Below are 57,671 nucleotides of genomic sequence, written 5' to 3' on the forward strand. Positions count from 1 at the left end.
TAGAACACCACCAAAATTATTACTGATGAATTTGAAACTGCTTATAAAAACCTTAAAACTACCTACAAGGAAGTAGAGGCAGAAATTAACAGTGTAAGGTTTATTGTTGGGAGCTTGAAGCAGAAAGAGTTGAACACCTTATTAGATGAAATACTTTTACCTTTGAAGTATTTGATAAAACATTCAGCATTTCGTGAAGAGCAAGAGTGTAGGATGATTTATATCACTTCAATCGATAGACCTGAAGTGACAATGGAATATGGTAGTTTTCTATATGTCGAGTATGAACCTAGCGTCAAAGACCATCTCGATAAAATTTATATGGCTCCTGCTGCGCTTCACCATAAGAGATACTTTTATTCTCTCTTAAAAGGTAATGTACCAGTTGAAGTATCAGGAAATGTATTCCGATAGTTAAATTAGATATCGAAGCCCAAAAATGCAGTGGTAGCTCGGTGGTAATCCATTTCCTGTTTTATGGATTATCATCTGTACGATACGCTAGCTTTCTGTTATTCGATCTCTTCATGCGCCTTAACCTCACCCTTCTTACTATCCGGCTGAATCACGATAGGTAATACCAATCCTTTCGCAAAGTCATCGGACAGCACATAATCATAGCTGCTGGCAGCGATATCAGGCGTAGTATGAATAACAAGTTTCATATCTTTATCATCGGTTAGCTCGTGCGAAGTATAGGTTTCGCTAAGCTGATCGAGTACTTTTGAGAGCGCTTCATTGCTTGCCATACTCACGGTCAGATTGTGCTGCGCCGTGGCATTATCGACTTTGAAATACTCCGCATAATCACGGACATTTTGGCTATCGAGCGCAAACGGATATTCATAATTGGCAGGATCAACAGCTTTTTCGCCGCTTGCGACCAGTGACCAGTCGATAGTATGCACGTCTGCTGCGTCAGCTGTTTGCGCAGCAGAAGATGTAGCAGTGCCATTAGAATCGTTGGCGCTATTATCGCAGCTCGTTAGTGCCGCCAAGCCTATGCTAGCCATTATCATCATACTTATGAGGCGCTTAACCATCGAAGTATCCTTTTATTATTGATTAACATACAGTTATTATCAGCGCTATTTTGCCAGTTTTCGCGTTGCTTCTCTAGCATAATAAAATAAAGCATTAGCGAGTACGCTTTTAAATTTGCGACCATAAAAAAACAGCCATCATTCGATGACTGTTTATATAGTGCTAGGTTTAATAGTTATGGGTTTAACAATGATGGGTTTATCATTATCAATGAGCAATTAAACCAAAATCATTATCTGCCTATCTGGCAGTTTACTTGATATTCTTTACCGTTTGCCCATTTCATAGCCAAGATACCTTTGTCTTCTTTCATGTGCCAAGCATAGACCACTTCTGGGTTTGACTCATTGACATAGCTTGCCGTATCACCTTGGACGCCGCCATTTAAAATGATAGGTTGGTCTGCCCAGTTTACTTTAGGTAAAGTCGCATTTAGCATGACTTGTTTTTTATTGATTGACTGTTTTGCCAAGATTTTGCTGTCATCGGTACAGGTATAAGGGGCGGGCGCCATACGGTCATAGGCGACATCGGTCACGCTTTCTGACGCAGGGGTCTTGTTTGGCGTAGTAGGTGCGGTGGTCGCACAGGCACTAAGTAGCGCTAGAGCAGGTAGGGCAACAGCAACTTTGGTTAGGGTATTCATGGCATTCTCCAAAAATGTAAAAATTAGCAGGTATTTTTTGACTATGCTTTTTCTAATCGTGCGTTTTTTAACGGCGCCTTATGCATATAGCGCCTATGTTAACGAAAAGCCTTTCTAGAGAATGTTAGAAATTGTTTGTTACATGTTCGTTAAGTTACTTAAACACTGGTTAATGTAACGCTGACCTTAATAGCTTCTGTAAAATAACTATAGTGGATGAAAAATAATATCGATGCATCACGCACTGCTGATATCAATTTTTCTTGCTTGCGGTGCCTGCGCAGACAGAAGCTACAAAAAATTGATATCAGTAATACCATCGCGTTTTTAGGATATTTTGACTATAAGCTTAAACAGTTATTCAAAAAAGCCAATGTATTTAATGGGCAAAACATAAAAAAGCGCCTATCGACTGCTGAGCCGATAGGCGCTTTAATTTGGGCATGGTTAAGAAAAAAAACGTTAACAGCTGCTTAATTATTTCGTATGGAACTATTTAGTTTTGCGCGGTGGCAGACCTGTATGCTGTGTTTGGAAGTTGCCTTTACTGACTTTTTTGTGATTTTTGCTCAATGTGCTTTTACCCGAGGTGTTTTTTGCAGCGTTAGAACTATTGTTGCTGCGTTTTACCGAGTCATTACCCAAGCGGCTGTTCTTTTTACGCGCCGATTGATAGCTGTCTTGCGCTGCATCGCGACCTTCTAAACTGGCGTTAAATGGCGGGATTAAGCAGCCACGACCTTTGCCAATCAAATCCCCACGTCCCATATCTCGCAGCGCTTTACGCAGCATGACCCAGTTTTTTGGGTCGTGATAACGTAAGAACGCTTTATGCAGTTTACGCTGCTTGCCAGACTTGACGATATCCATATCGCCCTCACTGCGGCTCACTTTATGCAGCGGGTCTTTATGCGTATGGTACATGGTGGTTGCGGTTGCCATCGGACTCGGATAAAACGCCTGTACTTGGTCAGCGCGGTAGCCATGACTTTTTAGCCACAGCGCGAGGTTCATCATATCCTCGTCTCTAGTACCGGGGTGAGCGGCGATAAAATACGGAATCAGATACTGCTCTTTGCCGGCCTCTTGGCTGTATTGCTCAAACATGGCTTTGAATTTATCGTAGTTGCCCATGCCAGGTTTCATCATTTTTGACAGCACCGCTTCTTCAGAGTGCTCAGGAGCAATCTTTAGATAACCGCCAACATGATGGCTGACCAATTCTTTGACGTATTCAGGGTCTTTAATAGCCAAATCGTAACGTAAACCTGAAGCAATCAAGATTTTTTTCACGCCTTTGATATCACGCGCTTTACGATAGAGCTGGGTCAAATTACTGTGATCGGTAATCAAGTTATCGCAGACGTCAGGATAGACACAAGACGGCTTACGGCAGTTCTTCTCTATCGTCTCGTCTTTACAGTTGAGGCGATACATATTGGCGGTCGGCCCACCAAGGTCAGAGATAACGCCAGTAAAGTTTGGCGCCGTATCACGAATCGCTTCGACTTCACGCAAGATAGACTCTTCTGAACGATTTTGGATAATACGGCCTTCATGCTCGGTGATTGAACAAAACGTACAACCGCCAAAACAGCCGCGCATAATATTGACCGAGAATTTAATCATGTCATAAGCAGGGATGCGTGCATCACCATAGCTTGGATGCGGCAAACGCGCGTACGGCAAATCAAAGACGTAATCCATCTCTTCGGTTGAGAGCGGAATCGGTGGCGGATTGAGCCAAACGTCAATCGAGGTATGCGAGTTACCAGCGCCGCTACTATGACGCTGCACCAAGGCACGCGCGTTACCCGGATTGGTTTCAAGGTGCAAGATACGGTTGGCATGCGCGTACAACACTGGGTCAGCTTTGACGTGCTCATAATCAGGCAGGCGAATGACCGTTTGCTCACGCGGCGGCATTTTAAGTTTATGTTTACGTGCGGTTTGTGGTTTATCAAAGCCGCGCAATTGTACTACTTGCGTGTCTTCATCGACTTGGTCAGCATTTAAGACTTTATTGGTCACGGGTTCGGCGACAAAGCCTTGATACTGTTTCGCATATTGGGCTGACATACCTGTCATTGCTGACGTAGCTTGTCCAACGGGTGAGGCGCTAGTCTTATCTTGCTCGATCGAACACTGATCGACGTCTTCCGTCATCACATACGGGTTGATAATCGGATCGACACGGCCAACGGTATCGACATCATTACTGGCAACCTCGGTCATACCTGCTTGCCAATGGCGACGGGTCGGGGTCAATAAGTACGCCGTACCGCGCAAACTGCTCATTTGCTCAAAGGTGTAACCTTTTGATAAGCCATGTACTACATCGACGATGGCGCGCTCAGCATTTCCATATAACAAGACATCAGCGCGCGCATCCATCAAGATACTGCGGCGGACTTTATCCGACCAATAATCATAATGAGCGATACGGCGTAAGCTGCCTTCGATGCCGCCCAAAATAATCGGCACATCAGGATAGGCTTCGCGGCAGCGCTGGCTATAGACGATAGCGGCGCGGTCAGGACGTTTGTCAGCCACGTTACCGGGAGAATAGGCATCATCGCTACGGATTTTACGGTCAGCGGTATAGCGGTTAATCATGCTATCCATGTTGCCAGCGGTCACGCCATACGCGTAAACCGGTTTACCAAGCTCCATAAAGGCATCTTTGCTTTTCCAATCTGGCTGGGCAATGATACCGACGCGAAAGCCTTGCGCTTCTAATAAACGACCGATAATCGCCATGCCAAAGCTTGGGTGGTCGACATAAGCATCGCCTGAGATGATGATGACATCACAGGCATCCCAGCCAAGCTCATCCATTTCTTTACGGCTCATCGGCAAATAAGGCGCAGGCTCGTAGCAGCTCGCCCAATGTTTGTCGTAGTCATAAAGAGGTTTGGTGCCTTGTTTAAAGGCGGTGCGGGCGATGGTATCGGCAGACATGAGCGGACCTGTTCATTAGAAAAGTGGCACTAAAAAAGCCGTTATCGTTATTCATTAACAACGGCTTATTTAAAAGCGCTCATTTTAACATGAATTGCTTTCATTATGTAAAAAAGAGATTTTATAATAGCGAGGTAAGTTATTGATAGTTTGGGATAATCTCTTGCTAAGAAGGATTATTAAACGTTAACAACCCTTCTTTGTTTATGAATTTGCTAAGTGAAAAAATTTATTGCTCTATCTATTGTTCTAAAAGCTGGAAGGGAAAGGTAACGACATCAAAGGCTAGGGCGAAAGGTAATAGCACCAGCTTTTGCGCGGTATTGGCACCGCTACGAGACACTTGTTGTTGCTGATTTTGAGTATAAAAACTGACGGTATAAGGTTTGCTTAAAGCGCGGTAATTAGATTGAATTAAGCTTAAATTACTCACTTGCGGATAGATAGCGCCTTTAACAGGCACGCTAAAGCAAAAGCGCTGGGCATTGATACGTAGGTCGCTGGCTGAAGTACAGTCGCGGCCATTATTTTGCAAAAAGAATTGATAGTCTGAGCGCTGGAATTCATCTTTTAACTTGGCATACGACAATTTCATTTCGCCCTGAAAATAGCCATCATTGTTGGGCACATAAAAACTCATGTCATTATCGACGTGGATATTTTTTGGCGTCAGATTGCTTAATAAGCCAATCATTTCCGTCCCGCCTTGGGTCAGCACATAGCTATTTTTTTCACCGACGATGACCATGGTGGCGTTGGGCGTTTTTGGTAATGCCTTTGCAGGACGACCAAAAGCGACAATTTGGTCTTCAGACAAGATTTGCTTGCTAGTTTTGCTGCTGACGTGATTGTCACTTTCTAATAAAGAGCTGGTGGCGCAGCCTGAGCTAGCAAGCAATGCCGCAAGTGATGCGCCTGTTAATAAGGTTTTTGGGTTTAATAACTTCGATAGGGTCTGAGCATTATTATTGGGATCGATAGGCGGTATCTTTTTACTCATCATCAGGCTTCCTTGTCTGCTATACGGTTGATAATTTATCTAGCATTTAATGCCAAACATTCGTTGCTATCGTACCTTTTTTAGCGATGGCTTATCCACTCTTATTCATGATAAAAATTGCACGGGATTTTTAGCTGTTATTAATCAAGCAAAATCTTGGTGCCGCTCTTGGTAAAGTTCATCACAAACTGGCTTTTAAAGCTGCGCACATTGTTCTCGTAAGTCAGCAAATTACGGGTAAATTCATGATAATCGTTCATGTTCTTGGCATTGACCATCAACATAAAATCCGCATCTCCTGACACTTCGTAGCAGCTCATTACTTGCGGTTGGTCATGCATCAAGCGCTCAAATCGATGCTGCATCGAGGTATTGGAGCGCGACATCTCTATCATAACCACCGCCGTAAGTCCGTAACCGACCTTATTTGGGTCAACGATAGCGACTTGTTTGGTAATCACACCGCTATCTATTAATGCTTGAATACGGCGCTGAGCGGTAGCGATAGAAACGTGTACACGTTCTGCGACCGTTTTTAACGGCAAAGTCGCATCGTCCTGTAGCAAATTTAAAATAGCTTTATCGGTATCGTCTAAAATATGGCTCACAGTCTCTTTTCCCTAGAAAATCACAAATATTAAGATTTTTATTATAAATATTATTGTTAATGATATAAATATAAGAAAATAACTAAGTTTTAGTAATTTCCGAAGTAAATTTATTCTAATAAGAGATTATATAGAAATAATTTCTCATAGCACCTTAGTAGAATAGACGCTATTGATTAAAGCTTAGCAATCAAAGCTTGTGAATAATTGAATAAGTAAAATAAAGAAATCGCTAAGCCTTCTAACGTCTATTTATATTTACGGTGCTTATCATGTCGAACCCAACGCCCTCTAATGTCTCTACTAATGTGCTCACAGCTACCGTTTCACGCTTGCCGTTGCCTGCTGTATGGACGGCGGGTAGCAAACAGCAACGTACATTGATAATGGGCGTAGCGCTGGCGATATTATCAAATCTGTTATTTGGTGTGCTTTATGCCTATAGCAGTTTTTTAGCGCCGTTATCTGGCTCCCAAGTTTTTATCTGGCGTATGCTAGCGATGTGGGCGGCGCTAATAGGGTATTTGCTGATTAGTGGGCGCTTGGGTTTGCATCTTGATAAATTAAAGGCGCTCCGAACCGTTAAGCAATGGGTATGGTTATTATTGCCAACGCCGATATTTCTCAGCCAGTTTTGGCTGTTTATGTGGGCACCAGTTAATGGTCAAGGCGTGCAAACCGCGATGGGTTATTTTCTCTTTCCACTGATGATGGTGGTGTTTGGTTGCGTCCTATTTGGCGAAAAATTAAGCCGTCTGCAATGGTTGGCCGTTGGCTTTGCCGCAGTCGGCGTCGGTAGTGAGATTGTACGTACCCAAAGTGTTTCTTGGGCGACGCTTTGGGTCTGCGGCACTTATCCTGTTTATTATATCTTACGCCGCCTACAAGGTATCGGCGCGATTACAGGTTTGCTGGTGGATTTAACCATCTTCGCCCCGTTTGCCGTCGCCTATTTATTATTTGTTGCGCCGAGCAGTTTAGGATTGGTTGGCGGCTCTAGCTTTTTTATCATGATGTTGGCAGGGCTTGGCGTGCTTAGCGTGCTCGCGATGAAAACCAATGTTGACGCCAGTCAAATGCTCCCTGTCAATGTTTACGGTATGATGAGCTATATCGAGCCGGCGTTATTATTTATCTTAGCAATCACTGTCTTGGGCAATCCGTTTGAATCAGCGATGATTTATAGTTATGGCTTAATTTGGCTCGGAATTGCTTGCCTAATCGCGCACGGTATCCGTCAATTACGCCGCGCTCATAAAGAGTCAAAAGTGAGCAAAATTGCCCAAACGGTCTAAAATTTGCTCCGTTAAATTAACAAGTTTACCTTAGCAATGTCATAAAAAAGGACGACTCAACAATATGCTGAATCGTCCTTTTTGCGTTAGATTAAAATTCATCTTACGAAAATTCTAATCCAAATGCTGCTTAAAGCCGCGCTGCTTATCACGCTCCCAGTCACGGTCTTTTAGCGTTTTACGTTTATCGTGTTGCTTTTTACCAACGGCAAGCGCAATCTGGCATTTCACTAAGGAATTTTTCCAGTAGCAAGATAAGGGTACGCACGCATAGCCTTTTTGATTGACCGCGCCCATGAGTTTTTCAATTTCGCGGCGATTGAGCAGCAGCTTACGGGTGCGGATGCTATCAGGGCTGACATGCGTTGAGCTTGAAAGCAGCGGCTGAATATGGGCGCCAAATAAAAATGCCTCATTATTACGAAAGATAATATATGCTTCGGTAATGGTCATTTTGCCGGCACGAATGGCCTTCACTTCCCAGCCTTGTAACGATAGACCTGCCTCAAAGGTTTCTTCAATAAAATACTCGTGACGAGCTTTTTTATTGGCACAGATTTGATTGTCAGGTTTTTTTGATTTTTTTGACATAATTTCTCCATAAGGACTTTTACATACATGGTTTGTATAAATTGTCCTTGTCTAACTGTTCCTCATTCTAACCCTTAAATGTAGATATTTTTTTTACCTATTAAGAGCGATGAGTCGAACCGCCTATTGTAGCAAAGCGCACAGCGAAAAGGTAAATCGGCTGTTAGGACAAATGTAGCAGATAAGTAGGAAGTTTGAGCAAAATTTGCTAGCATATGAGTCATTATCATTAACCATATTAGCCCTGTTATGAGCCTTTCTGCTACTTCTTCAAAATTGCATACCAAAATTTTATACCCTGGTACCTTTGACCCGATTACCAACGGTCATGTCGACTTGGTTAAACGCGCGGCTAAATTGTTCGATGAGGTCGTCATCGCCGTGGCCTCTGGTCATCATAAAAAACCATTGTTCGATTTTGAGGAGCGCGTACATTTGGTCGAGACGGTATTTACGGATTTACCGCAAGTGTCGGTGATTGGCTTTGAAGGCTTGCTGGTCGATTTTATGCGCGAAAAAAATGCCACTGCCGTATTGCGTGGCCTACGCGCGATGTCCGACTTTGAATATGAGTTTCAGCTGGCCAATATGAATCGCGAGCTTGATGAGAATTTTGAAGCGGTATTTTTAACGCCGTCGCAAAATTACTCGTTTATCTCATCGACTATGATTCGTGAAATTGCCAAACTTGGCGGCGATGTGACGAAATTTGTGCCACCTTGCGTCTCAGAAGCTTTTATAGAAAAACTCAGCAGCTAACATTTAGTGAAACGATTACTAAGTTAAGCTTTAATGATGAGTTGGTGGTTTAATATTAAGCATAATCGTAAGCCACGGACGTACTCATTTATTATCAACTGCTAGCAAATAAGGAGCAGTTTATGGCGTTATTAATTACCGATGAATGCATCAATTGTGATGTCTGCGAGCCTGCTTGCCCAAATGAAGCCATCTCAGAGGGCGATGATATTTATGTCATCGACCCTGATTTATGTACAGAGTGTGTCGGTCATTTTGATGAGCCGCAATGCGTGGTCATCTGTCCTGTCGACTGTATCCCGCATGACCCAAACCACGTCGAAACCCAAAGCGATTTATTGGCAAAATACAAACGCATTACTGGCAAATAGAAAATGAAGAGATCTGACCGCTCAACGAGTAGCCTTTCAACCAACGATTTCGACCAACAGCACCTTTGGCATCCTTATGCCAGCTTGCCACCCACCTATCCTAATATCGTCATCGACCATGCTGAAGGTATTTATATCGTTACTAACGATGGCATGCGCCTGATTGACGGCATGTCGTCATGGTGGGCGAGTATCCATGGCTATAATCATCCAACGCTCAATACGGCGATGATTGCACAATTGGGCAAAATGGCGCATGTGATGTTTGGCGGCTTGACCCATCAGCCAGCGATAGATTTAGGCAAAAAATTATTATCCATTGTCCCGGATGGTCTTGATGCGATATTTTATGCCGATAGCGGCAGCATTGCCGTCGAAGTGGCGCTAAAAATGGCGCTGCAGTATCAAATTGCAGCCGGATGTCCCAATAAAAACCAATTTGCCTCGACCCATTCTGGCTATTATGGCGATACCTGGCACGCGATGAGTGTCTGTGACCCAGTCGGCGGCATGCATAGCCTGTATGGTACACAATTGCCTTTGCAGCATTTTGCCCCTGCGCCGCCTATGGGATTTGAACATAAATTAACGCAAGGCGTGCGCGATGAATTAATCCAGTTTTTTGCTAAACATAGCGCTCAGCTTGCCGGATTTATTATTGAGCCAATTATTCAAGGCGCAGGCGGGATGCGCTTCTATAGCCCTGAGTATTTACAACTACTGCGTCAGCTATGTGATGAGCATGACGTGCTGCTGATTGCGGATGAAATCGCCACTGGGTTTGGGCGTAGTGGCAAGCTGTTTGCGTGTGAGTATGCCAATATTAGTCCTGATATTATGACTATTGGCAAAGCGCTAACAGGTGGCTATATGACTTTTGCGGCGACCCTCTGTACCCGTGAGGTTGCCGAAACCATTAGCCAAAGCGACTATCCAGCCCTGATGCATGGTCCGACCTTTATGGGCAATCCGCTGGCCTGTGCTGTTGCTTGTGCGTCGATTGATTTAATCTTATCTTATGATATCGAATCGCGTACGGCAAATATGCAAACTATCATGGATGAGCAGCTAGCCACAGCGGCAAATTTAAATGGCGTTGCGGATGTTCGTTGTTTAGGCGCGGTCGCTGTGATTGAGCTAGATGAGGCGGTTGATATGCCAGTTTTTCAATCTTTGCTGATTGACAATGGCATTTGGGTCAGACCCTTTGGCAAATTGGTCTATATTATGCCGCCTTATGTCATTAGCGATGACGAACTGGTGACGTTGTGCCAAGCTCTCCTAACTGTCGTCACTATTTATTTGGGTCAAATGTCTACGACCAACAGAGTTTCGCTATGAGTGTGCTATTTATATCCGGCATTGATACCGATATTGGCAAGACTTATGCCACAGGTATGATGGCGAAAGCGCTGATGCAGCAAGGCATTAGCGTCATCACTCAAAAGCTGGTACAAACAGGCGTTAGTATCGATTCAGCTAGTGGTAAAATGAATATTGCAGATGATATTGTCACTCATCGTCAATTAATGAACATTCCGCTACAACCTTGTGATTTAGACTTTACCACTTGTCTGTATCGTTATGAAAAACCCGCGTCGCCGCATTTATCTGTCAAGCTTGCCAATGCTGTTTTAGATTTTAAAATCATCACTAAATCTACGCAGCAATTGCAACAAAGCTACGACGCGGTACTATTAGAAGGCGCTGGCGGGTTACTGGTACCAATCACTGAACAACTATTAACCTTAGATTATATTGCTGAGCAAGGCTATCCAGTTATTTTGGTTACCTCAGGGCGGCTTGGTAGTATCAATCATACCTTGCTGAGTTTAGAGGCGATTAAAGCGCGCGGTTTAACGCTGCATAGCGTCATTTATAACCATATTCATGATAGTGCCGCTCAGACGGATGATGAGATTACCAATAGTACGATTGATTATTTAAAAAACTACTTAGCGCGCCATTATCCAAACAGCTATTGGTTACAAATGGCGCAACAAACAAATAGCACTATAGGTAATGATAGTTTAGCTTTACCGCCAGATTTTATTTAAACGCTATTATTTAAATAGTTTTATAGCAACAAATAAATAAGCGCAAAACACTTTCCACACCTGATACTAATTTTGCTATACTAGCGCGCTTGGTAGACTAGGCGATCGCCGCTGCACACTGGCAACAGATGCGCAGGGGAGGAAAGTCCGGGCTACATAGGGCAGCGTGCCAGCTAACGGCTGGGCAGGGTAACTTGACGACAAGTGCAGCAGAGAGCAGACCGCCTTTGGTGTCGCAAGACATTATCGGTAAGGGTGAAAGGGTGCGGTAAGAGCGCACCGCGTGAATGGTAACATCTCACGGCAGGGTAAACTCCACGCGTAGCAAGACCAAATAGGCATCGATATGACGCGGCCCGCGTTCGATGCGGGTAGGTTGCTTGAGCGTATCAGCGATGATACGCCTAGAGGAATGATCGTCCACGACAGAACCCGGCTTATCGGTCTACCAACTTTTTTGTTTTGCGGTTCGTTTTTATTGTTAGTATTATGCATATTTGCGTTAATTTGGATGAAATGCGTCTTTTTCGCAAAAAATGCTAATTAGGGGTTGACGCAAGTCCTCTCTATCGGTATTATACCGAGCCTTAAATGGCGATGTAGCTCAGCTGGTTAGAGCGCACGACTCATAATCGTGAGGTCAAGAGTTCAAGTCTCTTCATCGCCACCATATTTAGTAAGACCAGCAGTAATAAAATGCCAATCATCTTATGATTGGTTTTTTTTTGCCTGATTTTTGCTTGCTGACAAAATCAACTTACTTTATAGCGGAAAACTGCTAGAATACCTTCGTATGCCTGCGCGTCATAAAAGTTAGTCATTTGCGCTGTGGGCATTTCAATTGCGGCAATACAGTAGGTACTTAATCTGTCTCTTTTGGCGTATTGGCCAGTATGAGCTATAAGTATGTATTCGACGGTTGCCATCTGACACTATGTATATCCGTTATTCAATCCTCCATTATTTAGTAGGCGCTTTGTGACTGCATTAGCCAATATTCGTAACTTTTCTATTATTGCCCACATTGATCACGGCAAGTCGACCCTTGCTGACCGTTTTATTCAAATGTGTGGTGCCTTGCAAGATCGTGAGATGCAGGCGCAAGTTCTTGATTCTATGGACATTGAGCGTGAGCGCGGCATCACTATTAAAGCTCAGTCTGTGACCTTGTTTTATGATCATCCTAACGGTGAGCGTTATCAGCTAAACTTCATTGATACGCCCGGTCACGTCGATTTCTCTTATGAGGTCTCACGCTCATTAGCGGCTTGCGAAGGCGCGCTATTGGTGGTTGATGCAGCGCAAGGCGTCGAAGCACAGTCGGTCGCCAACTGTTATACCGCTGTTGATCAGGGCTTAGAGGTGATGGCGGTTTTAAATAAAATTGACTTGCCGCAAGTTGAGCCTGAGCGCGTGATTCAAGAGATTGAAGACATTATCGGTATTGATGCAGTTGATGCGCCGCGCGTCTCGGCAAAATCCGGTCTTGGTGTCGATAAATTACTAGAAGCCTTGGTTGAATTTATTCCTGCGCCAACGGGCGACCGTGATGCACCGCTACAGGCATTGATTATCGACTCATGGTTTGATAACTATCTGGGCGTGGTGTCTTTAGTACGTGTGCGTGAAGGAACGATTAAAAAAGGCGATAAGCTGTATATTAAGTCGACCAAAGAGGCGCACTTAGTGGGCTCAATTGGTGTCTTTACCCCGAAACCTGTAGACACAGGTATTTTACAAGCGGGCGAAGTAGGCTTTGTTATCGCAGGAATCAAAGATATTGCTGGTGCGCCTGTTGGCGATACGATTACCCATGCCAGTACGCCTGATGTTGAGCGTATTCCTGGATTTAAGCAAATCACGCCGCAAGTTTATTCTGGTATGTTCCCAGTAGATTCTAGTGATTTTGAAAAATTCCGTGAAGCGCTGCAAAAACTTCAGATTAACGATGCGTCGCTATACTTTGAGCCTGATACCTCCGACGCGCTCGGCTTTGGTTTTCGCTGTGGCTTCTTAGGTATGCTGCACATGGAGATTATCCAAGAGCGTTTAGAGCGTGAATATGACTTGGATTTAATCACCACCGCGCCGTCGGTTATTTATGAGATTGAAAAGAAAAACGGCGACGTCATTTACGTAGATAACCCGTCAAGATTGCCTGAACCAAATAATATCGAAGAGTTCCGTGAGCCAATTGCCCGTTGTCAGATTTTAGTGCCGCAAGATTACTTGGGTAACGTCATGACACTATGTATTGAGCGCCGCGGCGTCCAAGTCGATATGCGTTTTATGGGTCGTCAAGTGCAGCTGATTTTTGATATTCCGATGGGCGAGGTGGTCATGGACTTCTTTGACCGCCTAAAATCAGTGTCGCGCGGATTTGCGTCGCTCGATTATAATTTCGAGCGCTATCAAGCTGATAAATTGGTCAAAGTTGACGTCCTCATCAATGGCGATAAAGTCGATGCCTTAGCGATGATTGTGCACCAAGATCAAGCACGTTTCCGTGGCAATCAGCTGGTTACTAAGATGAAAGAGCTGATTCCACGTCAGATGTTTGATGTGGCGATTCAAGCGGCAATTGGCAGTCAAATTATCGGTCGTAGTACCGTCAAAGCCATGCGTAAAGACGTCTTGGCTAAGTGTTATGGCGGTGACGTCTCGCGTAAGAAAAAACTACTGTCTAAGCAAAAAGCGGGTAAAAAACGTATGAAGCAAGTGGGTAACGTCGAGATTCCACAAGAAGCCTTCTTGGCCGTCTTGCAGGTCGATAATTAAACGTTCATTATCTTTTAAAAGATAAAAACACAGCAATATTCGGCATAGACAGCTTTACTGCAACCGTGGTTTGATTTTCAGCTCGTTAATAGGCAAATTCGTATGGATTTTGATTTTAATTTAATTTTAGTGCCATTAACCCTCGGCTTAGGTATTATTTGGCTATTAGAGAAGCTGACGCTCAAACAGCGTAAAACCCGCGGTCGCGGTAAAGAAAGCTTACTGGTACGTTGGGCATATGATTTTTTCCCAGTGTTAGCGGTGGTCTTGATAGTGCGCTCATTCTTGATTGAGCCGTTTAATATTCCTTCATCGTCGATGGTGCCAACCTTGTATACGGGTGATTTTATCGCGGTCAATAAATACGCGTATGGCGTACGTCTGCCGCTGACTTATAATAAAGTGCTTGATACAGGCGCGCCTGAGCATGGCGATGTGGCCGTTTTCCGCTACCCAGAAAACCCAAGTATTTACTATATTAAGCGCGTGATCGGCTTGCCGGGCGATACCGTCAGTTATAATCAAGGGACGCTGGCAATTAATGATACGCCAGTTCCTACCAAAGCGGTCAATTTTGACGCCGATGCTGAGCTGACCTCACAGCTATATCCAGCCGGACAAGTGGCACCCGGACAAGTCTTGACTGAAGACAATGCCATACGAATGGGGCAGCAAGAAGAAAGTGAGGCAAAGTACTTTGAAGAGATTCAAGGCGACAACAAACACTTGGTTCGCTATTTAGCGGATATGAATAGCTCGCAGTACGCACCATTTTTACAGCAAGAGTCACCAGAAGTGGTCAACTCTGAAGGCACAGAGTGGCGTATCAAAGTGCCAGAAGGTCATTACTTTGTAATGGGTGACAACCGCGATCGTAGTGCTGATGGGCGTTTTTGGGGTTTTGTTCCCGATGATAATTTAGCGGGTAAAGCGGTCTATATTTGGATGCATAAACCGCCCGGTCTTAACTTACCAACCTTTAAGCGCAATGGTAGTATTGATTGATATTATTGCTGCATTAAAGAGTAACGCTCGCTAAAGAATAATGCTGCGCTAAAGAATAATGTTCCGATAATAGTTTGTGCTAATATGATGGTTGTTTGATAAAAACCATCATATTAAAGGTGGTTAACAAGACAGTTTTCTAAATATGGCAGTTTACCTATAGCAACTTACCCCTTGAGAGGTCTTATGGTGCAGCAGTTATCTGGGTTGTCTTCGCAGCGCGGTGCTAGTGTAACGAGTGTCGTTTTTATTATTATCGTTTTGGGCGTGGCTGCTAAATTGCTCGTCGCTATTGCTCCAGCGCAAATTGGCGATTACCAATTGACAAAAACCTTAAGTGCGCAGCTTAAAGAGTCCAATGCCAATAAAGAAACGGCCAAGCAGTTTGTAGAGCGCGTGAATAAGCAGCTGTCTATTAACGCCGATTATGATACCAAAGCAGAAGAAGTGTTTACTTTTACTGATAAGAAACCAGGTCAATTGGCTATTCATAAAAAGTATGAAACCACCAATAATTTTTTTGGTAATATCGATATCGTTAATCGCTTTGAAGGCGACATTGACTCTACTACTGCTGAATAACTTAACTATTAAAGCTTATATATCAAAACTTAAAGCGTTAAAATCAAAGTAATAAAGTACTTTGTTATTTTTAATTTTCTAACCAATTTCTAAAACACTGGTATTTCATTATATTTACCACTGAAAAAAAGGGATACACACAGACCACGCATGAAACCAACTTCGCAGTCTCCTCAGGCGGTTCCCAATCCCCATAAAAATAGCGTGTCTGATGACACGCTTATTATTAGCGCAGAATTTATTCAACGGTTAGCGATCTTGTCGCGCAAGTTGGGCTATGTGTTTAATGATTTAAGCTTGCCTAAACTGGCGCTTACCCATCGTTCCTTTGATAGTAAGAAAAACTATGAGCGCTTGGAGTTTTTGGGCGACGCTTTATTAGGGATGATCGTCGGTGAAGCATTGTATCACCGCTATCCGACGCAAAATGAAGGCCGTCTGACGCGCATGCGGGCAACATTGGTACGGCAGGAATCGCTTGTGATTATTGCGCAAAACTTAGAGCTGTCTAATCATTTGATATTGGGCGTTGGTGAGCGAAAAGGGGGCGGGCGCAATCGTGCTTCCATCTTGGCAGATGCGGTAGAGTCATTGATAGGCGCTATTTATTTAGACAGTCAAGATATGGATATTACCCGAGCGTGCGTGCTATCGTGGTATGGTGATCTCATAGACAATGTCAGTGACCAAAAAGCGCTAAAAGACGCTAAAAGCCGATTACAAGAATGGCTGCAATCTAAGCAGTTTGACTTGCCACATTATGAGCTGATGGAAACCCGTGGTAACGCTCCGCACCAAATCTTTGTGGTGCGCTGTCAGGTTAATATAAATAATTGCCCTGATATTACCGAGTCTGGTGAAAGCCGCCGTATCGCTGAGCAAAAAGCAGCAGAATTAATGATTAATCAGCTACATAAACTGCCAGGACAGCCAAAAAGACGTACCTAGTTTTTTAAAGCTAATTTTTTAAAAACCATTTTCTCTAATGCTAAATTCGATGGTTTTAATAAATGATTTCAATGAGTCGTTTTTTGAAATAACTCATACCTTTAACATGATCAGTTTTATGTCGCCTTTCTTTAAAAAACCAACAAGTGGCATAACTGATGACAACCTCCAAGGATTAATCCATGAGCAATCAGCATGACTTGCCATTAAATAATGAAGACAATGCCAAAAATATGACCGAAAACCCAGATATGAGTTCAAGCCAAAATGCGACTGCAGCAAATGGCGTTGTACAAGATGACGTGCAGAAAAACAACGCCAGATTAAACGATGCTAAGCTAACGGTTGATAACACCGAAGATACTACGTTAGATAATGATACGACGATAGAAGAGTTTTTTTCATCAAATAACAATGCCCATGTCGCTGAAGGTTTTAAAGCCGGTTATGTGGCGATTGTTGGTCGCCCAAATGTGGGTAAATCAACTTTGATGAACCATTTATTGGGTCAAAAGCTGTCTATTACCTCGCGTAAACCGCAAACTACCCGCCACCGTATCCATGGCATTTTGTCTAATGACGAGATGCAAGCGGTGTTTGTTGATACTCCAGGTATTCATCGCAATGAGGTACGCGCTATCAATGAGCGTATGAATAAAGCTGCCGTCTCTGCATTGGTTGATGTTGATTTGGTGTTATTTGTCGTTGATTCAGACCAGTGGCGCGATGACGATTTATTGACCCTACAAAAGCTTGGCGATACCAATCTGACCGTAGTATTGGTGATTAATAAAGCCGATACGCTAAAAGATAAAGGTAGCGTGTTACCACTGATCGAAACGTTTAATGAAAGTTTTGATTTCGCTGATATCGTCCCTGTTTCTGCTTTAAAAAATCAAAACCTAGACCGCTTGCAAGAAGTGATTGCCTCGCATTTGCCAATCGCCGACCCTATCTATGATAGCGAGCAGATTACCGATCGCTCAGAGCGCTTCTTAGCCAGTGAAATTATTCGCGAAAAAATCATGCGTAGTGCCGGCGATGAAGTACCATACGATTTGACGGTACAGATTGATGGTTTTAAAGACGAAGCGGCGCATATTGACCCAAAAACTGGTCGTCCGCGTAAAGCGGTCACTTTTATCGATGCGACCATTTATGTTGAGCGTAGCGGGCAAAAAGCGATTGTCATTGGTGATAAAGGTCAGCGTATCAAACAGGTCGGCATGGATGCACGTAAAGATATGGAACAACTGTTTGATAAGAAAATCATGTTAACACTGTGGGTGAAAGTGAAACGCGGTTGGTCTGATGATGAGCGCGCTTTGACCAGTTTAGGATATTAAGCACGATTAAAAAAGCATGGTGGGTAGATTTTTACCGCCATGTCTCTATATCACCACGGCTGAGGTAATAATCCATGCGTAATGAAGCGTTAATCGGTTATTTATTACATCAGCGCCCCTACCAAGAAAAGCGCGCCTTATACTATCTGTTTTCCCAGCAACATGGTGTCATCCATGGCGTTGGCAAAAAAGGCGCGCCGCTTTTTATGCCCCTGCAACTTTTTGCCAGCGGTAAACGCGATTTAAAAACATTCACGCAGATTAATATCGCGCCATTAAGCTTGATTCAAGATTCAGTAGCACAAATAGCCCAAAATTCTTTAGCACTAAAAGACAGTAATGTTAATCTAGCAGAGACGCTGCATCATGAAAATATCAGCGGCCAACATCAGTATGCAGCCTTGTATTTAAATGAAATACTGTGGCGACTATTACCCACCGAAGATCCCATGCCAATATTATGGCAACACTACCAAAATAGCCTACAGCAGCTTAAGCAGCCTTTAACTGCCGATGAGCTGCGTCTGTGTTTGCGTCAGTTTGAAGCGTATTTATTCAACGAATTGGGCTTTGCTCTAACCTTAAAACATGACAGTTTAGATCAAGCTATCGAGCTCGACACCTGGTACCGTTTTTTACCTGATGTGGGCTTAGTGCCAATTGTGCATAATGATGATATAGCTGTTACACAAAACATTTTTAAAGGTAATGAGATTTTATCGATGGCAGAGCAAGGTTTATCTAGCTCAAATCTCAATGCATGGTCACGTTTGCATCGGCAATTAATTGACCATTTGCTCGATTATCAGCCTTTACAAAGTCGCTTACTCTGGCAGCAGCAACAGCGCTATCAATCTTAACTTAAGCGTAAAATCCAATATTCTATAAACTATTTTTTAGTAAATTACTTCAATATGTATAAAAGGATTTTTTTTATGATTAATGCAACAGTAAAGACTTCCAACTTAGCACAAACTTCAGAAAATGCCTTAAAAAAGCCTCTGTTAGGGGTAAATATTGACCATGTAGCGACCTTACGTCAGGCTCGCGGTGTCAGTTACCCTAGCCCCTTGGCAGCTGCTCTGCTATGTGAGCAAGCTGGAGCTGATGGTATCACCATTCATTTGCGTGAAGACCGCCGACACATTCAAGACGCTGACGTTTATGAGATAGCTGAGCAGCTAACCACCAGAATGAACTTGGAGATAGCAGCAACGGCTGAGATGCTAGAGATTGCTCGTCAAGTTAAGCCGTATTGGGTATGTTTAGTACCTGAAAAACGTGCCGAATTGACTACCGAAGGCGGACTTGACGTTGCAGGGCAGGTAGCTTGGCTAACAGATTATGTTAGTAAATTACAAGCAGTAGGTATCAAGGTTTCTTTATTTATTGATCCAGAATACAAGCAGATTGCAGCAGCGGTAAGCTGTGGGGCAGATGCAATTGAATTGCATACTGGTGCTTATGCGGAAGCGGGTTTAGTAGGTAATATCGCTAAAATGAATGATGAGCTTACTCGAATTAAGCAAGCTGTGCAAACCGCGCAACATGCTGATCCCAAGCTTTTAGTTAATGCTGGTCATGGTTTGACGCGTGATAATGTCCACGCTATTGCGCAAATTGATGGTATATATGAGCTAAATATCGGACATGCCCTCATCGCCGACGCCGTTTTTGTGGGATTAGAGCAAGCGGTTGTTATGATGAAGTCTGCTATGCGTCAAAATATTTAAACACCTAATGTCGTAATTTCTATTGTCCACAATCAGTAGGGTGGCTTGCATTAGGCTTATAAGTAATGCCTCCGCCTTGGTTGAATGAGATTTGATACATGGCATGATTATAGGTTGAGGTTGGACAGTACTTAATATGTCCGAAATGGCCGCGAGGTTTACCGCTATCGCCCCAGAATTTAGTGTAATGGCGATTATTTCCTACCCGTAAATACAAGGTGCTGTATTTAGGTTCTAAAGCCTGTTCTTCTAGCAGGTCATCAACTCCTAAGTCGAAGTTTTTATTATCATTTGCATCTAAAAATAATAATAGCTTCTTATAGCTATCTCTATGACATGTAGCGCCGTCATTAGAAAGGCAAACCAACAAGTTTTGTCTTCTAATGTGGCTTTCAGCTTTCGCTAACTTTAGCGTATTTTTAATTTGGCTCTCGATACGCTTCGCTTCCATGCTTGCTAATTGCTCTAAGATATAAGGCGTCGCAATCATTACTATAATAGTCAGCACAGCGACAGTAACAATCAGCTCTATCAAGGTAAAGCCATATCTATTGTGTGCTTGAAAATGCGTCTGCTTTCTTGAAGATACTTTATATAATTCAATCATGAGAGACTGCTACCTATACAAGAGGTACGGCTATAAATTAATAATCGACTAACCTGAATATTGCGCCCGAATTTCAAGTAACTATAAAATTTGCGTAAGTTTTATACTATTAGCTATTAGTAAAAAAAAGTTCAATTATCCGAATATAAACCAAATATATGTCTACTGTCAAAGAATGTTTCAATTCGTGAATAAGGAGTTTTAACGATAGAGAAAATTAACGATTTGTATTAAAATATCTTGAAACAATAGATAGGATTCGTTTCATCATCTATTGCGACCTCACACACAAAAGATAAAGAGTGTAAAGTGTGTTAGTCGTCAGTAAGTTAAGCTGGCTAATGTGTTTTAGTTATGACATTATCGTGTAATAATGTGTAGCTGATTAACAAAAAAAGTTGTAAACTGAATTGATAATCGCTAAGCTACTTCTTAATTGGTTTTGCTTTGTAATTTCAAATTCGTAAATGATGTCTGTTTTTGGACATCTTAAGATGCGGTTTTGCTTGACGCATTACTAAAATTATCCTTTGGAGGAAGTTCATGAAATTAAATAAAATTGCTTTGGCATTATTTGCCATTACAGCGGCTCCACTAGCAGCAAACGCTGGTGTTACTATTAGCCCATTATTACTTGGTTATCACTACAGCGAAGGCGCTGATGATGAACAACGTGAATTGTTACAAAGATATGGTGATGGTAGCGAAAATTTCTATAAAGAAAATGGTCTTTATACTGGAGCAGCGCTAGGTATTGAATTGACGCCTTCTACGCAGTTTCAAGTAGAGTACGGCGTATCAAATACTGATGCGATTAGTAATAAAGGTGGTTCTTACGATACAGAACAAGAGATGATTTCTGGTAACTTCCTAATCGGTTTTGAAGAGTTCAGCGGTTACACTGACAATGCGTTCAAACCATATGCTCTAGTTGGTGCTGGTCGTTCTAAAATTGAAATCGAAGATGCAAGCGGTGAAATGGTTTCTGGTACTGTAGATACTATCGGTAACCTAGGTTTAGGTGCTATGTACCGTATCAATGATGCATTGAGCCTACGTGGTGAAGCTCGTGCGATTCATAACTTTGACCAAAACTGGTGGGAAGGCATGGCTTTGGCCGGTCTAGAAGTCGTACTAGGTGGTCATTTAGCACCTACTGTTGCTGTACCGCCAATGCAAGAGCCACTAGTTGATACTGCTCCAGTAGTAGTCGTTTCTGATCTTGACTCTGACGGTGATGGCGTACCTGATAGCATCGATGCATGCCCAGGCACTCCAATGAACCAAGTAGTTGATGAGCGCGGTTGCCCAGTACCAGTAGATATTACTGATGAGCTAAAAATGGAGCTACGTGTATTCTTTGATAACGACAAATCAACTATCAAAAACCAATACAAACCTGAAATCGCTAAAGTAGCAGAGAAGATGCGTGAGTATCCTAACTCTACTGCTCGCGTTGAAGGTCATGCTTCTAAAACAGGTCCTTCAGCACGTTATAACCAACGTCTATCTGAAGCTCGTGCAGTTGCAGTGAAATCTATGTTGACTAACGAATTTGGTATCGCACCAAACCGTCTATCAACAGTTGGTTACGGTTATGACCAACCAATCGCTGATAACAACACTGAAGAAGGTCGCGCTATGAACCGTCGTGTATATGCCATCATTACTGGTGACAAAACCATGACTGTTGAACAAACTAAAGATATGGTTGTTCAGTAAGTAGACGCTACTAATTATGTATTAACTTAATTAGTTACAAAAAAAGTCATCCTTTGGGTGGCTTTTTTTTATTTATACACTCAGAAAAGTAAGTTATTGCATAAATTGATAGCGCAATAATGTTATACTAGCGACCCAAACACTTTGTAAACTGACAAAGTGTACATTAGCATAGCTATCTGTACGATGGATTTATCAGCATAGGTATTTGATTTCGTTAATATTAAATTGCTGTACGTATTGTGCAATTATTTAATCCTAAGCCAATCATGTCTATCTGGTTGATGTTAACAGTTTATCCAGCGGTGCTTACTGCTACTGCATTTTTTAAGACGAAACGAGCATTTTATATGGCGAACGATATCAAACACCTGCGTAACATTGCAATTATTGCCCACGTTGACCACGGTAAAACCACTTTGGTTGATAAGTTATTACATCAATCTGGTACTTTTGGCGACCGTGCAAACATTGCGGAACGCGCAATGGATTCAGGTGATATTGAGCAAGAGCGTGGCATTACTATTTTGGCGAAAAATACGGCCATCCGCTGGACAGATGACACTGATGGCACTGAATACCGTATTAATATTGTCGACACCCCAGGTCACGCCGACTTTGGTGGCGAAGTCGAACGCGTTATGTCAATGGTTGACTGCGTATTGTTGGTTGTTGACGGTGTTGATGGCCCAATGCCGCAAACTCGTTTCGTAACTCAAAAGGCGTTCGAGCAAGGCCTAAAGCCGATTGTGGTTATCAATAAAATTGACCGTCCTGGTTCACGTCCTGATTGGGTAATGGATCAAATCTTTGATCTATTTGATAATTTGGGTGCTACTGACGAGCAATTAGATTTCCCAGTGGTTTATGCATCTGCCTTAAACGGTATTGCTGGTTTGGAAGCAGATAACTTGGCGGATGACATGACGCCGTTGTTTAAAACCATCGTTGATGTGGTACAGCCACCGCAAGTCGATGCAGATGCACCTTTCCGCATGCAAATTTCTAGCCTTGACTATAACAGCTTCGTTGGCGTTATCGGTATTGGCCGTATTCAACGCGGTAAAGTTAAAACCAATACGCCTGTGACTGTCATTGATAAGAATGGTAAAACGCGTAACGGTCGTATCCTAAAAATCATGGGTTATCACGGTCTTGAGCGTATTGAAGTAGACGATGCGCAAGCGGGCGATATCGTTTGTATTACCGGTATTGATGCGCTAAATATTTCAGACACCATTTGTGACCCTAACCATGTTGAAGCGTTGCCAGCATTGACTGTTGATGAACCAACGGTATCGATGAACTTCCAAGTAAACAATTCACCATTTGCCGGTCGTGAAGGTAAATTTGTGACATCACGTAATATTCGTGAGCGTCTTGAGCGTGAATTGATTCACAACGTGGCGCTACGTGTAGAAGACACCGAGTCTCCAGATAAATTTAAAGTATCAGGTCGTGGTGAGCTACATTTATCAGTATTGATCGAAAACATGCGCCGCGAAGGTTTTGAGCTTGGCGTATCAGGTCCAGAAGTTATTGTTAAAGAAGTAGATGGCAAGCTACAAGAACCGTATGAAAATGTTGTCTTTGATATTGAAGACGCGCATCAAGGTCCAATTATGGAACAAGTCGGCTTGCGTAAAGGCGAGATGACCAATATGGAGCTTGATGGTAAAGGTCGTATGCGTATTGAAGCGACTATGCCTGCGCGTGGTTTGATTGGTTTCCGTTCAGAGTTTTTAACCCTGACTTCGGGCACCGGTATCATGACTTCAAGCTTCTCACATTACGGTCCACAAAAGATCGGTGATGTTGGTGGTCGCTCAAACGGTGTATTGGTTTCTATGGCCAATGGTGTTTGCTTAGGTTTCGCCCTATTTAACCTACAAAAACGTGGTAAATTATTTGCTGAGCCACAGCTTGAAGTTTACGAAGGTATGATTGTTGGTCTAAACTCTCGTAACGATGATATGGTTGTCAATCCAACGACTGCTAAACAGTTAACCAACGTCCGTGCCAGTGGTACTGATGAAGCGTTGACGCTGACGCCAGCGGTTAAGTTTACCCTTGAGCAAGCGCTTGAATTCATTCAAGATGATGAGTTAGTAGAAGTAACGCCAAAAGCCATACGTCTGCGTAAGCGTTATTTGACTGAAAATGAGCGTAAGCGTCATGGACGCAAGAAAAATGCTTAATGTCGATACGTAAATTACTTGGTAATTTATATTTTCAATTTTAGAAAAGTACTCAAAGCTAATTTTTCATGATTAGCTTTGACATCGAAAATTAGCAATATAAGGTGAGCAAAATAAAGTTCACTTTATATTGCTTTTTTGTGTGCTTGGTTTTCATATATAATAAAAATGATCTAATCAATAAGTGCTATCTCTTTAAAAGGGTTTAAAAACTCAATATTAGAGAATCTAGTTCATCATCTATATAATAATTAATTAAACTTTTAAGGAGTGACATCGTGAGTATGGTATCTGAGTTTAAGGAATTTGCTTTAAAAGGTAACGTAATGGACCTAGCAGTCGGTGTCATCATTGGTGGCGCTTTTGCGACTATTACGACTTCTTTAGTTGAAGACATTATCATGCCTATCGTTGCTTTTATTGCGGGCGGCGAAATTAATTTCAAAAACATGTTTTTTATACTAGGAGATGCGCCTGAAGGTGTGGCAATGACTTATGATGCACTTAAGGCAGCAGGCGTACCGGTGTTGGCTTATGGTAGCTTTATCACAGTGTTGATTAACTTCCTAATTTTGGCGTTTATCATATTTATGATGGTAAAAATGGTTAATAGATTACGCCGTGCAGATGAGGTAGAAGAAGCGGTTGCAGAGCCGTCAGAAGAGGTGCAATTACTGCGTGAGATTAGCGCTAAGCTGAGTAATACTCATCTTACAAAATAAAATCATATAATTCGCTTACCAAAATCAAAAAAGGCTAACAATAAGTTAGCCTTTTTTATTGTCGATTGATAAGCTCGAAGTTTTTTAATTAAGGTGTCACTACTACATAGTCATTGGTATTAATCAGAATTTCTGAGGGTTGATCGACGACAATACGGACCACGTTATTATCAACGACTTGTGACTTATAATAATTGTCTTCGGCAACCGTACAGCCGAGGCAGCGTCCCATGGCATCCCAAGGTTCAACGAATAATTTCTGCTGTGCTTGGTCGGCGTTACCGCCGATAAGCGAGAAGGGCAGACTAACAAGATAAGCGGCGGTGCCTGCCACAGCGGTCACTAACTGTAATGGTTTACCAACAATAGTATCAACTGCCATGGTCTCATAAGAGGGGCCAAAATCCGTTTCATCGATTTCTATCGCTGCTAGAACGGGCTGCATGCTAGCAAAAATCAAGCTTATGCTTGCCATCATGGTCAGTAGTTTATATTTAGCTGTGCGTTTCATTTTAGCTGGAGCGCTCATAATGATATCCTAAAACTCATAAGAAGTATGATTCATAGCTGCTGCTATTTCCATACAGAGACAACTTCCCTATAGAAATAATGCGACAACGATAGGCATTGATAAATAGTTTTAATATTACAGATAAATAAACGCTTTGCACTATTTATGTAAATATTGGCACTATTAAAGCAAGATTTAAGTCAATAAGCAACAAAAATGCGCAGGATATATTTATATGAAAGATGTTTCTTAAAACGAATAAGTTTGAATGGAGTTTTTAATAGCGTTAAATCAGATTTCCATAAAAAGTATTCATTGTGGCAATTCAGTGCTTTATAGCTTTGCAGACTTTTTAAATCTTCAGCTGTGAGGGAGTTTAGAAATGGATTATTTAGTAGGCTGACAGTTAGGGCAGAAGACACTGGCACGGCCATTTAACTTAATATTTTCTAATAGTGTATCGCAATGCGGACAGTCTTCGCCCTGTCTACCATAAACATTTAAGGTTTGCTGGAAGTAGCCGGTTTGACCGCTGGCAACGGTAAAATCGCGTAATGTGGAACCACCTAGCGTGATGGCCTTTTTTAAAATGGCTTTGATATGCTCAACCAAGATAACTATTTGCTCATGAGATACTTCATTGGCTGGTGTTGCCGGATGAATACCTGATAAATAAAGGCTTTCAGTTGCATAAATATTACCAACGCCAACAACGACTTGCTGCTCCATAATTACTGATTTAATCGCGCGCTTGATAGGCTGCTTGCTATTGGTTTTGTTAGCTATGTTGTTATCCAAGGTTTGATTTGGATTGTCCGAGCGCTGTATTAAATGATATAAATAATCAGCGGTAAAGTCTGCTGATAATGGCTCCGGACCCAAATGATCTAAAAGCTTAGGACCGTAATCTTTAAACCATAATACTGAGCCAAATCGCCTCGGATCATAATAATGTAGCTGTGTTTGGCTATTATCAGCGGCGCTAAATGTTACTACTAAATGGTCATGTTTACGCTTATCGGTGCCATGGCTATGTTGCTGTAAACTACCCGACATACCAAGGTGAATCAAAAGTTGGCGCGATGCTAAGCTATTTGGCTGAATAGAAGCGTTGGTATTAACAGAAGTGAGCGGTATAAAATTTAGGATTAAATACTTCGCTCGGCGCTCGACACTGTCCAAAGTATAATCAACCAGTTGGTTTAAATCATCGGGCATCGACCAGCGTAGCTTTGGTTGAAAAACTTTGACATCGACCACTTGTTGACCTAATAAAGGTGTCAGGCTGGTTTTGGTGGTTTCTACTTCCGGCAACTCAGGCATAGTATTTCTTGTCAGACTCTATTATATATAAAGGTTATTTTCAAAGATTTTAAAGTTTAAGCTATCAAACAACAGCACGGCGAGCATGCAAGATACCATGCTGCTGCTCAAGCTTGGCAAGTAACTTAGACAAATGCGCGAGCCCTGAAACTTCAACATGAAACTTTAAAAAGGCGATATTGTCATCGTTACTGAGCGTCTCAACCTGACGAATATTGACGTTTTCTTTATCAATAATTTGGGTCAAATCACGTAGTAATCCGCGCCGGTCATAGGCTTCAACGTGAATGTCTACCGGCTGATAACGACCAGCTTTAACCGTCCAAGCCGCCTCAATTTCACGCTCAGGATCCCGTTCAATCAAGCGTAGATATTCGGGGCAGCCACGGTTATGTACGCTGACGCCGCGCGATAAGGTAATGTAGCCTGCGATAGGTTCACCGTGGACAGGATGGCAGCAGCCGGCTAGGTTAATCTCGATATTATCCAAACCATCGATACGGATTTTATAAGCATCAAGTTTCCCCGCGTTTCTCGTATCGATACTTGGGGTGAAATCTTCTTCAGGTTTTTCAGGCTCTAAATCTAACTGGCGTGAAATATGACTGGTCAATTGATTGAGACTGATATCACCCGTGACCAAACCAACCACGATATCATCGGTATTATTGACGTTAAAATGCTGGATATAATCGTTTAAATCAATACTGTTTGGGTGCACCGACAAGCGCTCAAGCTCTTTACTGAGCATTTGGCGACCTATCTCGATATTTTTATCGCGGTCTTGCTTATTAAACCATTGACGCAGTTTTGAGCGCGCGCGATTGGTATGAATATAACCGAGCGAGGCGACTAGCCAATCGCGATTGGGTTCACGCGAGGCTTTGGTGATAATCTCAACTTGTTCGCCCGTTTTTAACTGGTAAGTCAGCGGCACATAGCGCTGATTGACGCGCGCCGCTTGCGCTCGGTTACCGACTTGCGTGTGTACATAATAAGCGAAGTCCAGTACAGTGGCGCCTTTTGGTAATTCTGTAATATCGCCATCACGACTAAAGATATAAATACGCTCGAGCTCATCGAAATCAACCAACTGCTCATCATCGTCGAACTCGATTTCTTCTAATTCTTCGCCAGTCAGTAATGCTGAGCGCGGCTGATTGCGCGTTTCGTTATTAATCGATAAGAGCTGACGTAATGAGCTGATTCTTTGGTTAAGGTAATTGTCCTTTTTATTTTTCAGGCCTTCTTTGTAATTGACGTGTGCGCACATGCCAAGCTCGGCCTCGAAGTGCATTTCTTGAGTACGAATTTGTACTTCAAGTGACTTATTTTCGGCAATAACGGCGGTATGAAGCGAGCGATAACCATTTGATTTTGGATTGGTAATATAATCGTCAAATTGCTCAGGGATATAGCGCCATAAACCGTGTACCAAGCCCAACACGTGATAGCAGTCTGAAGGATTATTGACCAAGACCCGTAGCGCGCGAATGTCATATAGCTGATCAAAGGATAAACCTTTGAGCTTCATTTTTCGGTAAATAGAATAAATATGCTTGACGCGGCCTGAAACCTCGCCTTCGATACCCGCTTCCGCCAACGCTTCATTGAGCTTATCTTGTACGCGCTGAATATAAGACTCACGTTCGCTGCGTTTTTCTGATAACAGTTTGGCAATCTCTTTATAACGCTCAGGCGCCAGATAGCGAAAGGCTAAATCTTCAAGCTCCCATTTTAATTGGGCAATGCCCAGCCTGTGAGCTAGTGGCGCATAAATGGTCATAACCTCACGCGCGACCCGATATTGTCGTTCTTCACCAGAAAAAGTCAGTTCGCGCATGGCAAAGGTACGTTCAGCCAGTTTAATCAGCACCACGCGGACATCGTTGGTCACAGAGATGAGCATACTATAAATGTTGGAGAGCTGATCACGCTGATTATTAACGAAATGGTCTTCTAAGCGCTTATTGCTTTCGATGATTTCGGACAGTTTTCCCATCGCCAAGGTATCTTTGACCAAGGTTGAGATATCGGCACCGAATTTTTTTTCAATTTCCGCGAGGCTAATAATCGATTTGCGGGCGCTACGATAAAGCATCGCGGCGACAAGCGCATTTTCATCTTGATAAAGGTAAGTCAAGATATCGGTCATGCCAATACCGGTGACATATGCGCCTGAACGTTCAGATTCACTGGTATTCATATGACTGCGGATAAATTCGCAAGCGCTAGCAAGATTGGGCACAGACTCTTGCCCGATACGCTTGGCAACATTATCCAGCCAAGTAGGGACGTCGATATTTATCTGATCTAAATCAATGGCTTCTAGTTCTTGTGCCGAAAGCGCATTGGCATCATTAAGCAATTGATTGTTTAAATATTCATCTTCAAGGTTAGGGTCATGGCTGTGGTAAGCATACTGAGCAGAGCGATCAAAGGTAGTATGCAGTTTATGAGTAGACAGCTGATATTTGATGTCGTGTGGAATTTGGGCATAGCTATTGGCAGACTGATGAGAGCGTTGGCTCGCGACCAGTTGTGCGGCCAATGTTGCGCTATCGGCTTGCGTGGTTTGTCCATCTACCAGCGGTAGCCCTTCACGAATTTTTACCATAGCCCACTCCTCTTAGCTATTCTAAATTGATTAAAAGCCCATTTACCAACCACACTTTTAGGTTTCCATAGGTAAAGTGTCAGCTATAAATCAATTCAGCCGCTAAAAAATCCATTTTTAGCAGCTATAAAATGACAGACATAAATAATATATAAAGCGCTGAGTAAGGATAAAGGATACTCACGATATCTTGTTGAAGAAAGCCTAAATACATTGGCTGTTATTATCTCATGTCACAATGACAAATCAAGCAAGGCTCTGTAATGATAATGTCGCTTTCGATAACATAACGCCTTTTTATCCCTATCGTTCAGGCCATTTTTGCTTAAATTAATAGGTTAAAAAAGGTCGTCTTTATTTATATCTGTCATACGTTATTTTGGTGTTTTAGAACAGCGTGTATTAAAACACGCTGCCCTAAAATAAAGTCTTTTGAAACACCTTACTTTAAACATCATTAAAATTGATGCTAAGCGGACACTTTCTCAAAGCGTGCGATTGATTCGACGTGGCCGGTATGACAGAACATATCCATCACGCCTGCATGCGTCAAACGATAGCCTTGCTCTAACAAAGCTTTGGTATCGCGGGCAAGGGTAGCAGGGTTACAAGAGACATAGACAATACGCTCGGCATTGAACTTTGGCAGATACTGCATAATCTCCCACGCGCCCGAACGCGGTGGGTCGATGAGTAATGCATCAAAGCCTTGATTGGCCCAAGGTTTATCGGTGCAATCTTGTGTTAAGTCTTGGCTATAAAATTCCGTATTAGTAATGCCATTGCGGCGTGCGTTATCGGCCGCGCGGGCAGTCATGGCTTCACTGCCTTCAACGCCGACCACCGCACCAGTTTCGCCGACCAAACGCGCGAGTGGTAAGCTAAAGTTACCCAAACCACTGAATAAATCGAGCACCCGCTCACCCGCTTTTAAGTCTAACAAATCACAAGCAAGCTTGGTCATTTGACGATTGACCGATAAATTAACTTGAGTAAAGTCGGTTGGGATAAATTCAAAGGTCAAATCATACTCAGGTAATTGATAATATAAGCGCCCAAACTGCTCAGTCATATCGTCATGCTCAGTTAAGGCAATACGCTGAATGCTATCGGCGCCTTTTGATTGTAAATAGAGCTGCCAATTACGCGCTGCAAAGAAGGTTTTTAATTTTTCAATATCCGCATCTGATAATGGTGCCAAGTTACGTACAATCAGTGCAACCGGCTGATTACCATCAGGTAGCTCTGGTAGCGCTTCGCCCATGGCTAATTCAAGCTGAGCAATCTTGTCACGACTCTCAAGCGTGCTGATAAGCGCTTTTAGATTTTCAATCTCAAAGCCAATACGCGGGTCTAAGATATGGCACTCATTTAATTCCGCTAAGAAGTTACTTGAGCGCTCACGGAAACCAACCAAGGCAGTTTCTTTTTTGGCGACATAACGCACGCCGAGTCGCGCTTTGGTACGGTAACCTAAGCGATCGCCAACCACGGGCGCGAGCCAATGCTCTGGTTCAACATTGGCTTGATGCATAAGCAATTCAGCAAGCACCGATTGCTTAAAGTTGATCTGACCATCGGGCTGCCAATGTTGCAAGCTACAGCCACCGCAAACACCGAAATGCGGGCAAGGTGCTACAGCGCGCTCAGGGTTTGGATTGGCAGTAACGCTCACCGCATCGCCTTCTTCAAAACTGCTACGGCTATTGGTGATTTTGACTAAGGCGCTTTCGCCCGGCAATGCAAAGCTGACAAAAATCTTTTTGCCATGTTTGTCTTCGATATGACCGTCGGCTTCACCGAAACCATTGCCATAAATAGCAACGCCGCGACCGTCATGCGACAAGCCATCTATTTTAAAGGGTAATGGCTCGGCATCTTTTAAACGGCGACGTGTTTTTGACGAAGGCTTAGATTTTTTCTTACTTGGCGGCATAGTAATGGTCTGAGCCTCGTTAGGCTGTTGGTTGACGTTTAGAGTAGTAAAGTCTTTTGAGTCGGTGGGCTGCATAAACCTGCCTTAATAATAAATAATAAGCAATAAAGGATAAATAACTAAAAATAAGGAAGCCGTTGTCGTTAAGATGTCTAGTGTGGCTATGGGGCAGACGACCAATCAGCAATAAACTCATGATGGCGAGGACTGCCATCTGCTTGGGTATATTGGGCCAAATAGTCACGGCTTTGCTGCTGCCACCGCTCAAAATCTGGTGAGGACAATTGCCCTGTCAATCGCAGCCAGCGCAAATAAATCAGCCAAGTATTCATCACATCAGATTCGCAATATATTGACAACGTTTGCCAATCACCATTGCTGACCAACTCGCCAACCATACTGCCATCGACATCGGTTTTACCGGGCAAACCATAAAGACTGGCGACGATATCCATGGCTTCGCGGCGGCTGGCACCGTATTGGCTAAATCTGTCCATCAAATCAAGATGGCGACTGTGGAAGCGATTAACGTAATTATCAAAGCGCATGTTTTTGATACGCTCGCCTTCTTCAAATAACCACGGCGCCGATAAGTCATACTGCATGGCGCGATAAATAAGCACCGGAATATCAAAGCCTGAGCCGTTCCAACTAATCAGCTGTGGCAGCTTTTCAAGGTCCCTGAACGCGCGAAAAAATTTGCTCAGTATGTCTTTTTCGCTAAACTTATCGGCGGTCAAAGAAAACAGGGAAAATTTGCCGTCTTTAATATAGAGTGCAGAGATACAAACAATACGCTGCAAGGGCAAACGCATAAAATCGTGACCTGCTTCTTGGACACGCAGCGCCGTCAATGCGCCCAAAGCATCGGCATCGTTTAGCTCAGCCAACTGCGGATAGATACGGCGGGCAGCCTCGGTATCGGCAACCGTTTCAATATCAAAGACCAAGATAGGTTTGGACGAGAGGGCGTTTGACATAAATAACTCTGCCTATTTATAAGCTTATGGGGTGGCGTTATCCGTGCTATCGTCAGCGTCATTCACACTATATAGGCCCGTCGATAAATAACGATCACCGCGGTCGCAAACGATAAAAGCAATCACGGCATCAGGATTTGCTTTTGCGACTTCGGTAGCGGCCCATGCCGCTGCACCTGATGACACACCAGCAAAAATGCCTTCAGTTTTCGCCAATTTACGCATATAAACTTCGGCGACCCGCTGATCAACATCCATGATGTCATCAACCAAATCTGCCTCAAAAATACCGGGCATATAAGCGGCAGGCCAGCGGCGGATGCCAGCGATAGATGCTTCTTCGTCAGGTTGTAGACCGATGACTTTAATATCAGGGTTTTGCTCTTTAAGATATTGCGCAACGCCAGTGATAGTACCTGTGGTGCCCATCGAGCTAATAAAATGGGTGATTTTACCGTCCGTTTGCGCCCATAGCTCAGGGCCGGTGGTCAAATAGTGCGCTTGTTTATTATCAGGATTGTTAAACTGATCGAGTACAATACCTTTACCATCGGCTTGCATTTGCAGCGCCATATCACGCGAAGCTTCTATGCCTTCGTCCACCTCGATAAGCGTCGCACCATAAGCGGCCATCGCATCTTTACGCTCTTGGGTCGAGTTGGTTGGCATAAATAGGGTGATTGGATAGCCACGCATCGCCGCCACCATCGCCAAAGCAATGCCCGTATTGCCGCTGGTCGCTTCAATGAGCATATCGCCAGGTTTAATATCACCGCGCTGCTCAGCTTGATAAATCATATTAAAGGCCGGACGGTCTTTTACCGAGCCAGCAGGGTTATTGCCTTCGAGTTTGGCGAGCAATACCGCGCCATTGGCAATCTGCTCTTGCTCAGGCAGGCGATTCAATTTGACCAAAGGCGTCTTACCCACGCAATCGGCAAGGTCAGTGATTTGCGTAATAAAATTGGCGTTTGACTGGGCCGTAGCGGACATAAGGTATCCTTATCGATTATTAGTTTTTTAATAGGCGCTGTTTAAATAGCAGGTCAGTACTTCATGACCGTTAGGGATTGATTGTGGTCAATAAAAAGTTGCGTCATTATATCATTTTGTTTTCGCCTGCGCTTAATGCATAAATTTTTATTGAGGATAAGCAGTGTACTTAATTGCATAAACAAATAGGCATAAACAAAATACTAAAAGCGGACTGCTTACGATAACTTTGTTGCCATGAAAGTGCATGAGTAAGTGAAGCGAGAAAAAAGTGAGGCAATAAAAGTTTGCCAAGGAATGGTTAACCGCCTTCGTTAGAATCCTGCTAAGATAATCGCAAGTCATTTTTGATGGCTTATTTTTAATGCTTAATAAGTTATGAATATCCAAGCGCGCCGTACAAGATTTGTCAGTAGTAGCATTCATCAGCAATAGCATTTAGCGCCAAAATCAGTGGAGAATAAACCCAGCATGGCTTACAAAAAACGTTTTGATACCAGTAGTGCTTATGGTCAGCTGATTATATTGGTGTTTTTGCCAATTTGTTTATTGGCAGCGGTCGGTGGTATTTTGGTGTTTTACGAAACCATGCGTGCCAGTAATTCAGAGCAAGAAGCGTTAGCAGAGGCGGTACTGATTCGTTATACGCCAACGATTGCGGAGCTGGTTCCTGAGTTATTAGAGCAACAGGCAGAGAATAACGATGATAAAAATAAGGCAGCGGACAACCCGCAAGCGGCGCTAGCGGCCTTAGCAGGTATTCAAGATAGACTCGGGCGTATGCAGTCCGAGCAGCATGTCCAGCGTATTGCAATTATCAATCAAAATAATAAAGTGTTAGCAAGCGTCGGCTACGGTACCGAGGAAGCTTGGCCGCTGATAAAATCTGCAGAGCGTTTTTTGTCGCAACAACCAACGCCCATTGGCACCGCTTATGGCAATAGCTTGGGAGAATTTGACGGGCAGCAATTGTGGCTCATGATTGATATGGATAATGAGCCGCTTTATATCGCCCGTTATCGTATCGCCATGGCGCTCGCGATTACGGGTTTATTTACGATTTTGATTTTGTTATTGAGCTTAAATATTTATTCAAAACGTTGGATTGCGCCGATTTACGAGCTGCGTTTGCAATTACAACGTACCCATGTCGACAATCTTTATCAGCCTATTCCGGTCGAATCAAATGGCGAGCTGAATTTATTGCAGCAAGATCTGGTTAGGACCTTACGCCGCCTACATGCCAGCTTCCAAGACTTAAAAGATCATGCCGAGCAGACCGAAGATGATTTGCGCTTGGCATTTGATGAGATGGAAATGCAGAATATCTCTATCCGTAATGCGCGCGATGCGGCGATTTCAACCAGCCAAGCAAAATCGGCGTTTTTGGCCAATATCAGCCATGAATTGCGAACGCCTTTAAACAGTATTGATGGTTTTATCAATTTGCTGGCGCGTCACGGCGAGCTCAATCCTGAACAAGATTTGTACGTGCAAACCATCCGTAAATCGTCGGCGCATCTATTGGCGCTAGTGAACGACGTCTTGGATTTTTCTAAGATTGAAGCGGGTAAATTGGTTCTTGATCGTCACGAGTTTGACCTTTATGACACCATTTATGACGTGGTCGATATGCTATCGCCGGTTGCTGCTGAAAAAGGTCTGCGCATGGCGGTGCTGTTTTATAACGACGTGCCGATGCGCATCAACGGCGATGCGTTGCGCCTCAAGCAAGTACTGACCAATATCGTCGGTAATGCGATTAAATTCACCGATAGTGGCGACGTGGTTGTACGCGTGAGCTTAGACGATCATCGCGACAATTATTTGATGATTAGCGTGCAAGATAGCGGTAAAGGGATTTCATTATCTGACCAAAAAATGCTCTTTCAAAGCTTTAGCCAAGGCGATCCGTCGATTACGCGGCAATACGGCGGTACCGGTTTGGGTCTGGTCATCTCCAAGCAGTTAACGCGGCTGATGGGTGGCGACATTGGCTTTTATGACAATGTGCAAGAAAACATCTCTAATCAAGGAGCGACGTTTTGGTTTCGAATGCCAGCCCATGTCGATGTCTTAGAGGCGGCAACTGGGCAAACGATTGAGTTGCCCGTGCTCGCGCCACTTGCCAGCGATACAGACGAGTTTAATGTACTGGTTTGGATCAATCATACCGCGTCGATACAGGTGCTCAAAGCCAGCTTACAACATTTACCGATTACCCTGAGCCAAGCAAACTCTTTACCGGGCGTACTTGAGTCGCTTAAAGAGCGCGGCAATTATTGGGATTGGGTTATCGTTGATGATGACACCCAAGACGATATGATGGCGCTGCTCAAACAGATTCGCCTGCATTATCAAGGAAAGCTGGCGGTATTTGGCTATCAAGTTGCCGCCGACCAAGCACTGCTCAATCGTTATCATGCCAATATTTTGTATGAACCATTAGATAAAAGACAGCTCTATGCCATGCTTGATACGCAAAAACGCAACGCCCCGAGTGGCGTTCAAGAGCCGCGATGGAAGGGCGTGACCGTCTTGGCTGTCGATGACCATCTGCCGAACTTACTGGTGCTTGATGCGCTACTAAGTGAACTTGGCATCCATGTCATTACCGCCAGCAGCGGTTTTGATGCCATAGAAATCATCAGTAAACAGCAAACTAAGCATATCAAAACTGCTAAAGCTGACAGCCAAAGTCTGTCGAAAAAGACCCAAATATCTAAAGCCGAAGCGCGTGATGATGCTAGTAAATCAGCGGTTAATCCATTACATCTTGACGATGCTACGACAGATGATAAAGGCAATGCGACGCACAAAAACAGTATCGATTTGATATTTATGGATATTCAAATGCCGCGTATGTCAGGGCATGAAGCAGCGCGGCAAATCCGTAATATCGAAACATCTGATCATCATATTCCGATTATCGCCTTAACGGCCCATGGTTTAGCCGATGAGCGCGATAAGCTGATTGCAAGCGGCATCAACGACTATGTTGGCAAACCCATTAGCCAGCCACAGTTGCTACAAGTGCTGCAAAAATGGCTTGGCCGTACCGACTCAGTGCCGCCATTAACCACCATTCATAGCGATAACTTATACAGCTCTGACTTGCATAGCTCTAATTTGCCTAGCTCTGACCTACAAAGTGAGGTGAATCAAAACGCCTTGACGTCTTATGCAGATGTGACAACCCCAACTTATCCTTTGCTCAAAGATAACGAGGATAGTCGTATCGCCAATGCCAGTGCTGTTGCTAAAGTGAAGAGTCCGGCAAAAATTACCCGACCCTTATCATTAAAGAAAATCCGCGATGACTATTTGCGTGACAGTCAGCCGCGTGAAGAATATAGACGCGAGACGCCGCGCGAAACCCAACCACGTTACGAGAAGCCACGCTATGAAAAGCCACACTATGAGAATCTGCATTATCAAGGGCAGGGGCAAGTACCATTGGCTTATCCGCCTTATCAAATGTCAGAGCATGCTAAAGATGAACAAGCAGTAAATACCGCACACGGGCAAAATAATACGGATATGGGCGCAAATACCCTTGATACCTCGGAGATTTTAAATTGGCAAGATGCGTTGACGCGCTCAGCCAATAAACCCGATTTGGCTGCCAAGCTCATCATCATGATGCTCGATACCATCAATGATGAAAAGCAAGCGTTGATGCAGGCTTGGGAGAGCCGTAACCGCAGTGCGCTGGCGCAAATTGCCCATCGTATCTTAGGTGGCAGCCGTTATACCGGCGTGCCGCAGCTACGTCAAGCCAGCCAAGACTTAGAAGATAAATGCTTATTAAATATTCAACATACCACGCCGGCTCAATTTGCGATGTTAGAGCCTTATTATGACGCGTTATTGACGGCGTTAAACAATCTACAAACCCTCGATTTATCGGCGTATCCGCAGCTTAATTATCATCGTCTAAGTGAAAATGATATGACGTGGAAAATGATTTAAAGCGGATAATCATAAAACCGCTGAGGCTAAACGATACCCTAGCAGTCAGTTATTAATAAGGAAGGGCGAGTGCAAGGCTGTTAATATTAAACGGATTAACAAACTCTCTAAGTGTTTTATTTATTATTAAGGATGATTATGCACGCTATTGCCACGTATCAGTATGAGACATTACAAGTCAGCGCCACTGACAATATAATAACGGTGACCATCAATCGACCGGAAAAAAAGAACGCTATGAGTTTTAAAGTGGTGCAAGAGTTAATCGCGGTCGCCGGTCGAATCAGTAAAGATAAAACGGTACGTGCGGTGATTCTTAATGGCGCAGAGGGCACGTTTTGTGCTGGTATCGATTTGGGCGATTTAAACCATCCTAAGAATCAAGCGTTTGCGCTATGGGAACTTATTAAACCTTGGCAAAGTCTCTTTCAACGCGTCTGTTTGGTTTGGCGTGATGTGCCTGTGCCAGTGATTGCGGTTTTAGAAGGTTACTGTATTGGCGCAGGCTTACAACTGGCGCTGGCTTGTGATGTGCGTATTAGCCATCCTGAGTGTAAATTGTCGATTATGGAAGCCAAGTGGGGGCTAGTTCCTGACATGGGCATAACGCAATCAGGGTTTGGTGTCGTACGCGCTGATGTCTTAAAGGAGCTGGCAATGACCGCGCGTACCTTCAATGCCGAGGAAGGCAAAGCGCTTGGCTTGGTCAGCCATTGTAGTGAAACGCCACTTGAGCGAGCGCAAAAGCTTGCCGCCGAGTTTGCTGAGCGCTCACCCGATGCGGTGCTAGCAAGCAAACGCGTTATCAATGCCATGTTTGACCAGCCAGCTACCACGCTATATAAAGAAAAATTTTGGCAACTAAAAATGATGTTTGGTCGCAACCGTAAACTGGCACTTAGAAAAGCTAAGCAAGCCAGTACCGCTTTTGGCAAACGTCAATTCCGTTAAAAAATCAGCCATATTTTGCAACTGTATTTGAATGAGATAGGAATATTTTACTCACATCAAGCATCTATTGAATTACAAGCAGATAGTGCAATATAGCACTATCTGTTTTTTTATCTGTTTACGTTGCTGCTTGTTCGTAGACGGTATTTTTAAAAGGCTTGTTCTGTAATAAAAGTCGATTAAAATTACCCAACAAACCACGTATCAATAATAAAATAAACCTTTCTCTATCATATGGTCTCATTATGTCTGCTCCAAAACCCTCCCTGCCCAATAAACCCAATGCTGCTGACCGAGTGCGCTCTGCTGATTTGCCCGTTGCATGGATTATGATGCTTGGGCTTATCGTGGCAGTCGGGCCATTATCGATTGATATGTATTTGCCAGCATTGCCGTCGATGGCAGAGGATTTTGGCGTATCGACGGCGTTCATGGCCAACTCTGTGCCAGCCTATTTCTTAGGTCTGGTTTTTGGTCAGCTGTTTTATGGCCCTTTTAGTGATCGCGTCGGTCGCGTCAAACCGTTATATATGGGCATGACCTTATATGTGATTGCTTCGATTGTTTGTGCGACGACCGATAATGAATACGTATTGTTTGTCGGTCGAACCTTTCAGGCGCTCGGCGCGTGCGTGGGAGCGGTTGTGACGCGGGCGGCAATACGTGATCGCCTGACAGCCAAACAAACCGCCAAAGCTTTTTCTATTATGATATTGGTCATGGGCTTAGCGCCGATATTAGCGCCATCGCTTGGTGCTTTATTTTTAAAGTTCTTTAGTTGGCATTCTATTTTTTGGTTTTTAGCGGCTTTTGGGGCGTTAAATTTATTACTGACCAAGTTTTTCTTCTTTGAAACCTTGACTGAAGAAAACCGTAATGTGCGTCCTGCCAAAGAAGTGCTCAGTCAATATTGGGATTTATTAAAAGACCCGACCTTTAACTATCCCGCGATAGGCGGTGGATTATTAATGGGTGCAATGTTTGTCTATATCAGCTCAGCTTCTGAATTAATCATGGATACCTATGGCGTCTCAGCCACCCATTTTGGTTGGTTATTTGGCATGAATGCGGCAGGGTTCGTAGGTTTGACCCAGCTGAATCAGTGGCTGACCAATCGTTTTCGTATCTTAAGTATCTTACGTTTTGGCGCGATGATGCAAGTCATCTCAGCTGCGGCACTGTTTGTAACCGGTATTATTTTTGGTACGGATGCATGGTTACCGCTGGTTTTAGCCTGTATTTTCTTTTGTATTGCGGGCTTGGGTCTGACGCAACCAAACGCCTCGGCCATTGCCCTTGCTTTTCAAAAACGCCGTGCGGGTATGGCCAGTGCTTTGCAAGGCTCGTTGATGTTTTCGGTCGGTATTTTTGGCGGTTTATTATTAAACTTATTCCCTCTTAATCCCGTGTTAAAAATCGGTATTGCACTCTTTGTCCTGATGAGTTTGGGTGCGTATTTAATTTGGCAGATAGACCGTGATTTGGATTTGGATACTGCGGAGTGATTGAAGGGTAGCGATGCATAATAGCGCTAGCAGTCGCTAAGCGTTATATGGTAAAATACAGCCCAGCTATTTTTATCATTCAGTATTATTCTGAACTTTCAAATCATAGCTCAATTTTTAAATCAACCCATCAAACAATGACACACACATCATGGCAAAAAATTGCTGGGTGTTTGGCGACTTGATTAATTTGCAAAAAGTTAGTGCCGTTGCAATAAACGTTAAACATTAACCGTTAGCAAATGCGTGTCGCTAGATAGGCAGTTTTTGTGATGTGGAGGCATAACCCAACCAATAGGAATTTCACATGGCTTCAAACAATCCAACCAAAATCGAAATGCGCGACTTATTACAAGCCGGCGCTCACTTTGGTCACCAAACACGTTTTTGGAATCCAAAAATGGGTCCATACATCTTTGGCGCCCGTAACAAGATTCACATCATCAACTTAGAGCACACAGTAAAAGCGTTTAACGAAGCATTGACTTACGTAAACGGCCTAGCTGCTAAGAAAAACAAAGTATTATTCGTCGGTACTAAGCGCGCAGCAAGCGGCGTTATCCGTGAGCAAGCACAACGCGCTGGCATGCCATACGTTGACCATCGCTGGTTAGGTGGTATGTTGACTAACTGGAAGACCCTACGCCAGTCAATCAATCGCCTAAAAGAGCTTGAAAAACAATCTGAAGACGGTACTTTTGCTAAGCTGACTAAGCGTGAAGCATTAGAGCGTACTCGTGATATGGAAAAACTTGAGCGTTCATTGGGCGGTATCAAAGACATGGGCGGCCTACCTGACGCTATCTTCGTCGTCGACGTAGACCATGAAGCAATCGCTATCAAAGAAGCTAAAAATCTAGGTATCCCAGTTATCGGTATCGTTGATACCAACTCAAACCCAGATAACGTTGATTACATCATTCCAGCTAACGATGACGCTATCCGTGCTGTGACTTTGTATGTGACTTCTATTGCTGATGCGATTATCGCTGGTAAAGAATACGCACAAACTCAAGCAGGCGGTAAAGCTGACCAAGCACAAGACGCTGAGCAAGCTCCTGCTACTGAAGCGGCAGCTGACGTGAAAACTGAAGAAGCAGCGACTCCAGCAGAGTAATGGCTAAGCGATAAGGTTTAACTTTGTAAGGATGCCTTGATAGTTTAACTACTAGCAGCCATATAAGGTTATTAATCGCATAAAGTTTATGAAAATCTATAATAGGCATGATGTAGTTTTACTCGTCATGCCTTATTATTAGCGCGCCGAGCATCACTGACTTATTGCCAGAATGTCAGCGCGTTTAGATATCGTGCACTCCCTTACATAACAATACTCACCTACATCATAAAAGGTAACTCTTATGTCAGAAGTAAAAATATCTGCCAAAATGGTAAAAGAATTGCGTGACCGTACTGGTCTTGGCATGATGGAATGCAAAAAAGCGTTAGAAGAAGCAAACGGCGATGTCGAAGTTGCCATTGATAACCTACGTAAATCTGGTCAAGCGAAAGCGGCTAAAAAAGCAGGTAACATCGCAGCTGACGGCGCTATCATCATCGCTCAAGGTGACAACAAAGCATTCTTGCTAGAAGTAAACTGCCAAACTGACTTCGTTGCAAAAGATGAAAACTTCACTGCATTTGCAGAAAAAGTGGCCAATCTTGCCCTAGAAAACAATGTCACTGACGTTGCTGCTATCTCTGAATTGTCTTATAGCGATGATCAAACCGTTGAAGAAGCGCGTGTATCTTTAGTACAAAAAATCGGTGAAAACATTCAAATTCGCCGCGTTGAAGTACTAGAAGGCGCAAATATCGCTGCGTACCGTCACGGCCTACGTATCGGTGTGGTCGTATCTTATGAAGGCGGCAGCGAAGAAACTGGTAAAAACCTTGCCATGCACATTGCAGCGTTCAACCCAGTTGCAGTAGATGACGAAAGCGTAGATGCTGATGTACTAGCACGCGAAAAAGACATCATCGAAGCCAAAGCGAAAGAATCTGGCAAGCCTGACAATATTGTTGAAAAAATGATCGAAGGTGGTTTGCGCAAATACCTAGACGAAGTAACCTTACTACGTCAACCATACGTTATGGACAATGAGAAAAAAGTTGGTGACGTATTAAAATCTGAAGGCGTAAAAGTTCTTGGTTTCAAACGTTTAGAAGTTGGCGAAGGCATCGAGAAGAAGCAAGAAGACTTTGCTGCTGAAGTTGCTGCCACGCAAGCGGCGAACAAGTAAGCTTTAAATCGTATAGAGCACATCATATAGATATTAAAAAGCCCGTTATATATTAACGGGCTTTTTTGTGTCTGTAACTTTTAAAAGCTAAGTATTTTAAAGGTTCATTTATTTATTTTTAGGCTACTTATTCTCAGGTTACCTGCAACTACCAGCTTAAACGTCAATATTAACGTAACGCTAAATAAGCGGAATTGGCATAGCTGGCGCTGTTACCATTACTACTGGTACCGTAACTGACGTTTTGCACGCCGCCGCCATTGGTAGTGCCCGTAGCGTTATTGGCATTCATGGTATTACCCGATAGCGCTGAGTCGTTCTTATATAAGCTATGATAGCGGCTCATGACGCTTTTGACATAGTTGCGCGTTTCTTTAAACGGCGGTATGCCATTGTATTTATCGACGTTCCCTTCACCAGCATTATAACCTGCCACCGCAAACTCGACGTTATTATTAAAACGTTTCATCAGCCAAGCGATATATTTCGCTGATCCTTCGATATTATCAGCAGGATTCCACGGATTACTGACATTAAAGCGGCGCGCCGTTGCTGGCATCAGCTGCATCAAGCCTTGGGCGCCAACAGGTGAGCGTGCATTGGGATTAAACGCCGATTCCGTATGCATCATGGCTTTCATAAGGCCAGGATCGATACCATGACGGGCAGCCGAGGCGCGGATATAACTGTCGTAAGAGTTACGGCTGCCGCTACTACTCGCCGTGCTGCTACCGTAATCATTGCTATAGCTGCTGCCCGCATTGTAGGCGCTTGAATCTTTATAGTAGGTGGTTTTTACTTTTTTATTAAATTTATCAAAATTACCGCTAGGATTGACGTTGGTAAGCAGAACTTGGCCGCTCTTGTCTTTATAAATATACATGTTTCCCGCTTGAGCGGCGATAGGTAGGCTAGATAAAGCAATGGCAGAGAGTAAAAGGGGTGACAAGCAGCGCGTCAGTAAAGGGGCAATAGTTATCATAGGTTTATCACTTTTTATTAAGTAAGAGCAAATTGCTTTGCCTATAAGCGCGTAAGGTTGCGCATCAAAGCGGTTATCGCGTCTGTAGGATCTTATAGCGCTCAAATAGGCTACCTACAAATTCACGTCTAACAAAACCACTTGCAATAGATACAAAAAATAATAGTTGCTTACTATAACACAAAATAAGTTTTTGCCACATCTGAATGCGTGCACGCGACGTCAAAAATCCATTTATTTTGTAAAAAAGCTGAATAAAATCAAGATAGTAATAAAATAAAGATGATTAATTGGTATATAACAGCAAGGCTTAAGACTTGATTTTTGCTATGAAGGGAATTAGCGAACCACGTTAAAAATACTATCAAATACAATTCATATAGGCGAAAAAGCCCAACAAGAAGGATGGGCTTTAGGAGTTTTAAACGGAAGGTAAAATATTTTAAACCGATAAGGCACTGATAAAAATAGGTACCCAGACAGCGGTAACTAAGCCATTAACCGCTAGGCCAAAGGCGGCATAGCGTCCGGCAGTGTGGCTGATTTGCCATGCTTCTACAGTACCAAAAGCATGTGCTGCTAAGCCAAGCGCGAGACCTTTGGCGCGGTCGTCATCAATACCGCGAAATAAAAAGCGCGCTAAGGTTCCACCGATTAGACCTGAAACGATAATGATTAAGTTTGCTAATGCCAGCGGTGCTTTAATCAAATCGGCGACGCTCAGACCAATTGGTGTGGTCACCGAGCGCGTCGCAAATGCCAAAATGGTCTCATGGCTAAGCGAAAATAAATAGGCCAGTGACATGGGTAGCAAGGCGCCAACCACGCTTGCCAGTGCCACAATCATGGTTAGCTTTTTAACTGGTAAACCTTTAAAGTTCATCGCGGCCAATGGCACGGCCAATAATACTGTCACATAGCCTAATAAATGATCAAATACCGGTTTTGCCACGCTGTAATAATGATTGTAATCCCATTGCAAAATGAATAAAAATAGCAGTACTAAGACCAAAGCGGTGATGACCATCGGCAACCATGACAGCTTGCGCGCAAGGACACGGGCAATAACGTGGGCGGCCAAGGTTAATGCTATCGCAGCAAGGGTTGCGCTAAACACACTATCAAAACTCATAACGTTGCCTTATTAACAGAGCTTAATGCTGTCCCTTGTGCTTGTTGGTCATATTCATATTGTCATCATGACTGCCATCTGTATTATCGCTATTATTAAGCGAGCGATTGGCAAGGATAGCTAGTCCCCAAAGCGGAATAAGGGTGCTGACAATCATGGTCAGCATCACGCCCCAAAACTCATCACCTAGCGCAAATAGCAATAAACCTGCACCAGCAGAAACGGGCAAAAAAGCAAACCCACTATCGACCAGTAAGGTGTTGCTTGCTTGGGTTAGCCAATGCGGTAGCCCTTTTATGACTCGCCAAACAATTAAAATGATAAACATCGTTAACAGGCCGACGATATTGGCCGCTTTTTCAATGCCCGCCCATTGGCAGACAACGACTGCTAACTCACGAACCACCACGACCATAATCAGCGTCAATATTAGCCCCATCCATAAAGGCGTGTTAGAAGTAGAGGTAGAGCTCATAAGTAATCCTAGCCAAGTCGGGTATAAAAAGGGAAATATGCTAAAAGAGAGAGCTTAACGCCAGTGTGTTAACAAAAGCATGTCAATAAAAGCATTTCAGCAAAAGCTGATTATATAGGCAGTAGCCATACTAATAAAGCCTAAGCGCTGATTGCTGCTATTAAGCTGTTGCTAAATGTCTCGTATAGTGAGTGAAAAGTCATAACAATATAGCACGCACTGCTGATATCAATTTTTCTTGCTTGCTGTGCCTGCGCAGACAGAGGCTACAAAAAACTGATATCAGCAATACCGTAGTGTTTTTAGGATATTTTGACTATATCATAAATGTCCATTACCCCTTATATGCTACAAATATAAAAAAGGACGCCATCATTTGATAACGTCCTTTTTAACTTCACCCAGATTAAATAACTTTTGACGACGTTATTTAACTTTGCGAGTTAGATTCTTCTGTAGCAGAATTTAATGCTTCAAATTCAGCAAAGGCATCTTCTTCCTCTGCCGTTAAAGACGCGGCCGCATCTATACTCTCATCTTTTTGCTCAAACTCTTCAAGTATCGGCATTAGTAGTGTGGCTTGGGCTAATGGCAATACATCTAACGGCTTTAGATTGGCTTGTCCCAATAGCTGTTTGAGCCTATCACTTGGCAAGCGAATGGTTAGGCGCTCATGACCGTTATCGTCATAGCTTTCTTCCAAAATGACGCCAAGCTCGTACAAGGTATTTTTAAATTGACCGGCATTATACGGTAGGGTCAAATCAAAAGTAGTTAAGTTGCCCGTCAATAATTGCTGTACAGCAAGCGACAACTCTTCCATGCCTAGGTTTTGGCGCGAAGAAACATATACCCGATTAGGCTGACCTTCTTTCGCATAACCAATGTGCGCCGGCTCATCGGTCAAGTCAATTTTATTATAAACATTCAGTACAGGCACATCGTTGTCAATCTCAGCAAGGACGTTTTTCACCGCTTGAATTTGCTCGTGCATGTCTTCGCTCGATGAGTCGATGACATGCAGTAGTAAGTCGGCTTCTAGTGTCTCTTCTAAGGTTGCATGGAACGACTCGACCAACTCATGTGGCAAATGACGGACAAATCCCACGGTATCGACCAAAACCACGCGGCCAACTCCTTGCCAGTCAAGACGGCGCAAGGTCGGGTCAAGGGTGGCAAATAATTGGTCGGCGGCATAAATATTTTCATCGACCAAGCGGTTAAACAAAGTTGATTTGCCAGCATTGGTATAACCGACGAGCGAGATGGTCGGGACGTCTGATTTTTGCCGACGCGCTCGACCTTGGGCACGGGTTTGGCGTACTTTTTCCAGTTTATTTTTCAGCTGATTGACACGCACTTGTAATAAGCGGCGATCCGTTTCCAGCTGAGTTTCACCGGGTCCACGTAGACCAATACCCCCTTTTTGGCGCTCCAAATGCGTCCAACCACGCACCAATCGTGTCGATAAGTGGTTTAACTGCGCAAGCTCAACCTGCAGTTTACCTTCGTAAGTACGGGCGCGCTGGGCAAAAATATCCAAAATTAAGCCGGTGCGGTCAAGCACGCGGCATTGTACCAAAGCTTCGATATTACGCTCTTGCGATGGCGATAAATTGTGATTGAAAAGTACGATATCAGCGTCGTATTCGCGCACCAATTCTGCTATTTCTTGTGCTTTACCGCTACCAACGAAGTATTTGGCATCAGGACGCGCACGCGAGCCTGTAACCAACGCCAAACGGTCAGCGCCCGCTGAGTCTGCAAGTAGCTCAAATTCATTTAGATCATCGGGATCTTGAATTTGGCGGATGTCTAAATGGACGATAATGGCGCGCTCGCCACCTTCATGTCTTTCAAAATATTCCAAAGAGTATCACCTATTATTAAAGTAGATAAATCGCTATGACCGCTTCAATGAGTATCGATATAGCGTTCATATGACCCTCTATATGTGGTCTTATCATTTGATATTAAAGCGTATGTGCGCAATTAGCTACGTCTTTATGTTACAGCGTTTAAGGGTACATATTTTTATCTATAAAGATTTTAAGCTGAGACTATTAACAAAAGCCACTCATAATTCAGTGTACAAGTCATCACTGAGTAAATAAATTTTGTTATACTCATTGCCCTTGTTTACGAGATATAATCATACGTTTTTTAGGCAGCACTCTTTTAAGCATTAAGCTTTTTTAGCACTAAGATGTAATAAAGCATTTTTAACCCATAAGTTTTTAACCACGAGGGACACAGATGAGCCAATCTAAGTCAGGCTTTTCACTCAAACAGCAGTTAGGTCGCGGCAAACAGATCGCTGGCATGACCACCACCATCGCTGGCGGATTGCGCGCCGCCCAGCGTATCGGTGCCTTTAAACAGCCACCGCGCGAAAAGCTGCCGCGCTATATTCAAGCGTTTTGCCGAAAAATGGCCGGCTCGTTTGGCGTGCAGGTCGTGGCAGTCGAGCGCGTAGAGCAGCATCACGGTCTATGGGTGTCTAACCATGTATCGTGGATGGATATTCCGGTAGTGGGGACGCTAAGCCCTGCTTTTTTCTTATCAAAGGCAGAAATTGGCGATTGGCCAATCTTTGGTAAGCTTGCGCATGCCGCAGGGACGGTATTTATCGAGCGCGGTTCCGGTGATGCGGGCACAGTCGCTACCCAAATTGCCAATTTTTTAACCAAAGGTTTTTCGGTTATCTTTTTCCCAGAAGCGACCACCACCGATGGTAAAAAAATCAAACGTATCCACGGCACTTTGCTGCAAGCGGCAATAGATGCTGACGTCCCAGTACGCCCACTGGTGATTGCATATGTCAATAAAGATGGCACGTTAAGTGAGGCGCTGCCTTATTATGGCAAAATGACGATGAAAGATAGCCTAAAAAAGGTGCTTGATAGTAAAGATGTGACGGCTTTTGTCTTACCGCTTGAGCCGATAGATCCTAAAGGGTTGAATAAAAGTCAGCTGACCGATTTGTTACAAGCGCATATGCAAGAAGGCTTGGCTGAACTGCATTCACGGGTTTTAACGAAAGCTGCCAAACCTTAAGCAAGTATAAAACTGCTTGAAAGATAAACGCTTTAATAGAAAAAGTAGTAGCAGAAAAGTAGTCATAAAAAAGGCGCCAATCTTAGTCACCCATACTAACGATTGGCGCCTTTTTCTTTGCTATACCAATACCTGAACGTCAGGTTATTGAAAGCTGAACAATATCAATCTATGACCACGTAATGTTATGGCGACGGATTAGGGTGCTGGGTATGTATCGCCTCAATCGCTTTTAGCACATCTGCGCTTAAGGTGACATTGATACTATCGATATTTGATTGCAGCTGCTGAGTGGTGGTTGCGCCGATGATATTACTGGTGACAAACGAGCGCGAATTGACAAAGGCCAATGCCATTTGCGCCATATCCAAACCGGCTTCGGCAGCGATTTTGGCGTATTGAGCGGTGGCGGCTTTTGCTTCGTCATTGGTATAGCGAGCAAAGCGGTCATACATCGTCAGACGCGCGCCTGCAGGACGTTTACCATCAAGGTATTTGCCAGATAAAACCCCAAAGCCGAGCGGCGAGTAAGCAAGTAAACCAACATTTTCACGATGGGCAATCTCTGCCATGCCAACTTCATATAGGCGATTGAGCAAACTATAAGGATTTTGCACCGTGATAGGCGCGATTAAACCATTTTTATCCGCTTCCCACAGATAGCGCATCAGACCCCAAGCGGTATCGTTTGATAGACCATAAGCACGAATGCGACCTCTTTTGATCTCGTCATTTAGTGCTTGGATGGTTTCTAAAAAAGGCGTCAAATCATCCAGCGACTGCGCTGCCATCTCTTCACTATAACCGCGCTGGCTAAAAAAGTTCGCTTGCCGTTCAGGCCAATGCAACTGATAAATATCAATATAATCGGTTTGCAAACGCTCAAGATTGCCATCGATAGCACTACTGATTTGCGCAGCTGTATAACGCGTCTGACCATCGCGTAAAAAATCCATCGGTGAGATTTTGCTAGCAAGAATGACCTTGTCGCGCTGTTTGGTTTTATTAAACCAGGTGCCCATAAAGCGTTCGGTATCGCCTTGCTTGTCTTTATCAGGCGGCGACGGATACATTTCAGCGGTATCCCAAAAATTCACGCCTGCACTAAGCGCCATGTCCATCTGGGCATGCGCGTCGCTTTCGCTATTCTGCTGCCCCCAGGTCATCGTCCCTAAGCAAATTTTGGAGACTTTTTCATTCAGTTGCGGCAGTGTTTGATATTGCATCTGTTTATCCCTGTTTTTATTCTCAATAAGGTTTTATTCTAAAGCCGTTTTTTATACTACATCAGCTTGATACCTGTGACGCCCGGCGGGGTGACTTGGAATATTTTTACTTTAAACAGTACCGATTGACCAGCAAGCGGATGGTTAAAGTCGACTTCGACTTCGTCGTCATCAATGGCGCTAATGGTACCGGGCAGGGTGTTTTTGCCTTTATCTTCAAACTCGACCAACATTCCGATTTCAGGATTGTCAGCGACTAAGGCAAATTGGGTGCGGCTAAAATGCTGAATGTTATCAGGGTTCCACTCACCAAATGCTTGCTCAGGCTCAAGGTGGGCGGTGCGTGTATCGCCAGCGCGTAGGTTCATCAGCACTTGCTCAAAACCCGGTAAAAAGCTCTCATCGCCAACGGTCAGCGTCACTGGCTCGTCGCGGTTAAAGGTTGAATCAATCACCGTACCGTTTTCGAGCGATACTTCAAAATGCAGCTTTACAAGGCTGCCGTGGGTGATGCGAATGTCTTCGTTGGGAGTGATAAATTGGGAGTCGGTCATAGTAAAAGCCACCTATTGCGAGTTATAGAATAATTATAAATCTGTTTAAAAATAATGTCAGAAATGATAAGTCATCTCATAAAGGTTGTAAGCCTAAATAGTGTAACGCAAATAGTGTAATATATTTGATGAATCTAAGGGAGAGCGACGTATTTATGGCAAAACCGATGGCACATAAACAACAAGGTCATATCAAAAAATGGCAAGACGATAAAGGTTTTGGTTTTATCGAAACTGCGGCCGGAGAGTCGGTATTCTTTCATGTTAGTGCGTTTAAAGCCCAGCGTCGCCCTGAAGTTGGCGAGCAAGTGGTTTTTACAATGGGGCAAGACAATCAGGGGCGCCTGCAAGCAAAGGACGTGCAAGAACTTAGCTTTGTACAACAAAAAATGGCGCAAAAGAATCAGAAAATCCGTCAGCGAAACCACAAACGCAGCGCCCAAGCAGAATTTGAAGCGGGACAAAAGAAACGCTTGTTCCTTGGTATTGGTTTTTATGGGGTTTTAATTTTATTGGCGGTCATGAATAAGCTAAGCTGGCTAGTGGTTGCTTGGTATGCGGTATTAGGCGTCATTACCTATAGCATGTATGCCAAAGACAAAGCCGCTGCCCAAAGTGGCGACTGGCGTACGCCTGAGTCAACGCTGCATCTGTTAAGTACGCTTGGCGGTTGGGTTGGGGCGCTGGTCGCACAAACCTATTTACGTCATAAGTCACAAAAGCCTGAGTTTCGTATTGCGTATTATTTGACCGTCATTATTAATTTGGCAGGGTTGTTATTTATTATGGTAAACGGTGGCGACTTAACGGGGTTAAAAGCATTGTTCTAAGCGTGTTTTACTTTTAAGACTGCTCTAATATTCGCTCATAAACCGCTGCATCGCTGGCTGAAAAGCAGCAAAAAATGACTTCACGAATTGAAAGCTCAGACGTTTCGCCTAAACTATTCTGTAGATAATCTTTTACCGTACCCACAGCAATTTGCGCTGCTTTTTCGATTGGGTAGCCATATACGCCGGTACTGATAGATGGAAAAGCAATGCTGCTTAGATTGTTTTCAACTGCTAAGTCCAGTGAGTTTCGATAACAGCTGGTGAGTAGCTCTGGCTCGTGACGATTGCCACCATGCCAAACAGGACCGACCGTATGAATCACATACTGGCAAGGTAGCTTAAACGCTGGACTGATTTTGGCATCACCTGTCTGGCAACCATTCAAGGTACGACAATACGCCAATAACTCACGTCCAGCTGCCCGATGTATTGCACCATCGACACCGCCGCCACCAAGTAAGCTTGAATTGGCCGCATTGACAATCGCATCAACATTTAAGATGGTGATATCGGCTTGCAGCACTGACAAAGTCACAGTGTGCTTATTATTTTCATTAGCAGCAGAAATTTGCTTTTGAGCAATAGGTTTTTTTTGTTGATTAGATGTTTGACTAGGAGACTTTTGATTATCAGACATGGCAGCACCCTTTTTATATTGAACTTAATATACTTTAGCGTTTTTAGCGTCACTCGACTATATCGCTTACGTTATCAATAATCTTTAATATACTATCTCTCAAAAAAGGCGCAAAAAAATAGGCTACCGATTTGATAGCCTATTTGCAAAGTCATTGTATTTATATCATTTAAGCATCACGCTTTTTTTCTAAAAACAGCATATCAATAACAATCAGCGCCACACCAATACAAATACCAATATCGGCAATATTAAAGATTGGATAATGCCAAACGTCGGCGTAATGCACGTGAATAAAATCAATCACGTGACCATGGAGCAAGCGGTCAATCAGGTTGCCAAGAGCGCCGCCAAGCACCAGAGCCAAACCAAACGATAACAGCTTGGCTTTACGCGGTGCTTTGACGAGATAGACGATTAAAAATAGCGACATTACGAGTGCCAGTCCGGCAAAAAACCATTTTTGCCAACCTGCTTGGTCTGCTAAAAAACTAAACGCCGCGCCATAGTTATAAGCAAGCGTCCAATTTAAAAACGGCTCAATCACGGGCACAGGCTCAAGGAAATTGAGATTGGTTTCAGCCAACCATTTCGTCCACTGGTCAATGATAAGCACAGCAAGCGCCAGCAAGTACCATATAAAGGCGCGACTGCCATTAGCGACCATTTTTGGCGTTTTCTTCAGACGACCTTTAGGCGTGGTTGAGCTACCTGTAGTCGCATGCGCAGGCGTAGGCGAGTTATCGACCTCAACCTGCGGCTGCTTATTTTCAGGTGAGTCAGGCGTTAGGTTAGGCATAATGGCGCACCTCGCCGTCGCCTGCGACGTTGGTCACGCAGCGCGCGCATAGTTCAGGATGTGCCGCGTCTGTACCGATATCATCACGGATATGCCAGCAGCGTACGCATTTAGTGCCCGTCGCAGCGCTGACGTCAATTACTAAATCACCCGATGCGTCTTCATTTTCATTGCTATCGGCTTTTGCGTTGGCTTTATCAGCAGGCGCGGCGCTCATTGGTTTTAACGTTGCGCTACTGGTAATCAGGACAAAGCGCAGCTCTTCGCCAAGCTTGGCTAAGCTGTCATACATCGCACTGTCAGCATATAAATCAACGCCGGCTGATAAGTTAGCATTGATGATTTTTTCACCGCGCGCGGTTTCGATATGTTTATTAACGCTATCTTTTGCTTGCATGATACGTTGCCAGTCGTCGCTACTGATGGCGCTAAGCTCAAACGCTGGGAACTCATACCATGCTTCGGTAAACACGTAGCCTGCGTCAGTGCCGTTTTTACCTTGCAATACTTCCCACGCTTCTTGGGCAGTGAATGACAAGATTGGCGTAATCCAGCGAATCAACGCATGAGCGATATGATAAATCGCCGTTTGCGCAGAGCGACGCGGCTGTCCATCAGTTTGGGTCGTGTACTGACGGTCTTTGATAATATCGAGATAAAAGCTACCCAAGTCTTGCGAGCAAAACGCGGTGATATGCTGGGTGACTTGGTGAAAGTCCATCGCATCATAAGCGCTGATGATTTGCGCTTGTACCGTCTGCGCGCGCTCAATGATAAATTTATCAAGGCTAACCAGCTCATTAATATCAACGCTGTTGGTCGCTGGATCAAAGTCATCGGTATTGGCAAGTAAGAAGCGTAGCGTATTACGAATGCGGCGATACTGGTCGGTTGCACCTTTGAATGAGGCTTTACTCGCCGCCATCTCATAGCGATAGTCAACAGAGGCTACCCACAGTCGTAATAAGTCAGCACCGAGAGTATTAAAGACATCTTGCGGCTCAAAGCCTTTTGTATTACCGAGAGACTTAGATAGTTTGCGACCATTGGCATCAATCGTAAAACCATGAGTCAATACTTGCTTAAACGGTGGACGACCGTACATGGCTTCTGACGTCAATAAAGAGGTCTGGAACCAACCGCGATGCTGATCCGAACCTTCAAGATACATATCGGCAGGATTGGTCAGCTCATCGCGCTGCTCAAGGACGGCAAAATGCGTCGTTCCTGAGTCAAACCAAACGTCTAGCGTATCGGTTGCTTTATCATAGTCTGCCGCTTCCGCCCCTAAAAAGTCTTCACAGCTGGCATCGAACCAAGCTTCAACGCCGCCTGCAGCGATTTTTTTCGCGGCCACTTCCATCAGCTCTAGCGTATTTGGATGCAGCTCGCCGGTTTCTTTATGAGTGAAAAAGGTAATCGGCACGCCCCACGTACGCTGGCGTGAGATACACCAATCTGGGCGACCGGTCATCATGGCTTCAATGCGGTTTTGTCCCCAAGCTGGCGTCCAATTGACCGAAGGAATATCAGCAAGCGCACGCTCACGTAAGCCTTTGGTTTCCATACTGATAAACCACTGCGGGGTGGCGCGGAAAATAATCGGCGACTTATGACGCCAGCAATGCGGATAGCTGTGCTCGATTTTGGTATGGTTGATTAAATGGCCGTTATCATGCAGTGCTGCAATGATTTGCGGATTGGCTTTATAGATATGCTCACCGGCAAATACCGCCGCGCTGTCTAGATAAACGCCCGTTCCACTGACTGGGTTTTCAACCGGCAAGTTATATTTCAGGCCAACGATATAATCGTCAAGACCATGCCCCGGTGCGGTATGGACGAGGCCAGTACCGCTATCCGTGGTTACGTGCTCACCTAGGATTAGCGGCACTTGACGCTCGCTAATCAATGGATGCTGGGCGCGCAGACCTTCAAGCTCGCGTCCTGAAACGGTAGCTAAGATGCCATCGTTAGTCAGTTTAAACTCGCTTAATGCGCTTTCAACCAAGTCAGTGGCTAATAAGAAGTTACCTTTGGCAGTTGCGACCACGCTATAGTCATGCTCAGGGTGTACCGAGATGGCTTGGTTTGCTGGTAACGTCCAAGGGGTTGTCGTCCAGATAATTGCGGCGATGTTACCTTCAATGCCGCTTAATGCTGCAACCTTGTCGGTATCTAAGACGTCAAAGCTCACATAAATAGCATCAGAGACTTTATCTTGGTATTCCACTTCAGCTTCTGCTAGCGCAGAGCTACAATCCAAGCACCAGTTGACTGGCTTCATGCCGCGGGTGACGTGGCCGTTGTCATAAATTTTAGCAAGCGCGCGTACGATATTAGCTTCTTGATGGAAGTTCATTGTCAAATAAGGATTGTCCCAATCACCAAACACGCCCAGACGTTTAAAGTCTGCCTTTTGTAGCTCAATCTGGGTACTTGCATACTCGCGGCATAGACCACGGAATTCAGTTGCCGAGACTTTTTGACCGACTTTACCAACTTTGGCTTCGACCTTTTGCTCGATAGGCAGACCGTGACAATCCCAACCCGGCACATAAGGCGCATCAAAGCCTGACAAGGTTTTTGACTTGACGATAATGTCTTTTAACACTTTATTGACCGCGTGACCTAAGTGAATCTGGCCATTGGCGTATGGAGGGCCGTCGTGCAAAATATATTTGGTCGCGCCCGCCCGCGCCTGACGAATTTTGCCGTACACGTCGTCTGCTTCCCAAGCCGCCAGCCAGTCTGGCTCACGTTTAGCAAGGTTGGCACGCATCGCAAAGGGCGTATCAGCAAGGTTTAGGGTGTCTTTGTAATCGTGGCTTGGGGTGTCGTTACTTTTATCAGTCATAGAAGGCGTCTTATCAATGGTGGTTAGAAATAGCGTTTAAATTTAGGCGTAAGATTAAAGATATATGGGGTCAAATCTTTGATAATCGATGCTAGTCTTTTACTTATTACTTGGAAAAAATTTGCTTAAGAAACATGGCACAAAATAAGTTGCTTATCACTTGATTGTAAATGGACACGTCCATCATAAATACTAATCAGACGATTGCAACAAAAAATATTTTTAGCAGAATAGTTAGAAAAGGGAATAGGGTAACGGCAGCTATTATATGACAAAATGGGTAGGGTAAAAAGAGCTGGCCGGTATCGTCCTATTTTTAGCCAAAAGCAATGATTGATTAGCAGTAATGCGCCATCTATTAAAGCATAGGTCTAGACCCTTTAATTGACCATTTATTAGATTTTATACCAGTGACCAAGGGTTAAAAAACTTCTGATAACCATAAACGCAATTTGAGTGACCAAAGCGGCTGAATACCGGTCAAGCCTTGCGTCATCTCGCCATTTTTCAAAACCACATAAGACGGCGTTACTTGGCCTTGCCAATCAGCAAATATCTCACCTTCTTGGTCATTAATAGTGGTAAAGCGGTAATTGTGCTCGGCAAGGTAGCTATGCAACTCTTGGACAGAACCGGATTTAATCGCAATCGTTACCACAGGATAATTATTCGCCGCCGCAAGCTTATCTATCGTCGGTGAGGTCACCCGACAAACCGGACACCACGTTCCCCAAAAGTATACCAACGTTGGCTTATCCCGACTCATGGCTGCCAAATCAACGCTTTGACCTTGATAGTCGGTCAATTGCAATTGCGGATTGGCTGGCATGACCGGTTGGCGCCACCAGTTAATTGCCATATAAATGACCGCAAATGCTAAGCCGTATATAAGAAAGCTTTTAGCAACCGACAATAGCTTTTGCTTGGGCGTTTTTTTTGGCGTCTCAGGGGTATTTGCAATATTAAGATTAGAATCAGAGGTCATAATGGCTGCTTTTTTCGCCTTTAAATGTTAGTAGATAAAAATAAACGGCTGAATGGTCAGCCGTATTATTATAATTTTTAGATTGTTATGCTTAATGCTTGTCTTTTAATATAAGCGCCTAAGGTTTTTTCGCGCGGTCTTGCAATGGGTCACCGATAAGCACGCTACCAGAGTTTTCACGGCGCTCAGCATCTGATAATTTACTCGCTGGCACTTTGGCTTTTCTTTTCCACTTCAAGCTAAACAAATCATCGCGGCGGTCAAGTAAATTATGTACCGAGCCTTCATTACGAACGTGAATAAGCTTATCTAAGTTCACGTCAGAGAAAAACACCATCTCGGTATTGGCGGTGGTTTCTGCCATAATCGCATCATGCGGGAATGCAAAATCTGATGGCGAGAAAATAGACGACTGTGCATATTGAATATCCAAGCTCTCAACTTGCGGCAAGTTACCGACCGAACCGCAAATCATCACATAACATTCATTTTCGATCGCCCGTGCTTGCGCACAGTGGCGTACGCGCAGGTAGCCGTTTTGGGTATCTGTCCAAAATGGGACAAACAAAATATCCATGTCATCAAGTGCCATCAAACGCGCAAGCTCTGGGAACTCAATATCATAGCAAACCAAGATACCGATACGACCAGCATCGGTGTCAAATACTTTGACCTCATCGCCACCTTCAATCACCCACGCGCTACGCTCATGCGGGGTAATGTGGATTTTGCGCTGCTCTTCGACCGTACCGTCACGGCGGCACAAATAACTGACGTTATATAAAGTATCATCGTCGTCCAAAAACGGCATAGAGCCGGTAATGACGTTGACGTTATAACTGACTGCTAGATGCGAAATCTCGTTTTTAAACCATTCGGTATAACCGGCCAAAAAGCGAATCGCAACGTTTTGATCGGTCGATTCACACAGTCCCATTAAGGGCGCGTTAAAGAATTCTGGCAAACAAGCAAAGTCAGAGTTGTAGTCGGCCATGATATCGACGAAGAACTCAACTTGTTGCAGCAGCTCTTCAGGTGACTCAACTTCACGCATTTGCCATTGAATACCGCCGATACGCACCTCAGATTTACGGGTATTTGGCTTATAATCTTGCGGCTCATAATAAATATTCGCCCATTCAAGTAGCGTGGCAAAGCCTTTTGACTGCGCATCATCTGGCAAATACGCGGTCAAAATACGTTTCACAATAAAGCCATTGGATAACTGGAACGACAGCGCTGGGTCATGAATCTCACGCGCTTCTACAGCCTCAATATATTCGCCAGGGGTCAAATCTTGGTGATTATGATAATTGGGAATACGACCACCGGCTAAAATAGCGCGGAAATTTAACTGACGGCACAGCTCTTTACGCGCATCATAGAGCCTACGACCCAAACGATAACCACGATACTCAGGGTCGATTAATGCATCAAGCCCATAAATCGCGTCGCCTTCAGGGTTGTCTCTAATAATTTCTTTATGACCAATTAAATCATCATAAGTATGCGGGTTAGAGAACTTGTTATAATCGACGCGCATAGAGAGCACGATGCCAATCAGCTCATCGTGGTCAAATAGCGCAATCTGCCCTTCGGGAAAGGCATCAATCAAAGCATGAATGGTGTTTTTTGACCATGCACCGCCCAAGTTGACATAAACGCGATCCATCAAGGCTTTAAGCTGCGGGTAGTCTTTTTTCTTAATTTCAGCAATCGTTAGGTGAAAGTCGTCTAGTTTTTCAATTTTGCTCATAATGTTCCTGTCTGTCGTCTCTGTAAATCGGTCTTAATAAATCGTTATTAATGTTTTTTTGCTAAAAATCTTGCTAGAAAGGGCAGCTATAAATAAGGTTTTTATAAAAAATTGGCTATTAAAAGTCGTAAGAAAAGCACGTAAAAGGCGTTTTCGCATAGATGCAATTGCTAAAAGTAAACGCCAGCGCCCAGATTTTTCTACGACTTTTTAGACCATAATGTCGAGAAAAGCATATCAATAGGCTTATTTAAACGTTACAATCATTTATCTTTGCATTTACAATGAGTTATACGCAAAAGTTATAAATCCTGCCTTTGTCATTATTTGTTTTAATGAGGCGATTTAGCAAGTTTACAAGGGTGCATTTTACC

General features: G+C 43.8%; 47 protein-coding genes, 1 tRNA gene and 1 other RNA gene. 25 read left to right on the forward strand and 24 right to left on the reverse strand.

The features are described 5' to 3' along the window. Window positions 1-512 precede the first annotated feature (512 nt). Together B3R91_RS11035 and B3R91_RS11040 are read right to left on the reverse strand one after the other, a co-directional pair. Window positions 513-1,043, reverse strand: coding sequence for a hypothetical protein (locus tag B3R91_RS11035; protein WP_286797650.1), 531 nt, complete (start codon window positions 1,041-1,043; stop codon window positions 513-515). Between the two features lie 233 nt (window positions 1,044-1,276). Continuing rightward, window positions 1,277-1,690 (reverse strand): hypothetical protein, encoded by a 414-nt coding sequence (locus B3R91_RS11040; RefSeq protein ID WP_144297539.1) that lies wholly within the window; start codon window positions 1,688-1,690, stop codon window positions 1,277-1,279. Between the two features lie 216 nt (window positions 1,691-1,906). Between B3R91_RS11040 and B3R91_RS11045 the strand changes: the two genes are divergently transcribed. Further along, entirely contained in the window at window positions 1,907-2,167 is a 261-nt protein-coding gene (locus B3R91_RS11045; RefSeq protein ID WP_286797651.1) for a hypothetical protein, read from the forward strand. A gap of 15 nt (window positions 2,168-2,182) precedes the next feature. Here the strand turns inward: B3R91_RS11045 and B3R91_RS11050 are convergent, their stop codons facing one another. The 3 genes from B3R91_RS11050 to B3R91_RS11060 all read right to left on the reverse strand — a co-directional run bounded on the left by B3R91_RS11050 (window position 2,183) and on the right by B3R91_RS11060 (window position 6,259). Beyond that, window positions 2,183-4,651, reverse strand: coding sequence for a YgiQ family radical SAM protein (locus B3R91_RS11050; RefSeq protein ID WP_286797652.1), 2,469 nt, complete (start codon window positions 4,649-4,651; stop codon window positions 2,183-2,185). A 241-nt stretch (window positions 4,652-4,892) separates the two neighbouring features. Further along, the gene (locus B3R91_RS11055; protein ID WP_286797653.1) at window positions 4,893-5,654 is read right to left on the reverse strand and encodes a hypothetical protein; all 762 of its coding nucleotides are present in this window, start codon (window positions 5,652-5,654) and stop codon (window positions 4,893-4,895) included. Window positions 5,655-5,791: 137 nt separating this feature from the next. Beyond that, window positions 5,792-6,259, reverse strand: coding sequence for an Lrp/AsnC family transcriptional regulator (locus tag B3R91_RS11060; RefSeq protein WP_286797654.1), 468 nt, complete (start codon window positions 6,257-6,259; stop codon window positions 5,792-5,794). Window positions 6,260-6,531: 272 nt separating this feature from the next. Between B3R91_RS11060 and rarD the strand changes: the two genes are divergently transcribed. Then, window positions 6,532-7,554 (forward strand): EamA family transporter RarD, encoded by a 1,023-nt coding sequence (gene rarD, locus B3R91_RS11065; RefSeq protein ID WP_286797655.1) that lies wholly within the window; start codon window positions 6,532-6,534, stop codon window positions 7,552-7,554. A gap of 114 nt (window positions 7,555-7,668) precedes the next feature. Here rarD and smpB read toward each other — a convergent pair whose 3' ends face one another. Then, window positions 7,669-8,145, reverse strand: coding sequence for an SsrA-binding protein SmpB (gene smpB / locus B3R91_RS11070; RefSeq protein WP_068405891.1), 477 nt, complete (start codon window positions 8,143-8,145; stop codon window positions 7,669-7,671). 249 nt (window positions 8,146-8,394) lie between these two features. On the opposite strand from smpB, the gene coaD reads away from it, so the two are divergent. From coaD to B3R91_RS11135, 13 genes are all read left to right on the forward strand, one after another. Beyond that, window positions 8,395-8,904, forward strand: coding sequence for a pantetheine-phosphate adenylyltransferase (gene coaD / locus B3R91_RS11075; protein ID WP_286797656.1), 510 nt, complete (start codon window positions 8,395-8,397; stop codon window positions 8,902-8,904). Between the two features lie 122 nt (window positions 8,905-9,026). Beyond that, window positions 9,027-9,275: a YfhL family 4Fe-4S dicluster ferredoxin gene (locus B3R91_RS11080; protein WP_068405886.1), complete on the forward strand. Its 249-nt coding sequence runs from the start codon at window positions 9,027-9,029 to the stop codon at window positions 9,273-9,275. 3 nt (window positions 9,276-9,278) lie between these two features. Then, the gene (bioA, locus tag B3R91_RS11085) at window positions 9,279-10,616 is read left to right on the forward strand and encodes an adenosylmethionine--8-amino-7-oxononanoate transaminase (RefSeq protein ID WP_286797658.1); all 1,338 of its coding nucleotides are present in this window, start codon (window positions 9,279-9,281) and stop codon (window positions 10,614-10,616) included. Beyond that, on the forward strand, window positions 10,613-11,332 hold the full coding sequence (gene bioD / locus B3R91_RS11090; RefSeq protein WP_286797659.1) for a dethiobiotin synthase: 720 nt from the start codon (window positions 10,613-10,615) through the stop codon (window positions 11,330-11,332). Before bioA ends, bioD begins: the two co-directional genes overlap by 4 nt. An 89-nt stretch (window positions 11,333-11,421) precedes the next feature. Then, an RNA gene (gene rnpB, locus B3R91_RS11095) (RNase P RNA component class A) lies at window positions 11,422-11,788 on the forward strand. A gap of 137 nt (window positions 11,789-11,925) precedes the next feature. Next, a tRNA-Met gene (locus B3R91_RS11100) sits at window positions 11,926-12,002 on the forward strand. A 308-nt stretch (window positions 12,003-12,310) separates the two neighbouring features. Further along, window positions 12,311-14,110, forward strand: coding sequence for a translation elongation factor 4 (gene lepA / locus B3R91_RS11105; protein ID WP_144297546.1), 1,800 nt, complete (start codon window positions 12,311-12,313; stop codon window positions 14,108-14,110). Window positions 14,111-14,212: 102 nt separating this feature from the next. Then, entirely contained in the window at window positions 14,213-15,115 is a 903-nt protein-coding gene (gene lepB / locus B3R91_RS11110; protein WP_286797661.1) for a signal peptidase I, read from the forward strand. Between the two features lie 186 nt (window positions 15,116-15,301). Beyond that, the gene (locus B3R91_RS11115; RefSeq protein WP_201590459.1) at window positions 15,302-15,697 is read left to right on the forward strand and encodes a DUF4845 domain-containing protein; all 396 of its coding nucleotides are present in this window, start codon (window positions 15,302-15,304) and stop codon (window positions 15,695-15,697) included. A 150-nt stretch (window positions 15,698-15,847) separates the two neighbouring features. Then, window positions 15,848-16,645: a ribonuclease III gene (rnc, locus tag B3R91_RS11120; RefSeq protein WP_068405869.1), complete on the forward strand. Its 798-nt coding sequence runs from the start codon at window positions 15,848-15,850 to the stop codon at window positions 16,643-16,645. Window positions 16,646-16,827: 182 nt separating this feature from the next. Continuing rightward, window positions 16,828-17,991: a GTPase Era gene (gene era / locus B3R91_RS11125; protein ID WP_286797664.1), complete on the forward strand. Its 1,164-nt coding sequence runs from the start codon at window positions 16,828-16,830 to the stop codon at window positions 17,989-17,991. Window positions 17,992-18,065: 74 nt separating this feature from the next. Next, the gene (gene recO, locus B3R91_RS11130) at window positions 18,066-18,851 is read left to right on the forward strand and encodes a DNA repair protein RecO (protein ID WP_286797666.1); all 786 of its coding nucleotides are present in this window, start codon (window positions 18,066-18,068) and stop codon (window positions 18,849-18,851) included. Window positions 18,852-18,926: 75 nt separating this feature from the next. Further along, window positions 18,927-19,724, forward strand: coding sequence for a pyridoxine 5'-phosphate synthase (locus B3R91_RS11135; protein ID WP_286797667.1), 798 nt, complete (start codon window positions 18,927-18,929; stop codon window positions 19,722-19,724). A 19-nt stretch (window positions 19,725-19,743) separates the two neighbouring features. Here B3R91_RS11135 and B3R91_RS11140 read toward each other — a convergent pair whose 3' ends face one another. After that, entirely contained in the window at window positions 19,744-20,331 is a 588-nt protein-coding gene (locus B3R91_RS11140; protein ID WP_286797668.1) for a pilus assembly FimT family protein, read from the reverse strand. A 543-nt stretch (window positions 20,332-20,874) separates the two neighbouring features. Between B3R91_RS11140 and B3R91_RS11145 the strand changes: the two genes are divergently transcribed. The 3 genes from B3R91_RS11145 to mscL all read left to right on the forward strand — a co-directional run bounded on the left by B3R91_RS11145 (window position 20,875) and on the right by mscL (window position 24,973). Then, a complete protein-coding gene (locus tag B3R91_RS11145; RefSeq protein ID WP_286797670.1) occupies window positions 20,875-22,053 on the forward strand; it encodes an OmpA family protein in 1,179 nt (392 codons plus the stop codon). A gap of 350 nt (window positions 22,054-22,403) precedes the next feature. Further along, on the forward strand, window positions 22,404-24,251 hold the full coding sequence (typA, locus tag B3R91_RS11150) for a translational GTPase TypA (protein ID WP_068403956.1): 1,848 nt from the start codon (window positions 22,404-22,406) through the stop codon (window positions 24,249-24,251). A 278-nt stretch (window positions 24,252-24,529) separates the two neighbouring features. Then, window positions 24,530-24,973, forward strand: coding sequence for a large conductance mechanosensitive channel protein MscL (gene mscL, locus B3R91_RS11155; protein WP_144297554.1), 444 nt, complete (start codon window positions 24,530-24,532; stop codon window positions 24,971-24,973). Window positions 24,974-25,061: 88 nt separating this feature from the next. Here the strand turns inward: mscL and B3R91_RS11160 are convergent, their stop codons facing one another. The 6 genes from B3R91_RS11160 to cysM all read right to left on the reverse strand — a co-directional run bounded on the left by B3R91_RS11160 (window position 25,062) and on the right by cysM (window position 33,333). Beyond that, window positions 25,062-25,502 carry a hypothetical protein gene (locus B3R91_RS11160; protein ID WP_286797672.1) on the reverse strand — a complete coding sequence of 147 codons (441 nt, stop codon included), beginning with the start codon at window positions 25,500-25,502 and terminating at the stop codon, window positions 25,062-25,064. 369 nt (window positions 25,503-25,871) lie between these two features. Next, window positions 25,872-26,807, reverse strand: coding sequence for a bifunctional DNA-formamidopyrimidine glycosylase/DNA-(apurinic or apyrimidinic site) lyase (mutM, locus tag B3R91_RS11165; RefSeq protein ID WP_286797673.1), 936 nt, complete (start codon window positions 26,805-26,807; stop codon window positions 25,872-25,874). 64 nt (window positions 26,808-26,871) lie between these two features. Next, window positions 26,872-29,424, reverse strand: a complete 2,553-nt coding sequence (locus B3R91_RS11170) for a RelA/SpoT family protein (RefSeq protein WP_286797674.1) — start codon at window positions 29,422-29,424, stop codon at window positions 26,872-26,874. A 469-nt stretch (window positions 29,425-29,893) separates the two neighbouring features. Beyond that, window positions 29,894-31,435 carry a 23S rRNA (uracil(1939)-C(5))-methyltransferase RlmD gene (gene rlmD, locus B3R91_RS11175; protein WP_198328503.1) on the reverse strand — a complete coding sequence of 514 codons (1,542 nt, stop codon included), beginning with the start codon at window positions 31,433-31,435 and terminating at the stop codon, window positions 29,894-29,896. An 86-nt stretch (window positions 31,436-31,521) separates the two neighbouring features. Continuing rightward, window positions 31,522-32,340, reverse strand: a complete 819-nt coding sequence (locus B3R91_RS11180; protein WP_286797675.1) for a 3'-5' exonuclease — start codon at window positions 32,338-32,340, stop codon at window positions 31,522-31,524. Between the two features lie 24 nt (window positions 32,341-32,364). Beyond that, window positions 32,365-33,333, reverse strand: a complete 969-nt coding sequence (gene cysM, locus B3R91_RS11185) for a cysteine synthase CysM (protein WP_286797677.1) — start codon at window positions 33,331-33,333, stop codon at window positions 32,365-32,367. A gap of 471 nt (window positions 33,334-33,804) precedes the next feature. On the opposite strand from cysM, the gene B3R91_RS11190 reads away from it, so the two are divergent. The 5 genes from B3R91_RS11190 to tsf all read left to right on the forward strand — a co-directional run bounded on the left by B3R91_RS11190 (window position 33,805) and on the right by tsf (window position 42,004). After that, complete coding sequence (locus tag B3R91_RS11190) at window positions 33,805-37,305, forward strand: ATP-binding protein (protein WP_286797679.1); 3,501 nt, start codon at window positions 33,805-33,807, stop codon at window positions 37,303-37,305. A 138-nt stretch (window positions 37,306-37,443) separates the two neighbouring features. Continuing rightward, a complete protein-coding gene (locus tag B3R91_RS11195; RefSeq protein WP_286797680.1) occupies window positions 37,444-38,256 on the forward strand; it encodes a crotonase/enoyl-CoA hydratase family protein in 813 nt (270 codons plus the stop codon). A 245-nt stretch (window positions 38,257-38,501) separates the two neighbouring features. Then, window positions 38,502-39,761: a multidrug effflux MFS transporter gene (locus B3R91_RS11200; RefSeq protein ID WP_286797681.1), complete on the forward strand. Its 1,260-nt coding sequence runs from the start codon at window positions 38,502-38,504 to the stop codon at window positions 39,759-39,761. Between the two features lie 307 nt (window positions 39,762-40,068). Then, complete coding sequence (gene rpsB, locus B3R91_RS11205; RefSeq protein ID WP_286797682.1) at window positions 40,069-40,878, forward strand: 30S ribosomal protein S2; 810 nt, start codon at window positions 40,069-40,071, stop codon at window positions 40,876-40,878. 244 nt (window positions 40,879-41,122) lie between these two features. Further along, window positions 41,123-42,004 carry a translation elongation factor Ts gene (gene tsf, locus B3R91_RS11210; RefSeq protein ID WP_144297563.1) on the forward strand — a complete coding sequence of 294 codons (882 nt, stop codon included), beginning with the start codon at window positions 41,123-41,125 and terminating at the stop codon, window positions 42,002-42,004. Window positions 42,005-42,173: 169 nt separating this feature from the next. Here tsf and B3R91_RS11215 read toward each other — a convergent pair whose 3' ends face one another. From B3R91_RS11215 to hflX, 4 genes are all read right to left on the reverse strand, one after another. Continuing rightward, entirely contained in the window at window positions 42,174-42,986 is an 813-nt protein-coding gene (locus B3R91_RS11215; protein ID WP_144297564.1) for a lytic transglycosylase domain-containing protein, read from the reverse strand. A gap of 442 nt (window positions 42,987-43,428) precedes the next feature. Beyond that, complete coding sequence (locus B3R91_RS11220) at window positions 43,429-44,118, reverse strand: LrgB family protein (protein WP_068403983.1); 690 nt, start codon at window positions 44,116-44,118, stop codon at window positions 43,429-43,431. Window positions 44,119-44,140: 22 nt separating this feature from the next. Further along, the gene (locus B3R91_RS11225; protein WP_286797684.1) at window positions 44,141-44,593 is read right to left on the reverse strand and encodes a CidA/LrgA family protein; all 453 of its coding nucleotides are present in this window, start codon (window positions 44,591-44,593) and stop codon (window positions 44,141-44,143) included. A gap of 430 nt (window positions 44,594-45,023) precedes the next feature. After that, window positions 45,024-46,463: a ribosome rescue GTPase HflX gene (gene hflX / locus B3R91_RS11230; RefSeq protein ID WP_286797685.1), complete on the reverse strand. Its 1,440-nt coding sequence runs from the start codon at window positions 46,461-46,463 to the stop codon at window positions 45,024-45,026. 386 nt (window positions 46,464-46,849) lie between these two features. Between hflX and B3R91_RS11235 the strand changes: the two genes are divergently transcribed. Further along, the gene (locus tag B3R91_RS11235) at window positions 46,850-47,650 is read left to right on the forward strand and encodes a lysophospholipid acyltransferase family protein (RefSeq protein ID WP_191691120.1); all 801 of its coding nucleotides are present in this window, start codon (window positions 46,850-46,852) and stop codon (window positions 47,648-47,650) included. Between the two features lie 185 nt (window positions 47,651-47,835). Here B3R91_RS11235 and B3R91_RS11240 read toward each other — a convergent pair whose 3' ends face one another. Together B3R91_RS11240 and B3R91_RS11245 are read right to left on the reverse strand one after the other, a co-directional pair. Continuing rightward, the gene (locus B3R91_RS11240) at window positions 47,836-48,876 is read right to left on the reverse strand and encodes an aldo/keto reductase (protein ID WP_286797686.1); all 1,041 of its coding nucleotides are present in this window, start codon (window positions 48,874-48,876) and stop codon (window positions 47,836-47,838) included. 56 nt (window positions 48,877-48,932) lie between these two features. Next, a complete protein-coding gene (locus B3R91_RS11245; protein WP_201590513.1) occupies window positions 48,933-49,430 on the reverse strand; it encodes an FKBP-type peptidyl-prolyl cis-trans isomerase in 498 nt (165 codons plus the stop codon). 155 nt (window positions 49,431-49,585) lie between these two features. On the opposite strand from B3R91_RS11245, the gene B3R91_RS11250 reads away from it, so the two are divergent. After that, complete coding sequence (locus B3R91_RS11250; RefSeq protein ID WP_286797687.1) at window positions 49,586-50,260, forward strand: DUF1294 domain-containing protein; 675 nt, start codon at window positions 49,586-49,588, stop codon at window positions 50,258-50,260. A gap of 13 nt (window positions 50,261-50,273) precedes the next feature. On the opposite strand, the gene B3R91_RS11255 is transcribed toward B3R91_RS11250, so the two are convergent. The 5 genes from B3R91_RS11255 to B3R91_RS11275 form a co-directional block, all read right to left on the reverse strand. Continuing rightward, window positions 50,274-50,900, reverse strand: coding sequence for an O-acetyl-ADP-ribose deacetylase (locus tag B3R91_RS11255; RefSeq protein ID WP_286797688.1), 627 nt, complete (start codon window positions 50,898-50,900; stop codon window positions 50,274-50,276). Window positions 50,901-51,069: 169 nt separating this feature from the next. Then, entirely contained in the window at window positions 51,070-51,699 is a 630-nt protein-coding gene (gene lspA, locus B3R91_RS11260) for a signal peptidase II (RefSeq protein WP_286797689.1), read from the reverse strand. Then, window positions 51,692-54,556 (reverse strand): isoleucine--tRNA ligase, encoded by a 2,865-nt coding sequence (ileS, locus tag B3R91_RS11265; RefSeq protein ID WP_286797690.1) that lies wholly within the window; start codon window positions 54,554-54,556, stop codon window positions 51,692-51,694. The genes lspA and ileS overlap by 8 nt, the downstream gene beginning before the upstream one ends. A gap of 421 nt (window positions 54,557-54,977) precedes the next feature. Further along, on the reverse strand, window positions 54,978-55,541 hold the full coding sequence (locus B3R91_RS11270; RefSeq protein WP_286797691.1) for a protein disulfide oxidoreductase: 564 nt from the start codon (window positions 55,539-55,541) through the stop codon (window positions 54,978-54,980). 118 nt (window positions 55,542-55,659) lie between these two features. After that, the gene (locus B3R91_RS11275; RefSeq protein ID WP_068403999.1) at window positions 55,660-57,297 is read right to left on the reverse strand and encodes a carbon-nitrogen hydrolase family protein; all 1,638 of its coding nucleotides are present in this window, start codon (window positions 57,295-57,297) and stop codon (window positions 55,660-55,662) included. Between the last annotated feature and the right edge of the window lie 374 nt (window positions 57,298-57,671).

The sequence above is a fragment of the Psychrobacter sp. UBA6291 genome (assembly GCF_002439405.1).
Lineage (GTDB): Bacteria > Pseudomonadota > Gammaproteobacteria > Pseudomonadales > Moraxellaceae > Psychrobacter > Psychrobacter faecalis.

Excerpts from the sequence above, each read along its gene's own strand:
- B3R91_RS11160 (WP_286797672.1), bottom strand. The coding sequence starts at position 25,502 with ATGAGCGCTCCAGCTAAAATGAAACGCACAGCTAAATATAAACTACTG.
- recO (WP_286797666.1), top strand. The coding sequence starts at position 18,066 with ATGCGTAATGAAGCGTTAATCGGTTATTTATTACATCAGCGCCCCTAC.
- B3R91_RS11240 (WP_286797686.1), bottom strand. The coding sequence starts at position 48,876 with ATGCAATATCAAACACTGCCGCAACTGAATGAAAAAGTCTCCAAAATT.
- B3R91_RS11115 (WP_201590459.1), top strand. The coding sequence starts at position 15,302 with ATGGTGCAGCAGTTATCTGGGTTGTCTTCGCAGCGCGGTGCTAGTGTA.
- B3R91_RS11170 (WP_286797674.1), bottom strand. The coding sequence starts at position 29,424 with ATGGTAAAAATTCGTGAAGGGCTACCGCTGGTAGATGGACAAACCACG.
- B3R91_RS11135 (WP_286797667.1), top strand. The coding sequence starts at position 18,927 with ATGATTAATGCAACAGTAAAGACTTCCAACTTAGCACAAACTTCAGAA.
- B3R91_RS11235 (WP_191691120.1), top strand. The coding sequence starts at position 46,850 with ATGAGCCAATCTAAGTCAGGCTTTTCACTCAAACAGCAGTTAGGTCGC.
- rnc (WP_068405869.1), top strand. The coding sequence starts at position 15,848 with ATGAAACCAACTTCGCAGTCTCCTCAGGCGGTTCCCAATCCCCATAAA.
- B3R91_RS11145 (WP_286797670.1), top strand. The coding sequence starts at position 20,875 with ATGAAATTAAATAAAATTGCTTTGGCATTATTTGCCATTACAGCGGCT.
- rpsB (WP_286797682.1), top strand. The coding sequence starts at position 40,069 with ATGGCTTCAAACAATCCAACCAAAATCGAAATGCGCGACTTATTACAA.
- B3R91_RS11045 (WP_286797651.1), top strand. The coding sequence starts at position 1,907 with ATGAAAAATAATATCGATGCATCACGCACTGCTGATATCAATTTTTCT.
- mutM (WP_286797673.1), bottom strand. The coding sequence starts at position 26,807 with ATGCCTGAGTTGCCGGAAGTAGAAACCACCAAAACCAGCCTGACACCT.
- lspA (WP_286797689.1), bottom strand. The coding sequence starts at position 51,699 with ATGCCTAACCTAACGCCTGACTCACCTGAAAATAAGCAGCCGCAGGTT.
- B3R91_RS11140 (WP_286797668.1), bottom strand. The coding sequence starts at position 20,331 with ATGATTGAATTATATAAAGTATCTTCAAGAAAGCAGACGCATTTTCAA.
- lepB (WP_286797661.1), top strand. The coding sequence starts at position 14,213 with ATGGATTTTGATTTTAATTTAATTTTAGTGCCATTAACCCTCGGCTTA.
- B3R91_RS11055 (WP_286797653.1), bottom strand. The coding sequence starts at position 5,654 with ATGATGAGTAAAAAGATACCGCCTATCGATCCCAATAATAATGCTCAG.
- B3R91_RS11040 (WP_144297539.1), bottom strand. The coding sequence starts at position 1,690 with ATGAATACCCTAACCAAAGTTGCTGTTGCCCTACCTGCTCTAGCGCTA.
- B3R91_RS11215 (WP_144297564.1), bottom strand. The coding sequence starts at position 42,986 with ATGATAACTATTGCCCCTTTACTGACGCGCTGCTTGTCACCCCTTTTA.
- rlmD (WP_198328503.1), bottom strand. The coding sequence starts at position 31,435 with ATGCAGCCCACCGACTCAAAAGACTTTACTACTCTAAACGTCAACCAA.
- bioA (WP_286797658.1), top strand. The coding sequence starts at position 9,279 with ATGAAGAGATCTGACCGCTCAACGAGTAGCCTTTCAACCAACGATTTC.
- B3R91_RS11180 (WP_286797675.1), bottom strand. The coding sequence starts at position 32,340 with ATGTCAAACGCCCTCTCGTCCAAACCTATCTTGGTCTTTGATATTGAA.
- B3R91_RS11250 (WP_286797687.1), top strand. The coding sequence starts at position 49,586 with ATGGCAAAACCGATGGCACATAAACAACAAGGTCATATCAAAAAATGG.
- B3R91_RS11190 (WP_286797679.1), top strand. The coding sequence starts at position 33,805 with ATGGCTTACAAAAAACGTTTTGATACCAGTAGTGCTTATGGTCAGCTG.
- ileS (WP_286797690.1), bottom strand. The coding sequence starts at position 54,556 with ATGACTGATAAAAGTAACGACACCCCAAGCCACGATTACAAAGACACC.
- tsf (WP_144297563.1), top strand. The coding sequence starts at position 41,123 with ATGTCAGAAGTAAAAATATCTGCCAAAATGGTAAAAGAATTGCGTGAC.
- smpB (WP_068405891.1), bottom strand. The coding sequence starts at position 8,145 with ATGTCAAAAAAATCAAAAAAACCTGACAATCAAATCTGTGCCAATAAA.
- B3R91_RS11245 (WP_201590513.1), bottom strand. The coding sequence starts at position 49,430 with ATGACCGACTCCCAATTTATCACTCCCAACGAAGACATTCGCATCACC.
- B3R91_RS11195 (WP_286797680.1), top strand. The coding sequence starts at position 37,444 with ATGCACGCTATTGCCACGTATCAGTATGAGACATTACAAGTCAGCGCC.
- B3R91_RS11270 (WP_286797691.1), bottom strand. The coding sequence starts at position 55,541 with ATGACCTCTGATTCTAATCTTAATATTGCAAATACCCCTGAGACGCCA.
- B3R91_RS11200 (WP_286797681.1), top strand. The coding sequence starts at position 38,502 with ATGTCTGCTCCAAAACCCTCCCTGCCCAATAAACCCAATGCTGCTGAC.
- B3R91_RS11220 (WP_068403983.1), bottom strand. The coding sequence starts at position 44,118 with ATGAGTTTTGATAGTGTGTTTAGCGCAACCCTTGCTGCGATAGCATTA.
- typA (WP_068403956.1), top strand. The coding sequence starts at position 22,404 with ATGGCGAACGATATCAAACACCTGCGTAACATTGCAATTATTGCCCAC.
- B3R91_RS11035 (WP_286797650.1), bottom strand. The coding sequence starts at position 1,043 with ATGGTTAAGCGCCTCATAAGTATGATGATAATGGCTAGCATAGGCTTG.
- B3R91_RS11225 (WP_286797684.1), bottom strand. The coding sequence starts at position 44,593 with ATGAGCTCTACCTCTACTTCTAACACGCCTTTATGGATGGGGCTAATA.
- B3R91_RS11050 (WP_286797652.1), bottom strand. The coding sequence starts at position 4,651 with ATGTCTGCCGATACCATCGCCCGCACCGCCTTTAAACAAGGCACCAAA.
- B3R91_RS11080 (WP_068405886.1), top strand. The coding sequence starts at position 9,027 with ATGGCGTTATTAATTACCGATGAATGCATCAATTGTGATGTCTGCGAG.
- rarD (WP_286797655.1), top strand. The coding sequence starts at position 6,532 with ATGTCGAACCCAACGCCCTCTAATGTCTCTACTAATGTGCTCACAGCT.
- cysM (WP_286797677.1), bottom strand. The coding sequence starts at position 33,333 with ATGTCCGCTACGGCCCAGTCAAACGCCAATTTTATTACGCAAATCACT.
- era (WP_286797664.1), top strand. The coding sequence starts at position 16,828 with ATGAGCAATCAGCATGACTTGCCATTAAATAATGAAGACAATGCCAAA.
- B3R91_RS11275 (WP_068403999.1), bottom strand. The coding sequence starts at position 57,297 with ATGAGCAAAATTGAAAAACTAGACGACTTTCACCTAACGATTGCTGAA.
- B3R91_RS11255 (WP_286797688.1), bottom strand. The coding sequence starts at position 50,900 with ATGTCTGATAATCAAAAGTCTCCTAGTCAAACATCTAATCAACAAAAA.
- bioD (WP_286797659.1), top strand. The coding sequence starts at position 10,613 with ATGAGTGTGCTATTTATATCCGGCATTGATACCGATATTGGCAAGACT.
- coaD (WP_286797656.1), top strand. The coding sequence starts at position 8,395 with ATGAGCCTTTCTGCTACTTCTTCAAAATTGCATACCAAAATTTTATAC.